At 65.1% G+C, this 55,767-nt stretch carries 52 protein-coding genes and 1 tRNA gene (2 of these 53 running past the window's edge); 22 read left to right on the top strand and 31 right to left on the bottom strand.

What is annotated here, in order from left to right:
• The 6 genes from G455_RS23735 to G455_RS23740 form a co-directional block, all read right to left on the bottom strand.
• Positions 1-968, bottom strand: partial view of a TFIIB-type zinc finger domain-containing protein gene (locus G455_RS23735; protein ID WP_035366546.1) — the 5' portion only. The gene continues 214 nt to the left of window position 1, outside the view; only the first 968 of its 1,182 coding nucleotides appear in the window; the start codon lies at positions 966-968; its stop codon lies beyond the left edge, outside the window.
• Positions 969-1,011: 43 nt separating this feature from the next.
• Entirely contained in the window at positions 1,012-2,148 is a 1,137-nt protein-coding gene (locus G455_RS0109800; protein WP_028093547.1) for an SPFH domain-containing protein, read from the bottom strand.
• A 39-nt stretch (positions 2,149-2,187) separates the two neighbouring features.
• Complete coding sequence (locus tag G455_RS0109805) at positions 2,188-3,153, bottom strand: DUF2927 domain-containing protein (protein WP_169726938.1); 966 nt, start codon at positions 3,151-3,153, stop codon at positions 2,188-2,190.
• 15 nt (positions 3,154-3,168) lie between these two features.
• Complete coding sequence (locus G455_RS0109810) at positions 3,169-4,359, bottom strand: toxic anion resistance protein (RefSeq protein WP_028093549.1); 1,191 nt, start codon at positions 4,357-4,359, stop codon at positions 3,169-3,171.
• A 31-nt stretch (positions 4,360-4,390) separates the two neighbouring features.
• Positions 4,391-5,302, bottom strand: a complete 912-nt coding sequence (locus G455_RS0109815; RefSeq protein WP_028093550.1) for a 5-bromo-4-chloroindolyl phosphate hydrolysis family protein — start codon at positions 5,300-5,302, stop codon at positions 4,391-4,393.
• A 190-nt stretch (positions 5,303-5,492) separates the two neighbouring features.
• Positions 5,493-6,743 (bottom strand): pseudouridine synthase, encoded by a 1,251-nt coding sequence (locus tag G455_RS23740; RefSeq protein WP_084437041.1) that lies wholly within the window; start codon positions 6,741-6,743, stop codon positions 5,493-5,495.
• A gap of 63 nt (positions 6,744-6,806) precedes the next feature.
• Between G455_RS23740 and G455_RS0109830 the strand changes: the two genes are divergently transcribed.
• The gene (locus G455_RS0109830) at positions 6,807-7,259 is read left to right on the top strand and encodes a nucleoside deaminase (protein WP_028093635.1); all 453 of its coding nucleotides are present in this window, start codon (positions 6,807-6,809) and stop codon (positions 7,257-7,259) included.
• A 30-nt stretch (positions 7,260-7,289) separates the two neighbouring features.
• Here G455_RS0109830 and G455_RS0109835 read toward each other — a convergent pair whose 3' ends face one another.
• From G455_RS0109835 to G455_RS0109905, 15 genes are all read right to left on the bottom strand, one after another.
• Positions 7,290-7,889 (bottom strand): pentapeptide repeat-containing protein, encoded by a 600-nt coding sequence (locus G455_RS0109835; RefSeq protein WP_028093551.1) that lies wholly within the window; start codon positions 7,887-7,889, stop codon positions 7,290-7,292.
• Entirely contained in the window at positions 7,889-8,356 is a 468-nt protein-coding gene (locus G455_RS0109840) for a flavodoxin domain-containing protein (protein WP_028093552.1), read from the bottom strand. The genes G455_RS0109835 and G455_RS0109840 overlap by 1 nt, the downstream gene beginning before the upstream one ends.
• A 3-nt stretch (positions 8,357-8,359) precedes the next feature.
• Entirely contained in the window at positions 8,360-9,589 is a 1,230-nt protein-coding gene (locus tag G455_RS0109845) for an FAD-dependent oxidoreductase (protein WP_035366549.1), read from the bottom strand.
• Positions 9,586-11,091 carry an aldehyde dehydrogenase gene (locus G455_RS0109850; protein ID WP_028093554.1) on the bottom strand — a complete coding sequence of 502 codons (1,506 nt, stop codon included), beginning with the start codon at positions 11,089-11,091 and terminating at the stop codon, positions 9,586-9,588. Before G455_RS0109850 ends, G455_RS0109845 begins: the two co-directional genes overlap by 4 nt.
• The gene (locus G455_RS0109855; protein WP_028093555.1) at positions 11,091-11,903 is read right to left on the bottom strand and encodes an aspartate dehydrogenase; all 813 of its coding nucleotides are present in this window, start codon (positions 11,901-11,903) and stop codon (positions 11,091-11,093) included. The genes G455_RS0109850 and G455_RS0109855 overlap by 1 nt, the downstream gene beginning before the upstream one ends.
• 4 nt (positions 11,904-11,907) lie before the next feature.
• Positions 11,908-13,581, bottom strand: a complete 1,674-nt coding sequence (locus G455_RS0109860; protein ID WP_028093556.1) for a thiamine pyrophosphate-binding protein — start codon at positions 13,579-13,581, stop codon at positions 11,908-11,910.
• A 22-nt stretch (positions 13,582-13,603) separates the two neighbouring features.
• Positions 13,604-14,392: an SDR family oxidoreductase gene (locus tag G455_RS0109865; protein ID WP_028093557.1), complete on the bottom strand. Its 789-nt coding sequence runs from the start codon at positions 14,390-14,392 to the stop codon at positions 13,604-13,606.
• Entirely contained in the window at positions 14,389-15,321 is a 933-nt protein-coding gene (locus G455_RS0109870; protein WP_028093558.1) for a VOC family protein, read from the bottom strand. Before G455_RS0109870 ends, G455_RS0109865 begins: the two co-directional genes overlap by 4 nt.
• 25 nt (positions 15,322-15,346) lie before the next feature.
• Positions 15,347-16,165, bottom strand: coding sequence for an alpha/beta fold hydrolase (locus G455_RS0109875; RefSeq protein WP_028093559.1), 819 nt, complete (start codon positions 16,163-16,165; stop codon positions 15,347-15,349).
• Positions 16,162-16,905, bottom strand: a complete 744-nt coding sequence (locus G455_RS0109880; protein WP_205620466.1) for an SDR family oxidoreductase — start codon at positions 16,903-16,905, stop codon at positions 16,162-16,164. The genes G455_RS0109875 and G455_RS0109880 overlap by 4 nt, the downstream gene beginning before the upstream one ends.
• A complete protein-coding gene (locus tag G455_RS0109885) occupies positions 16,902-17,951 on the bottom strand; it encodes an aromatic ring-hydroxylating oxygenase subunit alpha (protein WP_028093561.1) in 1,050 nt (349 codons plus the stop codon). The genes G455_RS0109880 and G455_RS0109885 overlap by 4 nt, the downstream gene beginning before the upstream one ends.
• Positions 17,952-17,994: 43 nt before the next feature.
• Complete coding sequence (locus G455_RS0109890; RefSeq protein WP_028093562.1) at positions 17,995-18,762, bottom strand: ABC transporter permease; 768 nt, start codon at positions 18,760-18,762, stop codon at positions 17,995-17,997.
• Between the two features lie 77 nt (positions 18,763-18,839).
• Complete coding sequence (locus G455_RS0109895; protein WP_028093563.1) at positions 18,840-19,814, bottom strand: ABC transporter substrate-binding protein; 975 nt, start codon at positions 19,812-19,814, stop codon at positions 18,840-18,842.
• 30 nt (positions 19,815-19,844) lie between these two features.
• Complete coding sequence (locus tag G455_RS0109900) at positions 19,845-20,615, bottom strand: ABC transporter ATP-binding protein (RefSeq protein ID WP_028093564.1); 771 nt, start codon at positions 20,613-20,615, stop codon at positions 19,845-19,847.
• Entirely contained in the window at positions 20,605-20,907 is a 303-nt protein-coding gene (locus G455_RS0109905) for a recombinase-like helix-turn-helix domain-containing protein (protein WP_028093565.1), read from the bottom strand. Before G455_RS0109905 ends, G455_RS0109900 begins: the two co-directional genes overlap by 11 nt.
• Before the next feature lie 221 nt (positions 20,908-21,128).
• Here G455_RS0109905 and G455_RS0109910 point away from each other — a divergent pair, with 221 nt between their 5' ends.
• Positions 21,129-22,274, top strand: a complete 1,146-nt coding sequence (locus tag G455_RS0109910) for an FAD-dependent monooxygenase (protein ID WP_028093566.1) — start codon at positions 21,129-21,131, stop codon at positions 22,272-22,274.
• 162 nt (positions 22,275-22,436) lie between these two features.
• Here the strand turns inward: G455_RS0109910 and G455_RS0109915 are convergent, their stop codons facing one another.
• Positions 22,437-23,381, bottom strand: coding sequence for a cupin domain-containing protein (locus tag G455_RS0109915; RefSeq protein ID WP_028093567.1), 945 nt, complete (start codon positions 23,379-23,381; stop codon positions 22,437-22,439).
• A gap of 85 nt (positions 23,382-23,466) precedes the next feature.
• Here G455_RS0109915 and G455_RS23745 point away from each other — a divergent pair, with 85 nt between their 5' ends.
• From G455_RS23745 to G455_RS0109940, 5 genes are all read left to right on the top strand, one after another.
• A complete protein-coding gene (locus G455_RS23745) occupies positions 23,467-24,258 on the top strand; it encodes an IclR family transcriptional regulator (protein ID WP_051312341.1) in 792 nt (263 codons plus the stop codon).
• Positions 24,259-24,468: 210 nt separating this feature from the next.
• A tRNA-Gly gene (locus tag G455_RS0109925) sits at positions 24,469-24,542 on the top strand.
• A 363-nt stretch (positions 24,543-24,905) separates the two neighbouring features.
• The gene (locus tag G455_RS0109930; RefSeq protein WP_028093568.1) at positions 24,906-26,717 is read left to right on the top strand and encodes an ABC transporter transmembrane domain-containing protein; all 1,812 of its coding nucleotides are present in this window, start codon (positions 24,906-24,908) and stop codon (positions 26,715-26,717) included.
• Positions 26,718-26,900: 183 nt separating this feature from the next.
• Entirely contained in the window at positions 26,901-28,790 is a 1,890-nt protein-coding gene (locus G455_RS0109935) for an acyl-CoA synthetase (RefSeq protein WP_028093569.1), read from the top strand.
• Positions 28,787-29,731: an alpha/beta hydrolase gene (locus G455_RS0109940; protein WP_028093570.1), complete on the top strand. Its 945-nt coding sequence runs from the start codon at positions 28,787-28,789 to the stop codon at positions 29,729-29,731. Before G455_RS0109935 ends, G455_RS0109940 begins: the two co-directional genes overlap by 4 nt.
• 44 nt (positions 29,732-29,775) lie before the next feature.
• Here G455_RS0109940 and G455_RS0109945 read toward each other — a convergent pair whose 3' ends face one another.
• Positions 29,776-30,534, bottom strand: coding sequence for an alpha/beta fold hydrolase (locus G455_RS0109945; protein WP_028093571.1), 759 nt, complete (start codon positions 30,532-30,534; stop codon positions 29,776-29,778).
• Positions 30,535-30,654: 120 nt separating this feature from the next.
• On the opposite strand from G455_RS0109945, the gene G455_RS0109950 reads away from it, so the two are divergent.
• The gene (locus G455_RS0109950; RefSeq protein ID WP_154664361.1) at positions 30,655-31,071 is read left to right on the top strand and encodes a hypothetical protein; all 417 of its coding nucleotides are present in this window, start codon (positions 30,655-30,657) and stop codon (positions 31,069-31,071) included.
• A gap of 150 nt (positions 31,072-31,221) precedes the next feature.
• On the top strand, positions 31,222-31,635 hold the full coding sequence (locus tag G455_RS0109955; protein ID WP_028093573.1) for a VOC family protein: 414 nt from the start codon (positions 31,222-31,224) through the stop codon (positions 31,633-31,635).
• Between the two features lie 58 nt (positions 31,636-31,693).
• On the opposite strand, the gene glyA is transcribed toward G455_RS0109955, so the two are convergent.
• Positions 31,694-32,986, bottom strand: a complete 1,293-nt coding sequence (gene glyA, locus G455_RS0109960; protein WP_028093574.1) for a serine hydroxymethyltransferase — start codon at positions 32,984-32,986, stop codon at positions 31,694-31,696.
• Positions 32,987-33,151: 165 nt separating this feature from the next.
• Here glyA and G455_RS0109965 point away from each other — a divergent pair, with 165 nt between their 5' ends.
• Positions 33,152-33,913, top strand: coding sequence for an NAD kinase (locus tag G455_RS0109965; protein ID WP_028093575.1), 762 nt, complete (start codon positions 33,152-33,154; stop codon positions 33,911-33,913).
• Positions 33,914-34,131: 218 nt separating this feature from the next.
• On the opposite strand, the gene G455_RS0109970 is transcribed toward G455_RS0109965, so the two are convergent.
• The 3 genes from G455_RS0109970 to G455_RS0109980 all read right to left on the bottom strand — a co-directional run bounded on the left by G455_RS0109970 (position 34,132) and on the right by G455_RS0109980 (position 40,156).
• Positions 34,132-35,562, bottom strand: coding sequence for an amidase (locus G455_RS0109970; protein ID WP_028093576.1), 1,431 nt, complete (start codon positions 35,560-35,562; stop codon positions 34,132-34,134).
• Positions 35,563-35,738: 176 nt separating this feature from the next.
• Positions 35,739-37,631 (bottom strand): propionate-CoA ligase PrpE, encoded by a 1,893-nt coding sequence (gene prpE, locus G455_RS0109975; RefSeq protein ID WP_028093577.1) that lies wholly within the window; start codon positions 37,629-37,631, stop codon positions 35,739-35,741.
• A gap of 251 nt (positions 37,632-37,882) precedes the next feature.
• Positions 37,883-40,156 carry an NADP-dependent malic enzyme gene (locus G455_RS0109980; protein ID WP_028093578.1) on the bottom strand — a complete coding sequence of 758 codons (2,274 nt, stop codon included), beginning with the start codon at positions 40,154-40,156 and terminating at the stop codon, positions 37,883-37,885.
• Between the two features lie 205 nt (positions 40,157-40,361).
• Between G455_RS0109980 and G455_RS0109985 the strand changes: the two genes are divergently transcribed.
• The 5 genes from G455_RS0109985 (at position 40,362) to G455_RS23750 (ending at position 45,145) form a co-directional block, all read left to right on the top strand.
• The gene (locus tag G455_RS0109985; RefSeq protein ID WP_028093579.1) at positions 40,362-40,754 is read left to right on the top strand and encodes a cytidine deaminase; all 393 of its coding nucleotides are present in this window, start codon (positions 40,362-40,364) and stop codon (positions 40,752-40,754) included.
• A 4-nt stretch (positions 40,755-40,758) separates the two neighbouring features.
• Positions 40,759-42,069 (top strand): thymidine phosphorylase, encoded by a 1,311-nt coding sequence (locus tag G455_RS0109990; RefSeq protein ID WP_028093580.1) that lies wholly within the window; start codon positions 40,759-40,761, stop codon positions 42,067-42,069.
• Positions 42,066-43,277 (top strand): phosphopentomutase, encoded by a 1,212-nt coding sequence (locus G455_RS0109995; protein WP_028093581.1) that lies wholly within the window; start codon positions 42,066-42,068, stop codon positions 43,275-43,277. Before G455_RS0109990 ends, G455_RS0109995 begins: the two co-directional genes overlap by 4 nt.
• 86 nt (positions 43,278-43,363) lie before the next feature.
• The gene (gene upp / locus G455_RS0110000) at positions 43,364-44,005 is read left to right on the top strand and encodes a uracil phosphoribosyltransferase (protein ID WP_028093582.1); all 642 of its coding nucleotides are present in this window, start codon (positions 43,364-43,366) and stop codon (positions 44,003-44,005) included.
• Positions 44,006-44,083: 78 nt separating this feature from the next.
• On the top strand, positions 44,084-45,145 hold the full coding sequence (locus G455_RS23750) for an SPOR domain-containing protein (RefSeq protein WP_154664362.1): 1,062 nt from the start codon (positions 44,084-44,086) through the stop codon (positions 45,143-45,145).
• A gap of 90 nt (positions 45,146-45,235) precedes the next feature.
• On the opposite strand, the gene G455_RS0110010 is transcribed toward G455_RS23750, so the two are convergent.
• A complete protein-coding gene (locus G455_RS0110010) occupies positions 45,236-46,249 on the bottom strand; it encodes a hypothetical protein (protein ID WP_028093583.1) in 1,014 nt (337 codons plus the stop codon).
• Positions 46,250-46,360: 111 nt separating this feature from the next.
• Positions 46,361-46,552, bottom strand: coding sequence for a YgaP family membrane protein (locus G455_RS0110015; RefSeq protein WP_028093584.1), 192 nt, complete (start codon positions 46,550-46,552; stop codon positions 46,361-46,363).
• Positions 46,553-46,749: 197 nt separating this feature from the next.
• On the opposite strand from G455_RS0110015, the gene G455_RS0110020 reads away from it, so the two are divergent.
• From G455_RS0110020 to G455_RS0110050, 7 genes are all read left to right on the top strand, one after another.
• Positions 46,750-47,397: a sulfotransferase family 2 domain-containing protein gene (locus G455_RS0110020; RefSeq protein ID WP_028093585.1), complete on the top strand. Its 648-nt coding sequence runs from the start codon at positions 46,750-46,752 to the stop codon at positions 47,395-47,397.
• A 205-nt stretch (positions 47,398-47,602) separates the two neighbouring features.
• Positions 47,603-48,316: a Hint domain-containing protein gene (locus G455_RS23755; protein ID WP_051312347.1), complete on the top strand. Its 714-nt coding sequence runs from the start codon at positions 47,603-47,605 to the stop codon at positions 48,314-48,316.
• An 81-nt stretch (positions 48,317-48,397) separates the two neighbouring features.
• Positions 48,398-48,682, top strand: a complete 285-nt coding sequence (locus tag G455_RS0110030) for a DUF3572 domain-containing protein (protein ID WP_028093586.1) — start codon at positions 48,398-48,400, stop codon at positions 48,680-48,682.
• A 26-nt stretch (positions 48,683-48,708) separates the two neighbouring features.
• Complete coding sequence (locus G455_RS0110035; protein ID WP_028093587.1) at positions 48,709-49,404, top strand: HAD family hydrolase; 696 nt, start codon at positions 48,709-48,711, stop codon at positions 49,402-49,404.
• A gap of 357 nt (positions 49,405-49,761) precedes the next feature.
• Positions 49,762-50,349, top strand: a complete 588-nt coding sequence (locus G455_RS0110040; RefSeq protein WP_028093588.1) for a heme NO-binding domain-containing protein — start codon at positions 49,762-49,764, stop codon at positions 50,347-50,349.
• The gene (locus G455_RS0110045; RefSeq protein WP_028093589.1) at positions 50,346-51,371 is read left to right on the top strand and encodes a GGDEF domain-containing protein; all 1,026 of its coding nucleotides are present in this window, start codon (positions 50,346-50,348) and stop codon (positions 51,369-51,371) included. Before G455_RS0110040 ends, G455_RS0110045 begins: the two co-directional genes overlap by 4 nt.
• A 187-nt stretch (positions 51,372-51,558) precedes the next feature.
• Positions 51,559-52,827 carry a peptidoglycan-binding domain-containing protein gene (locus G455_RS0110050; RefSeq protein WP_028093590.1) on the top strand — a complete coding sequence of 423 codons (1,269 nt, stop codon included), beginning with the start codon at positions 51,559-51,561 and terminating at the stop codon, positions 52,825-52,827.
• 182 nt (positions 52,828-53,009) lie between these two features.
• On the opposite strand, the gene parE is transcribed toward G455_RS0110050, so the two are convergent.
• Entirely contained in the window at positions 53,010-54,968 is a 1,959-nt protein-coding gene (gene parE / locus G455_RS0110055) for a DNA topoisomerase IV subunit B (protein WP_028093591.1), read from the bottom strand.
• A gap of 153 nt (positions 54,969-55,121) precedes the next feature.
• On the bottom strand, positions 55,122-55,767 hold the 3' portion of the coding sequence (locus G455_RS0110060; protein ID WP_028093592.1) for an alpha/beta fold hydrolase. It continues 236 nt past the right edge of the window; 646 of the gene's 882 nt are visible here — the last part of the coding sequence; its start codon lies off the right edge, out of view; its stop codon occupies positions 55,122-55,124.

The raw sequence follows: 55,767 nt of genomic DNA on the forward strand, positions 1-55,767 counted from the left end.
GTATTCAGCGCATGGATCCGCTGCTGATCGCCGCCGATGTCGATCCGCACATCGCGTTCGATCACCCGGGCCATGTAATCGGTCGCTTCGCCATAGCCCTCTTCCAGCCCGACGGTATAGGCCTCTGAGCGGAAGCCGGCCAGGTATTCGGGCCGATAGGGTTCGAGCGAGGCCAGGTCCCAGGGTTCCAGCGCATCGGTATAGCGTTTCGGCAGGCTTCTCGACGCCAGCACCAGAATGTCGTCGAAGAACCGCGCCACCCGACCGGACCGCGGTGTCCAGCGGATGCGCGGCACCTGCTCCTGCATCCGTTGGCCGTTTCGCACTACGGTTCGGGTTTCGTAATAGGTATCGCCGCGTTCCCCGCGATAACTGGTCTGGGTATCGGCGTCGAAGGTCCAATAGGGCACATAAATACCCTGCATCCGCCGGCCCTTGCGGGCATATTCCTTCAGCCCGTTGGGCGCGAACCACAGCCGGCCCAGCCAGTCTGTCATCGCCTTGTGGGCATCGCGTTCGTCAATCGCGAAGGGCAGCACCCCGCGCGGCTTGAGCTTTCGACTGATGCCGGTGTCGGTGACCACCGGGGTGGCGCAGAAGGGGCATTCGGCGGCATGGGTCGCCGGATCGAATTCGAATTGCGAGCCGCAGTTGGGGCAGGTGACGGTGCGGGTCTCCTCGCTGTCCGAAGCTGGCAGGTGATTGGCGCGCGCGGCCTCATAGTCCAGCTCTTTCAGCTTGGCCTTGCCCCAAGGGCTGGTCTCGATCGCCTGGGTGTGGCCGCAATGATCGCAAACCAGCCGGCCCTGACCCGGATCGAACCGGTAATCCGCGCCGCATTGTTCGCAGGGAAAGCGGTGTTCGCCGCCGTTCTGGACCTCGGAGGTGGGGGTCGGCTTCGCCGCCGGTGAGACGGGCGGAGCGGGGGGCACCCCGGGCGGAGGCGGTGGGGGTGGCGTTGCGGTCATGGCTGGTCTTGTCTGGTGAAACGGGCAGGGGGCTGATCGGGGCTCAGGCGCCTGGCGGTGGCGGCGGCGGCAGGATGGTGAAAAGCTGGGCCAGTGCCTGTACCTCTTCCGCGCGCTTCCAGCCGTCCTGGCCTGCGGTCCAGACATAGGTATCGCGCTTCAGCTCTCCCGCGCTGGCCATCCGTCCCAGATCGGCGCGCGAGAACGGCCCCTTGGTCTGGCCGTTCTCGGCCAGGTGCCAGACATGTTCGATCGGGGGCGGCGGCGGCACCGGGCTGGCGGCTTGCTGGACCGGTTGTTGCTGGGCGGGGGCGGCGCCCCAGGGGCCGGTCTGACGCGCCATCTGGTTGCCCATCGCCATCCCCATGCCGGCACCGAGCCCCGCGGCCATGCCGCCGCCCGCCGGGTTGGCGGCCGCCGAGGTCATCGCCTCTGCTGCCGAATATTGGGTGAAACGGCCCAGATCGCCGGCCAGCCCCATCGAGGTCCGCTTGTCGAGCGCCGCCTCGACCGCGGGGGGGAGAGAGATATTTTCGATATAGAACTCTGGCATCTCCAGCCCGTAGCTGTCCAGCGTGGGGGAAACCTGGGTGGCGATCAGCCTGCCCAGATCGGCGGTGTTCGCCGCCATGTCCAGCACTGGAATGCCCGATCCCGCGATCACCCGGGAAAACTCCTGCACGATGATGTTGCGGATCTGGAAGCTGATCTCGTCCATGGTGAATTCACCATCGGTGCCGACGATCTCGGTCAGGAAACGGGCCGGTTCCTTGACCCGGGTGGTATAGGTGCCGAAGGCGCGGATGCGGGTCGGGCCGAACTCCGGATCGCGCAGCATGATCGGGTTCTTGGTGCCCCATTTCAGGTCGTTGAACCGCGTCGTGTTGACGAAATAGATCTCGGACTTGAACGGCGATTTGAAGCCGTGGTCCCAATGCTGCAGCGTGGTCAGGATCGGCATGTTGTTGGTCTCGAGCATATAGAGACCGGGGGTGAAGACATCGGCGATCTGCCCCTCGTGGACAAAGACGGCGGCCTGCCCCTCGCGCACCGTCAGCTTGGCGCCATATTTGATCTCATGCCCATAGCGCTCGAAGCGCCAGACCATGGTGTCATGGGTGTCATCGACCCAATGGATGACGTCGATGAACTGGCCGGAGAGAAAATCGAAGATACCCATTCGTATGGTCCTTTCGTCAAAAGCAGGTGGGGAAGGCGATCACAGCGCCTGTCCCATCAGTTCGCGGGCGATGATCCGGGCGATCGGACGGGCCTGGTCCGGGGTCATGCCGGGGCTCAGCCTGGGATCGTAGAGCATTTTCAGCAGAAGTTCATCGTGCCGCGTCAGCAGGGCGAATTCGTCGTCATCATTGAAGATCGACGGCCGTGCCTCGGGGCTGTCGTTGGGCAGGCCCAGACCCTGGGCCAGCTCTTCGTGAATGCAGGCAAGGCGGACCAGATCGGGGTGCTCCGACCGGATCAGGGCGACCGCGTTGATATAGGTATCGGGATTGCGAGGGGAGGCGACCGCGATCACCAGACAGTAGAAGTTGCGCGGCAGGTTGCCGAACATCTCCAGCTCTGGCGTGCTGATGGTCGGGATCAGTTGCGCGATACGCGACTGGACAAAGGCGCTGTCGTCCTCTCCGGCGACAAAGACGTGGAAATTGGCTTCGGTGGAGCGGGGCGCCATGGTGATCGAATGGCCGCTGACCCGTGCCAGCCGTCGGACATAGCCGGTGATGCTGTTGCCGTCCTTGGTGCGCTGATCATACTGGACGCTGGCGCCGTATTCGACATTGACCCGGACCGGCGCCTGCCAACGACTGAGCGCGCCGGCGCTGCCGCGTCCTCCGGCCAGCGGGCCACGGGTGTATTCGTCAAAGAACGCGATATTGATGAAATCGCGGACCAGATCGTCGGCGGTAAAGGGCGTGTCGGGCCCGCCGCCATCGGTGCGCAACAATCCCTGCGTCAACAGATCGTTCTGCACCGCCCGGTAATATCTGGCCAGCGACAGGCTTTTGTCCGACGGTGGTTGCGGTGTCTGCGGCTGCACCGCAACGGCGGCCGGGCGGGCCTGCGGCAGCGGCGACCGGCGCGGCAGACTGTTCTCGCAGCCGGCCAGCAGCGCGATCGCCAGACCCAGACCGGCTAGCGGTCGGTGTCGCAAAGAAAGCCGCAGGCGCACCCCGGGGCCTCAGCCCGGCACGGCGGTGCCGGCGGTGTCGCCCAGGCCGGTCTTCTTCGCCTTGGCGGCGGCAAGCGTGTCGCGCAGCTCGTGCTCCATCTTGGTCAGCTCGGCCTCGGCGGCGGCGCGTTTGGCCTTGCCTTCGTCAGCGATCTGCAGGCTTTCCTGTATGGTGCCGATCAGATCGGCATTGGCCTGTTTCACCGCTTCGATGTCAAAGACACCGCGTTCCATTTCTTCGCGGATCACCTTGTTGCTGTCGCGCAGGTTCTTGGCATTGGCGGTCAGCAACTCGTTGGTCAGGTCGTTTGCGGCCCGCACCGCCGAGGCGGCCTCGGCCGAGCGCTGGATGGTGACCGCCTGGGCCAGTTGGGTTTCCCACAGCGGCACGGTATTCACCATGGTCGAGTTGATCTTGGTGACCAGGCTCTTGTCGTTCTCCTGCACCAGCCGGATCGAGGGTAGCGACTGCATGGTCACCTGGCGGGTCAGCTTCAGATCGTGGACCCTGCGCTCCAGATCGTCGCGGGCGGCGCGCAGGTCGCGCAGCTCCTGCGCCTTCATCACCTGATCGTTTTCGGCGGCGGCCTGAACCTCGGCCTCCTTGGCCGGGATATCGGTACGGTCGAGCTCGGCCAACTTCTCCTCGCCGGCGGCGATATAAAGCGCCAGCTCGTCATAGAAGGTCAGCGTCTTGCCATAGAGCATATCGAGCGATTTGATATCCTTCAGCAGCGTATGTTCGTGCTTGAGCAGGTCATCGGTGATCTTGTCGATCTGGCTCTGCACCTCCTCGTAACGGGCGGTGAACTTGGCGAAGGGGGCGGCGCGACCGATCAGCTTTTCCCAGAAGCTGCGTTCGCGTCGTACATCGAGTTCCGAGACCGAGAAGCCGCGAATGGTGGTGACGATGTTGCGCAAGGAATCGCCAGCCGGCCCCACGTCCTTGTTGCGCACGCCCGACAGCATCGCCTGGCTGATTTCCTGCAACTCGGCCTGGGCGCCCGATCCGAAGGAGACGATGGAATTGGTGTCGCCCATGTCGATCTCGGACATCCGCCTGCGGATCTCGGTGCCGGCTTCGGGGCTGGCTTCCTGCAGGGGAACGATCTCTCCGCCCGGTTCGGGCAGGGGGGTGGCGGCCAGTTGTTCGATTTCCGTCTGGCTGTCCTGGGCTTGTTTCTGAATGATGTCAGACATGTAACGCGTTCCTCGTTTAATATGGGGGTGGTCAGTCCAGCCGGACCCCTTCACGCTGCAGCCGGTCGCGCAGCACGTCGATTTCGACCGTCAGATCGCTGCGATCGTTTTGTAGCATCACCTTGGTGCGCGCGGCGAAATTCTGTTCCAGATCGTCCAGCAGCGCGCTGTAGTCACTGCGCGCCTGGGCGTCGTGATCGCGGGCGTAGATATCGGCGAATTTCACCGTCGCGTCGCGGGCCCCCATCAGATAGACGCTCATGTACTTGCGCGCGCCGGTCAGGTCGCGCGGGTCTTCCTCGACCGTGCGGAACAGGTCGCGGGCGGTCTTCTGGAACCGCTCCACCCGGGTTTCCATCTGCCGGTCGCCGGTGCGGCCGATCGCCTTGGTCATCGCGGCAAGATAGGCCTCTGCCTCCTCGACGGCACGGGCGACACGGTCCTGCTGGAAACCGTCAATGCCCTCGGTCCCCTTGTCGCGCAACGGGTCGATGCCGAAGGCGAGGCCGTGCAGCATCAGCGCGGCCCCGCCATAGAGTGCGGGGGCGATTACGCCACCCTCGTGGTGCCAGACCGCCACTCCAGCGCCCAGGCCGGTCAGCAGGCTGGCGATTATCTTGCGTGGCAGGGCGGGGCGGCGGGCGACCTTGCGGGCGTTATAGGCGGCCTCGGCCCTCAGCCCCTCGCGGGTCATGAAGGCGGCGGCGGCCATGAGCCCCGCGCCGATCAGCCCGGTTGCCATGCCGATGGCGCCATTGGTCAGTGACATCAGCCCCAGCACTGCGGCGGGCAGGAACAGCGTGTTGACGCGGGCACCGGCAGGATCGACCCGAGCACCGGCGTAGGCGCTGCGCGGCGGATGTGCGCTCTTGGGCTCGGATGTGACGGGATCGCCGGTGGCGCCGGCGGTCGGGCTGTATTTGCCGCCGAAGCGCTGCGCCATGGCTCAAAGCCCCCCGAGCCAGCCGGTCGCGACCCCGAATAGCAGGATCAGCAAGGCGATATAGGCGAACTTTTGTAGCCCGGTCCGTGACATCGGTGGCCCCAGAGACATGAAAGACATCTGCAAGTTAGGTCATGCCGCGCGTGCATTCTAGGGGGAACCGACGGGTCGGCGCATCAGCGCCGGAAAATCACCCCCGTTTGGGCCCCCCGGGACGGCGACCGCGCAGGCTGGCGCCGGGGTTGGTGGCACGGCCGGGGCGCGTGGGTTTGCTGGTGGTGCTCGGTCCCGTCGGGCGCGATCCGGGTTTGTCCTCGGGCTTGGCGCCGGATTTCGGCGTGAACTTGCGGCGGGCCGTGCCCGTCGTCTCATCCACCACGCCGGGTTTGGCACTGCGCGTCAGGCGTTTGGAACCGGCAGGTTTCGCGCCGCGTTCGGGCCGGTCGCCGCGCTGAGTGTCGCGCGGTCCGCCGGATTTTTCCCAGGGCTTGGCGCCCGGCTTGGCGGTGAACTTGCGCGCTGGCCGGTCTCCGGGCGCGGCTTCGCTTGTCTTGTCGCCACGGGATGGCCGTTTGCCGGTGCCGGTTTCGGTCTTGCGCTGGGGCTTGTCGCCTCCGCGCGCCTGGGGCCGGTCTCCCGGTTTGCCGCCCCGCCTCGGGCGTGGCTTGGCGGTCCCTCCTGCGGCGTCTTCCACTTCGGCCTCAAGACCCAGCTGGTCGCGCAGCACGCGGCGGCGCACCTCTTCGACCTCGCCGGCTTTCAGATTGCCCAGTTGGAACGGGCCGTAGGAAATCCGGATCAGCCGGTTCACGCTGAAGCCCACCGCCTCCATCGCGCGGCGGATTTCGCGGTTGCGGCCTTCGCGCAGGCCGACGGTCAGCCAGGCGTTGGCGCCCTGCTGGCGATCGATGCTGACGATCATCGGCTGGAATTTCTCGCCCTCGATCACCACGCCCTGGCGCAGCGGTTCGAAATTCTTCTCTTCCGGGCGGCCGTTGATGCGCACCCGATAGCGGCGCAGCCAGCCGGTGGAGGGCAGCTCAAGCTGCCGCTTGAGCCCGCCGTCGTTGGTCAACAGCAGCAGCCCCTCGGAATTGAGATCGAGCCGCCCGACGCTCATCACCCGGGGCATTTCCTCGGGGAGCGCGTCGAAGATGGTCTCACGCCCCTGTTCGTCGCGTGCCGTGGTCACCAGCCCGGAGGGTTTGTGATAGAGCCAGAGCCGTGCCGGCTCCGGCGCGGCCAGCGGTTTGCCGTCGACGCTGATGCGATCCTTCGCCGTCACGTTCAGCGCCGGGCTGTCGATCGGCTTGCCGTTGACGTTGACCCGGCCCTCTTCGATCATGCGCTCCGCTTCGCGGCGCGAGGCGACGCCGGCGCGGGCCAGCACTTTGGCGATGCGGTCGCCTTCGGGGGCGGGGGGGACGGGGGCTTTGCTCATGTATTGCGCCTTAGCTCATCGCGCGGGCTTGCGAAAGCGGGGAATGCGGGGCAGGGAAGTGCCATGCGATTTACTTCTCATATGGATCGGGCGCTTGCGGCGGCAAGGGCGGCGGGCGCGCGGGGCGAGGTGCCGGTGGGCGCTGTGGTCTGTCGCCCGGATGGCCGTGTCCTGGCGGTGGCCGGCAACCGCACGCGCGAACTGAACGATCCGACTGCCCATGCCGAGATGCTGGCGATCCGAGAGGCTTGCGCCGCGCTCGGGTCAGAACGGCTGGTGGGCTGCGATCTCTATGTCACGCTTGAGCCCTGCGCCATGTGCGCGGCGGCGATCTCGGCGGCGCGGATCGCGCGGGTCTATTACGGGGCGGGGGATCCGAAATCGGGTGGCGTTGCGCATGGGGCGCGGGTGTTCTCGCACCCCCAGGCGCATCACAAGCCCGAAGTCTATGACGGTATCGCCGCGCGCGAGGCGGAAGAGATGCTGAAGGATTTCTTCGCCGGGCGGCGCGGCTAGGCGACGACGCCGCCGGAAGGAGGCTGTCGTTTACAGGTAAGTATATCCGAAGGACATGCCGAAATCGCCGGTTTCCAGCGCTGCGTTGCCGCGCCGGGCATTGCGCAGCCACAGCCGGCCATGCACCTGTGTGTCGCCCAGATCGGTGCCCTCGGGCAGGTGGGCATCCTGACACCATAGCCCGCCCAACCATTCGCTGCCGTGAAAGTTGACGGAGCCCCGCGCCTCAAGTCCCTGAAGCGAGACATTGCCATAACTCACCATGCCGGAGAAATCGGCGCCGGCCTCGAAGCGGGTGGCGTCGAACCGGCCGATGCCGCGGAATTCCGCGCCCTGGAAGCGGGCGGGACCGGCGAAGCGGCTGCCCTCGAACCGCGCATCATTCATGAAGCTCGTGCCATCGAACTTGGCGGGGCCGTCGAAAGTGACATCGCGGAACCAGCTGATCCCGTCGAACCGGGCGCCGCGCGCGTCGATACCTCCGCTGAAACGCGCGCCGGTGAAATCCACCCCCGTCAGCACGCAGTCTTGCAGATCGAGCGGCCCGTCGCAGGTGATGCCCCGAAGATCGACGAAATCGCCATGTTTCCAGGGCACGATCAGCCGGTCGCGGATCTCTTCGGGCGACATCAGGCGTCCTCGCCCATCGCTTCGGCGGCTTCGGAGATCACCGCCTCGGCCCAGGGGAAGGCCAGATCCTCGGCCATGTCGGGGCCGGAGGCATCATGCGCGATCCGTTCGCCGATCTGGGTGGCGCCTTGTGCTTGCATCAGTTCGGCCAGCGTCTTCGGGCCGAAGTTGAAGGTCTCTTCATATTCGCTGTCTCCCAGACCGAAGATGGCGAACTTGATGGCCGAGAGATCGGGTTTCTCCGCCGCGACCGCCTCGGCAAAGGGCTGGGCCGAGGCCGGCAGCTCACCATCGCCATAGGTCGAGCAGACCAGCAGATAGAACCGCGAGGGATCGAAATCGCCCGCGCCCATGTCCGACAGGTTCAGACAGTCGACCTCATGGTCGTTTTCCAGTTCCGACTGGATGTCTTCGGCCAGCATCTCGGCGTTGCCGGTTTCGGTGCCGTAAAGAATGGTGATCTTCATGGGTCAGCTTTCCTCTTCGCGGGCGCGGCGCAGCATCTCCTCGCGGCGCGCGATCTTGGCACGGACGCGGCCTTCGGGCGCCGTGGCGGTTTCATGGGCATCAATACGGGTCCAGCCGGCATAGTCCACCCGGGCGTCGAGATCGGCCAGGACGGCGCGGCCGGGTTTCGCCGGATCGGGGGTCAGATCAGCCAGAATGCGGCTGGCCAGCGCCTGGGCATCGGCGCGGTTTTCCGGGATGGTGCCGCGCGGGCCCCGGCGGAACCAGCCAGTTGCATAAAGCCCGGGCGCCAGTACGCCGGCCTCGATATCCTGCGCGCGGGCCAGCAGTGCGTCGCGCGGCAATTGCCCGTCGGCGCAAAAGCCGATGGCAGTCAGGACCGAGGTGCAGGGCAGGGTTTCCTCGCCCGCGTCCGTCTTGAACCGCATGCCGGTGACGTGATCGTCGCCCTCGACCGCCAGCGGCGCCAGGCCGAAGCGGAAGGTGACCCGGCGCGGGCCGGTGGCATGACCGTTGAGCGCCAGCACGGCCTCGATCTTCTTGGCCTCGGCCGCATCCTCGCTGGACCCGGCCCCTTCGACATGGATGGTCACGCCGGAGAGTTTGGCGAGTTCCTTGATCATCACCGTGTCGAATTTCGCCTGCGCGGCGGGGGAGCGGCCGGTGATGGTGATCTCCTCGATGCCACTCTGGGTCAGCCAGTCGGTGGCGACGGGGCCGAGGTCGGATCCCTCCAGTTCCTCTGGCTGTTTCGCCAGCAACCGCAGCAGGTCGATCGCCACATTGCCGTTGCCGACGATCAGCGGGCGCGGGCCCAGATCGGGCAGGGTGCCGGCGTCGGGATGATCGTAAAGCGCGCGGGTGATCAGCCCGGCGCCCCAGACGCCCGGAAGCGCCGCCCCAGGCACGTCGAGCGGCCGGTCGTTGCTGAGCCCGGCGGCCAGAACCACCGCGTCATAGGCGCCTTGCAGCGCCTCGAGCGTCACATCCGCGCCCAGCGTGACGTTGCCGTGAAACTCTGCCCCCTGCCGGTCGAAGACGCGGGCGAATTGTCGGGCGACGGCCTTGGTGCCCTGATGGTCGGCGGCCACGCCATAGCGGACCAGCCCATAGGGCACCGGCAGCCGGTCGATCAGATCGACCTCGAGTTCTGGCGCCGCCTTCAGCAGTGATTGCGCCAGAAAGCAGCCCGAAGGCCCGGCGCCGACGATGGCGATCTTGCCTGTGCTCATAGCCCCTCCACGGTCGCTGCGGCCCAGGGATGCATCTGGCCGGTGAGATCGGTGTAAAAGCTTTTCTGCGCCATATAGGCGCGCAGCCCCTGACGGCCCTTTTCCCGGCCGACGCCGCTGTCGGCCTCACCGCCGAAGGGGGTGGAGATCGAGAACTGCTTGTAGGTGTTGTGCCAGATGGTGCCGGAGCGGATGGCGCGGCCGATCCGCCAGGCTTTCGGGAAATCGCGGGTCCAGATGCCGCAGGCCAGCCCATAGTCGTTGTCGTTCGACTGGGCGATCACATCGGCCTCGTCCTCGAAGGGCATCACCACCAGCACCGGGCCGAAGACCTCTTCGCGGCAGATGCGGTCGGTGTTCTTCACGTCCGCCAGGATGGTCGGCAGGTAATAGCTGCCCTTGGCGAAGGCCTCGCCCTCGGGGGCATGGCCGCCGCAGAGCAGCGTGGCGCCATCCTTCACCGCGCAGGTGACATGGGCTGCAACATCCTCGCGATGGTCCATGTGGATCAGCGGCGCGACCTGGGTGTCGGCATCGAAGGGATGGCCGACCTTCAGCCGCTTGGTCGCCTCGACCAGGCGCGGCACGAAGCTGTCATAGATGCCTTTCTGCACGAACAGCCGCGACCCGGCGATGCAGCTTTGCCCCGAGGAGGAGAAGATGCCGAACAGGATGCCGGCCAGCGCCTGATCCTGATCCGCGTCCTCGAAGACGATGGTGGGGGACTTGCCGCCCAGTTCCAGGCTGACCGGCATCAGCTTGTCGGCTGCCTGGCGGGCCAGCGCGCGCCCCGTCGTCGTGCCGCCGGTAAAGCTGACGCGGGCGATGTCGGGGTGTTCGACCAGCAGGTTGCCGATTTCGCGCCCCGATCCCGGCAGCACCGAGAACAGACCCTTGGGAAGGCCCGCCTCATCGACGATACGGGCCAGTTCCAGCGCGGTGAGCGGCGACCAGGAGGCGGGTTTCAGGATCACCGCATTGCCGGCGGCGAGCGCGGGGGCCACCTTTTGCGCGTCCGACGCGATCGGAGAGTTCCAGGGCGTGATCGCGGCGACGATGCCCAACGGCTCGTGCACCGACATGGTCAGCGCGGTGCCGCGCTGTACCGTCAGATCCTCGTCCATCGTCTCCACCACCGCGCCGAAATAACGGAAGGTGCCGGCGGCGGAGGCGGCGAGCGCCGCGGTCTCCCGCAGGGTCTTGCCGGTGTCGCGGGTCTGGATTTGCGAGATCCGATTGATATTCGCCTCGATCCCGTCGGCGATGGCATAGAGGTAGCGCGCGCGTTCATGCGGCTTCAGCCCCAGCCAGACCGGATCGGCCTGCGCCGTCTTGGCGCGGGCGATCGCCTCTTCCCCATCGGCGCGCGAGGCGCCCTTCAGCACTCGGTTGACGCTGCCGTCGGCCGGGAAGACCGAGGTGATCTCGGCCCCCGTCCCCACACGCCAGTCGCCAGCCAGATAAAGCCGCCCGTCCGGCATCCCGTCGAAAGTCGTATCCATCAGATTGCCACCACTGCCAGCCGGTTCCGGATCTCCCGCAGGACGGAATAGATCGTCGACACGCTGGTCTTCGCGTTGCCCTTGGAGGGCAGGTTTTCGATTTTCATGCTGTAGGTCGCCACGCTCGAGCGAACCTCATAGGCATGGATATTGCCCGCTGCCGCCGGATCGGCGATCAGCTCGACCCGCGTCGCATCAAGGCCCGCACCGGCCAGCGCCAGCGTCGCGGCCACATTGGCGTTCTTGGGGAATTGCGAGGCCGCCTCGCGCGCGGTGCCTTCGAAGAAGACCAGTGCGTGATCGAGGGTATCAAGGTCCGCGACCGCTTCCGCCGGGGTGCCGGCCCAGGCCTTGGGCGGCTTGATGCCGCGATAGGTGACCTCGACAGGCCCCGAGGCGGAGAGCGAGGACAGAAGGTCGATCCCGCCCACAGCACCCGCCGGCAGCACGATCCGCGCGCCGCCCGCCTTGGCCGCCGCCTTCAGCTCTGCCGCCAGCGCGTCATCCGACATCGCGCCGATCGACACGACCACGGTGTCGATCCCGGCGCGCAGGACGGTTGTCACATGGGCGGTGACGCCCGCGTGGCCGGCGCATTCCACCACCAGGTCGGGGCCGCCGGCGATCAGCGCCTCGGCGGTTTCGACCGTCGCGACGGGCAGGGCGGAACCGCCGGTCGCCTCTGCCACCGCCTCGGCCTTGCCGGGGCGCACCAGCAGCGTCACGCGGGTGACGGCGGGGGCGCCCGGCTGGCTCAGCAGGTCCAGCAGGGTCTGGGCGATATTGCCGTATCCGATCACACCGAGATGCATCGTCTTACTCCGCCTTGCCGGCGGCACCGGCGGGCGGGCCGGCGAAGCTTTGGGCGAAGGGGCCGATGGCGCACATGTCGACCTCGATCAGGCGCGGGCCCTCGGCGGCGATGGCGGCTTCGAGCGTGGCTTCGAAATCGGCCACGTCGTCCACCCGCACATGCGGCATGTTGATCGAGCCGCAGAAGGCCTTGAAATCCGGGACATGCAGCTGCGAATAATGCCGGCGGCTGTCGTATTGCGCGTCCTGGATGTTCTGGATCACCCCATAGGCCTGATCGTTCATCAACACATAGACCAGCGGCGCGCGTTCTTCGACGGCGGTGATCATCTCGGCCAGGCCCAGCATGGTGCCGCCGTCGCCAATGAGGGTGATCGCCTTGCGCCCCTCGCAGGCCAGCGCCGCACCGACGCCCATCGCCACGCCCTGACCGATGCCGCCGCCAAGCGCGTGAACGCCCTGGGTCGGCTCCGATAGCCGGACATAGCGGTTGCCGAAGGTCGAGTTCGAGATGGTCACATCGCGGACCCAGACGTGATTGCTTTCGCCCACCTTGGCACTGATCGCATCGGCGATGACGCGATAGGCGCCAAGTTGATCGCGCAGCCGGCCCTCGGCGGTGGCGCGCGCACGGGCGATGTCGAAGGTCAGCTGCGGGTCGGTGTCCAGCTTCTCGGGCAGACGATCGAGCAGACGGCGCAGCGTGTCGGCGGCATCGCCATGGGCGAAGACATCGACCGGATAGTTGCGCCCGCCTTGCCCCGCGTCGGCGTCGATTTGCAACAACGGCCGGGGCAGCGGCATCTGGTTGTTGCGCGTCTCGTTACCGCGCAGGCGGGAGCCGACGACCAGCATCAGATCGCAGGTCTGATACAGCTCCGCCGCATCCGGTCCCATGTTGAAGGCGCCGAGCGTGGCGGCCTCTTCCTCCGAGACCACGCCGCGGCCGTTGGTCGAACTAACGACGCCGACACCGCGGCGCATCAGTTCGGTCGCCTCAGCCACCGCGTTGCGGGCGCCGCCGCCCAGCCAGATCAGCGGCCGTTTGGCGGCTTTCAGATGCTCGGCGATCTCGTCGATGACACTGTCGGGCGCGATCGGGCGCTGGATCACCGGGGCGTGGATGCGCGCGGTGCTGGTCACCGGGCTGCGCTGCACATCGACCGGCACCTCAAGGCTGACCGGACCCGAGGGGGCGGAGAGGGCGGCAGAGATCGCCGCGCTCAGGGTGCCGAGCGCGCCGTTGGCGTCCCAGATGCGGAAGACGGATTTCGACACGCCGCGCAGCATCTCGGCCTGTTTCGGCACGTCGTGGATCGGTGCACGGTCGCGGTCGGCGTAGTTGGTGTCGACCTGGCTGGTCAGATGCAGCACCCGGCTGCCGGCGGTCAGCGCCTCGGCCTGGGCGCCGGCAGCGTTGCCGGCCGCCGTCCCGGTCGAGGTCAGGCAGACCCCGAGTCTGCCCGAGGCGCGGGCGAAGGCATCGGCCATGTTCATGGCGCCGGCCTCGCCCCGCGCTGGGACGAAGCGGATCCGGCCCTGACGCGCCACGGCGTCGAGGATCGGCATGTTGTGGATCGAGATAACGCCGAAGATCGTCGTCACGCCGACATCGGCCAGGGCCTGAGCGATGAAGTCGCCGACGGTGGCGGCCTGCTGTATGTTTTCGTGTTTCATGCTCACGTCTCTTCTGTGTCCCTTAGATGTGCCGGTTCAGGCCGCCCGACACGTCGAGCTGGGCACCGGTGATATAGCTGGCCGCGCGCGACCCGAGGAAGGCGATGGCATTGGCGGCCTCTTCGGCGTCGCCCAGACGCTTCATCGGAATGCCCTTGCGTTCGGCCAGATCGCGATACCATTGCTCACGGCTGACGCTCTGGTCTTCACGGGCGGCAAAGCGGCGGGTCCATTGCCCCGATCCGATCAGGCCCATCAGCACCGAATTGACGCGCACATCGGGCGCCAGCTCCAGACTGAGGGATTTCAGCATGTTCTGCACCCCGGCGCGGGCCGAGGAGGTGCAGACCATATGGCTTTCCGGTTGGTAGGCCAGCAGCGAGTTCACCGCGACGATGGCGCCCTTGGCCTCGCGCAGCATCGGCAGGAAGGCGCGGATCGGCAGCACCTGGCTGAAGATCTTCAGCTCGTATTCGTCGCGCCAGTCCTGGTTCGAGGTGTTCTCGAAGGTCGACTGACGGCCCTGGCCCGCGTTGTTCACCAGAAGATCGCAGCGCCCGAAGGTCTCGTGCACCTCGGCGGCGAAGCCGTTGACCGCCTCTTCGTCAAGTACGGAGAGCGCCCGGGCGAGCACCCGGTTGGCACCGAAGTCGCGGCGCAGCACCTCGGCCACGTCCTCGAGCCGGGATTCGTTACGGGCGCAGAGCGCGACGCGGGCGCCGGATTCCAGCAGCACCCGGACCGTCGCCAGCCCGATGCCCGAGGAGCCGCCGGTCACCACGGCGACGGAATTGTCATAACCGAAGTTCATTCCGCCGCCTCCGTCTTGGTCTTGCGCATTTCGGGGAAACCCGGATCGGGGCGCCCCTGCATCACCGCGCGCTGCGCGGGGGTGGGCGGGCCGGCGGTCATCCACTGGTCCATCTTTTCTGGATCGTCGCGCGGCCAGACCTGCGCCTCATGGGTGACCTCGTCGATCTGCTGCACCTCGGAGGTGAATTCGATCACGAAGCCCGAGGGCGAGACGAAATAGGCGAAGGGGTTGTTCCCGGGCCCGTGACGGCCCGGCCCCCAGGTGGGTACATGGCCCTTCTGCCGCATCCGCCCGATCGAGCGCATGTATTCATCCAGAGAGGGCAGTTCGAAGGCCACGTGGTTGACGCTGGGATAGAAGGCGCGCACCAGCGCGATGGCGTGGTGATCGGTGGAGCAGCGCAGGAACACCATCTGGTCGGCCGAGTAATCCGAGACGCGGAAGCCCAGAACCTCGGAATACCACTGTTCCAGGCCTTCCATGTCGGGTGTGTTCAGCACCACATGGCTGACCTTGCGCGGCTTGGCCCATTCGGGCTCTGCCTCAAGCGTCAGGGCATCGGTGCGGAACCGCAGGCGGCGGTTGTCGGGGTCGAGCACCTCGAACCCATAGCCGCCCATCCAATCGTCGAACTCCGCCGGTTTGCCGCTGACCGGCGCGCCCTTGGCGATGACCTGATCGTAAAGCGCATCCATCGTGGCGCGGTCGGGCATCGAGAAATGGATGTATTCGATCCCATAGGTCGGATCGTCCTTCAGCCCATAGAGGAAGGGCTCGGCGCTGGTGCCACGCAGATAGACGCAGCCGTCGTCCTTGTGGGACAGCTTCAGCCCCCACATGTCCTCGTAGAAGCCAAGGGTCGGGGTGAGGTTCGGGCCGCGCATCATGATGCCGCGCAGGCCGCCCACTCGTATGGTCTCGGTCATGGTCATATCCTCCGGGTCCGGGCCCTCAAAGGGCGGCGGGGACGGGTGACAGCTCCAGCGCGGCGGCGAACCGGGCCGGGGCCTGTTGATAGATCGCGTGCCCGGCCTCGGGCAGCAGGGTGAGGCGGCCGCGCATCGCGCGGGGCAGGGCGGCATGGGCACGTTCGGCGCCCTCGGGCGGGGTCACCCGATCTTCGGCGCCGACGATCACGTCGGTGGGCACCGATAGCCGTTCGGCATCGTCAAGGAGCCGGCCAGAGGCCAGCATCCGTGCTGCCTGGGCATAGCCCGGCAGTTTCACCTGCGACATGGCGGAACGGACCAGGGCGACGGTCTCGGGGTTGGCCTCGGGGGCGAACACCAGACGCGCGGCGCGGGCGGTGGCAAAGGCCTCGGCCCCCTGACGCTCCAGATCGTCGATCCGCGATTGCGCCGCTGCGCTGAGCGTGCCGCCCCGCGCCATGCCGTGGCCGAGCGCCGGAGAAGCGAAGACCAGCCGGGACACCCGGTCGCGGCGAGCGGCGGCGAAACTCGCCGCCATCAGCGCGCCCAGCGAATGGCCCAGCAGCATGACCTGACCCTCGGGCACCACCTGATCCAGGAAACGGGCGAGCGCGCGGGCATAATCCGCGGCCACCGGCCAGTCCTGATCCAGCGGATCGCTGTTGCCATAGCCTGGCGCGTTCCAGGCGATCACCCGATACTCGGCGGGCAGATAGGCCAGCAGCGGCGTGAACGAGGCCGCGCGCGATCCGATGCCGTGCAGCAGCACCAGCACCGGCCCGGTGCCAGCCCGTTCGAGATAGCTGATGCCAGCTGCCTTATGCTCGCTCCAGCCGGTCATTTGAACACGAAACCGTTGTTGACCGGCAGGGTCTGGCCGGTCAGCGTCAGCGCCCCTTCGCTCAGCAGGAAGGCGATCACATCGGTGATTTCGCCCGGTGCCTGAGGTCCGGGAATCGCGCGGCCTTCGGAATAAAGCCGGTGGCGCGCCTCGGGGACATAATCGGTCGAAGGGGTGGTCAGGATCCCCGGTGCCACGGCGGTGATGCCGATGCGGTCGGGGCCCAGTTCACGCGACAGCGATCGGGTCATCGCCATCACGGCGCCCTTGCTGGCGGTATAGGACAGCAGGTTCGGCGCGCCCCAAAGTGCCGTGTCCGAGGCGACGTTGACCACCCGGCCCGAGCCCGAGGCGCGCAGCATCGGCGCACAGGCGCGGGTCATCAGCCAGGTGCCGCGCACGTTGACGCGATGCACCAGATCCCAGCTGTCGATCTCGATCTGGTCGAAGGGAATGCCGCCGATGCCGGTGGCGATGGCCCCGTTGTTGACCAGACCGTGCAGCGTGCCGCCGGTCTTGTCCGAGGCCGCCGCGCCAAGCGCCGCGATCGAGGCCGGATCGCCTAGGTTGACGGGCAGGAACTCCGCCCCCACCTCGAGGGCGGTGGCGCGGCCCTCATCCTCGGCGATATCGGCGACGATCAGCCGGGCGCCATGGGCGGCGAGGCTGCGGGCGATTTCCGCCCCCAGGCCCCGGGCCGCCCCGGTCAGCAGGATGTTACGATCCTTCAGCATGCTCATTCCGCCGCGACGCTTTGCTGCTTCAGCTCGGCCTCGATCTGCGCCTTGGCGGCGCGGGTCAGGATCTGGCGCAGGCGGGTGACCCCCAGGTCGTGCTGATAGAGCATCTCGCGCTTGCGGGCGTCGTCGGGCATGCCTTCCAGCATGACGCGGTCCTGCTCCAGCACGTCCCAATGGGTCTTTTCCATCTTGGCGCGATAGAGAAAGCGCCAGCTGTCGCGGGCCAGCCCCTTCACTTCGCGCATGCGCCAGAAGAACACCTTGGTGGTCTGTTCGTCCATCGGCGTGACGAAACCGATGATGCGGAACACGCCGCCCGGGCCGGCGGCCGGCGGATAGGGGATTTCGAGGAAACAGAACATATCGCCCGGATAGACCTCGAATTCGGTCCAGTCGAAGTTCTCGCCGGTCTGGCCGACGCGTTCGATGCGAAAGCCATTGTCGGTCTTGTCGAGCTGCATCAGATCCTGCTTCGACCCATAGGCCAGGGTGAAGCTTTCGGCATGCAGGTAGCAGCCGTGCATCGGGTCGGCGAGGTTGTCGAGCGCATAGCGATAATTCGATTCCCAAACCGAGGTGCAGAGGAACCCGGCCCAGTTCTCGTGATCCGTCATCACCGCAGGCAGCTTCAGCTCGGGCGCTTCGGGCTGATCGACGGAGGGAACATAGACGAAGACCGCGTCATAGGCTTCGGTAACCTCATAGGATTTTAGCGCCTTGCGGCCTTCCAGGGCGCATTCGGGCATCGCCGGCACCCGGACCACCACACCGTCGCCGTCGACGACAACGCCATGATACCGGCAGGCGATATTGCCCTCGTGGACCTCGCCATAGCTCAGGGGCGCGCCGCGGTGGGGACAGAAATCCTCAAGACAGCGCAGTTTGCCGGCGCCGTCGCGCCACAGGACGATCTTTTCGCCCAGCAATTTGGTGCCATAGGGGTGTGCGGTCTTCACCTCGACCGATTTGCAGACCGGATACCACTGGCCGCGCAGGCCTTCGTTCACCCGTTTCTCGATCAAGGCTTTCTTGTCGATGGCAGTCATGGCTTTCTCCCTTGGGATATCGTTCGAATAGCTGTGTGGCGGCTTAGTGCTGCGCCTTGGGCAGATAGTGCAGGACGCGCTCTTCGATGTGCTGGAGCACGGTGTAGAGCAGGAACCCGATCACGGTGAGCAGGATGATGGCGTTGAACACCATCGCGGCATTGGCCTGACCGCCGCCGTAGGAAATCAGATAGCCGAGCCCGGTGTTGCCGCCGATCAGCTCGCCCACGGTGATGCCGATCACCGCGAGGGTGGAGGCAATGCGCAGGCCGGCCATCAGGTTGGGCAGGGTCGAGGGCATCTCGATCTTCCAGAAGATGCCGAGACGGCTGAGGTTATAGGCCCGAGCCAGATTGATCAGATCGCGATCGACGGTGCGCATCGCCTGCAGTACGTTGACCAGGACGGGGAAGAAGACGATCAGCACCGTCACCAGCATCTTGGGCATGGCGTTATAGCCGAACCACATGATGAAAAGCGGCGCGAAGGCGACCTTCGGTGCAATTTGCAGCGCCAGGATATAGGGCGACAGCACCTTTTCCCAGAAGACCGACATGCCCAGCAGATAGCCCAGGATGGCGCCCAGCAGGCTGCCGACGGCAAAGCCCAGGACGGTATAGAGCGCAGTCGACAGCGTGTTCGACATCAGCTTTTCGTAAAGCCACATGCGCTTCATCTCGACCAGGCAGTCGGTCAGCGTCGGGATGATGTATTTCGGCACGTCCAACGCCGGCGGCAGATATTGCCAGGCCAGCAGCACGAGGGCCAGCAGCCCGAGGCTTGCGAGTGTGGTGCTTCTGCTGCGGACCATGGGGGATCTCCGGGCTTTGACTTGTCTCTGAAGGGAAACCGGGGCTGTTGCCCCGGTCGTGGATGCGGTTGCGTCGGTCATTTCACGAAGTCGTTGGTGTAAAGCTCATCCACCGGGACGGCGGTGCTCACCAGGCCGGCATCGACATAGAACTTTTGCACGGCGGCGATCCGGGCCGGATCGAAAGAGCCCAGCGGTTGGTTTTCGGCCTCCGGATAGACCAGCGTGGTATAGGCGCGCATGATGCTTTCGATCTGGGCTTCCTTGCCGGAATGCTGCGGGACGAAGGAAACGTAATCCTTGGCGGCCTGGGCCGGGTCGGCCTCGATGTCCTTGATCGCCTTCAGCACGCCCTGGACGATGCCGCGCACCACTTCGGGGCGTTCCTCGATGGTCTTGTCCGAGGCGATGATCGCCTGCGCCATGGCCGGGAAGATCGTGTCGATCGGCTGTTGATCCAGCTCGACCCCGGCACCCTGCACGGCGGCGATCCATTCCGGCACGCCGGAGAAGCCATCGAGCTTGCCGGCGATGGTCAGCTGGATGATGCCGCCCGGGCCGACCGCCTGGATATCGACGTCGTTCTTGCTCAGCTCGACCGAGGCCAGAGCGCCCAGCAGGTTGTAATAGGTGGTGTCCTGGAAGGCGAGAACGCCGATCGACTTGCCCTTGAGATCGGCCGGACCGGTGATGCCGCTGTCCTTGCGCCAGGCCAGTTGGGTCAGGCCGCGCCCGCCCAGCAGCGCCACGCCGCGGATGTCCAGCCCGTTGGCGCGCACGATGATCGGCGTGTCACCGATGCCACCGCCCAGATCGGCATTGCCGACAGCCACCTGCGTTGCCACATCGGCGCCGCCCTTGCCGACCTGGAAGGTCACATCGAGACCGGCGTCGGAGAAATAGCCCTTGCCCTTGGCCAGCTGGAACGGCGCGAAGGCGGGCAGGAAGTCGGGCGCGGGGAACAGATAGGTGACTTTCTCGGTTGCCATTGCTGCCGTAGCCGAAATGGCGACCGCGGCGGCGGCGATGGTCTTCAGGATGGTGCGTTTCATGACTGTGGAACTCCCTGTATCTGGCCTATGTCAGGCCGCTTTTTCTTCGAGCTTCAGGTATTTGAAGAGCTGGGCGGCATATTCGCTCACCTCCGGCAGGATCCGGCGCTTGATCGGTTCGTCACGATGCGGCAGGTCAACCTTGATTTCGGCGATGACGGTGCCGGGGCGCTCGCTCAGCACCAGGATGCGGTCGGACATCAACACCGCCTCGGCCAGATCGTGGGTGATCAGCAGCGTGGTCTTTCCGGCCTCGGAAATCGTCTTGGCGAAGGCGTTCTGCAGCAGCAGCTTGGTCTGCGCATCGAGCGCCGAGAAGGGTTCGTCCAGCAGGATGATCTCGGGGTCGATCGCCAGGGTGCGGGCCAGCGCTGCGCGTTGCCTCATGCCGCCCGAAAGCTGATAGGGATAGTGGTTCTCGAACCCGGCCAGATGGCAGGCCTTCAGCTCTTGCATCGCGCGGGCGCGGCGGTCGGCCTTGGAGACGCCGCGGGACTCAAGCCCGAATTCGATGTTCGAGATGATGCTGCGCCAGGGCAACAGCAGATCCTTTTGCAGCATGAAGCCGACATGGGCATTGGGCCCGTTCACTGGCTGCTCGCTGACCAGAACCTCGCCCCGGGTGGGTTGATACAGGCCGGCGGTCATCGACAGGATGGTCGACTTGCCGCAGCCCGAGGGGCCGACCACCGAGACGAATTCACCCTTGTCCACACGGAAGCTGACGTCCGAGACGGCGGTCATCTCTCCGCCGGAAGTGGTGGCGAAGGTCTTGGTGACCGAGCGAAACTCAAGCGCCATAGCCGTTGGCCTCATAGGCAGCGTCCAGATCGGCGTTGATGGCGGTCAGCTCCTCGGCCAGCAGCGCTTCGGTCCAGTCGGTGCGGCCCGACATCGGGGCGGGCAGGGCGCGCTCGGCCAGGGCGGCGGCAACGGCGGGGTAGTCATGGATGCCGGTGGCATAGATGTCCATCAGCGCCTCGGCGAAGGCCATTTCGGTCTCGGTCAGCGGGCGGCCCTGGCATTGATGCGCCAGGTCGGGGCGGCTGGTGTCGCGGGCCCGTTCCGACAGCCTGTCCTTGAATGCGTCCATGTGTCTAAACCTCCATGCTGCAGCGATCTGTTCAAATATAAACAGTCTGTTCAAAAATAAGAGTGAAGCAAACGCTCCCTTTGAGTCAAGAAAATTTCGGGTCGCTGCCATCTGCGGACAGATCGCATTGACAATTGTCTGGGCACCCCCAACAATTCGCATAAGAACACATCGTTAAATAATGAACGAATTGACTGCATCGCACCTGAGGGAGGTTGAAGATGGCGAAACTGAGAATCGCGGTTGCCGGTGGTGGTGTTGGTGGCATGACCGCCGCTCTGGCCTTGCAGGCGAAGGGGCACGAGGTGGCGATCTATGAGAAGGCGGGCGCTTTTGGCCGCATCGGTGCCGACGTGAACCTGACGCCGAATGCAGTGCATGCGCTGGATGGGCTGGGGCTGGGCGATGCCTTGCGCGCCACCGGCGCCCGGTCGGAATTCCGCATCAGCCGGATGTGGGACGATGGCCGCGAAACCTCTCGTCTGCCGATGTCGGCCGCGGCGGAGGAGAAATACGGCGCGCCGCAGCTTGCCATTCATCGCGCCGATCTGCTGGGAGCACTGCAAGAGGCGCTGGCGCCCGGGACCATGCATTTCGGCGCCGGTGTCGCCGGGGTGGAGCAGGGGGCCGAGGGCGCCGTGCTGATCCTCGAGGACGGCACCCGGGTCGAGGCCGATGTGGTGATCGGCGCCGATGGCATCCATTCGGTGATCCGCACCGCGCTGTTCGGGCCGGATGCACCGAAATTCTCCGGCCTCGTGTCCTGGCGGGCGGTGGTGCCGCGCGCCGCGCTGGAGGGGGTGTCGAACCTCGACAGTTTCACCAAGTGGTGGGGGCCCGAGGCGACGCGCCAGATCGTGACCTTCCCGCTGACCCGGGGCGAGGAGATCTTCGTCTTCGCCACTACCGGCCAGGACGGTTGGGGCGAAGAGGGTTGGACCCTGCCCGGCGATATCGAGGAACTGCGCGCGGCCTATGCCGATTTCCATCCCGAGGCGCGGGCGCTGCTGGCGGCCTGCGGCGAGGTGATGCAATCGGCGCTGCATATCCGCGAGCCGATGCCGCAATGGTCCAGGGCGCGGGTGACTCTGCTGGGCGATGCGGCGCATCCGATGGTGCCCTTCATGGCGCAGGGCGCCTGCATGGCGATCGAGGATGCGATCGTGCTGGCCCGGGCGCTGGACGCCGGCGCCGGCGATGTGCCCGCTGCGCTGACGGCCTATGAGGACAGCCGCCGCGACCGCACCGCCGCGATTCAGCGCGGGTCGCTGGCCAATGACTGGATGAAACAGGGCGGCAATGCAGATTGGGTCTATGGCTATCATGCCTGGACCGCACCGCTGGGGGACCCCGCACCGGCGGCGTGAACGAAAACGAAGGCCTCTTTCCAGGGCCTCAGCCCCGGGTCGCGCCCACCCCCGGGCCGGGCGCGACCCTTTGACACCGGGGCATGCCCGTGCAACAAAAAAGAGAAAAAAGGGCGCCCTTGCAGGCGCCCCAGTCACTCATTACTCACACTTTGTAACGCTTCAGGCGGCTTCGTATTTCACGCCATCCTCGCCCGATTGGCCAATTACCGACCACACTGTCGCCGGGGCGGCGGAGACATTGCGGAACCAGTGCTTGCGCCCGGCAGGCGTCTTGACCAGATCGCGCGGGCCCAGTTCGGTTTCCACGATCTCACCATTCTCTTCCCAGCCCACGATCAGCGCGCCTTCCAGCACCATCAGCGCATCCTCGACCGGCCGCACGAAGGGCTTCACGCCGACACGGCTGGGCACGCCCCACATTTCCTTGCGGCAGGTGTCGTTCTCGATCCCGCCTTCGCCGACATAGACCTTGCGGGTGAAACCGGCGTCTTCCCAGAGGGTCGGCTGTTCGTGATGGCGCACCACATATTTCGACATCAGCTGTTGCAGCGGGTGGCTGCCGTTGCGGTCGAACTTCATCGTCTTGCCGGGCTGGGCGCCGAAGGTGCGGGCCAGCTCGGTCGGGTGTTCCTTCGGGTGATAGTGATAGACCGGCGGCAGCGGCTTGCCGACATCGACCGAGATCGACATCATCACCGGCTCCACCCCGTCGACGCGGAAGCCATGGCCGATTTCGCGCACGTTCAGGATCATGTCCTTCGGGCCGAGGTTCACTTCGACCACTTCCCCGTCCTTTTCCCAGCCGACGATCAGCGCGCCGTCGATGATCAGGAAGCTCTCCTCGATCTCATGGCTGTGGCAGGCGGCGTAATGGCCCGGTTCCTTGTAGATCAGCGACAGGGTGAAGTGATCGGGCTTCATGGTCGAGGTGTCGCCGACCTTGGGCGAACCGCCGGCGCCGATATAGCGCATCTGCGCGCGGGCCAGTTCCTCGAACCCGGCGTTGGAGGGGAAGGCATTCCAGTCGAACACCTTGTCGGTGAAGCGGCCGGTATGGGCCTTCAGGTCATCGGCCAGGGTGGTGGTCGGGGTCTGCACGTTCATGGTGGTGTCCTCTTCCTCTGTCGCGCTTTGCTGTCTTTGGATTCGGGTCTATCAAGAAAGTGTTTTGCCAGATATATAGCGTTTTATGGACAAAACACTCCCCGAGTCGCCCGACACTCCCGATCCGCTGCTGGAGGATCGCTATATCGTGCCCGGCCTGGTGCGTGGGCTGCGCGCGCTGGCTGCCTTTTCGCCCGACCGGCAGGAGATGACGCTGGCGGATCTGGCGCGCGAACTTGGACTCAGCCGCTCAGCCGCTTTCCGTACCGCCTATACGCTGGCGCAGATGGGGTTTCTGCTGCAGGAGCCGCGCAGCAAGGCCTATAGCCTGGGGCCGGCGGTGCTGCGGCTCGGCTATGGCTATATGGCGACGCGCGAGCTGGTGGAACTGGCCCTGCCCGAGATCGAACGGCTCAGGGACGAAACCGACTGGTCGACCCACCTTGGCGTGCGGGACGGCGACCGGGTGCTGTACATGCTGCGTTGCCCCAGCCGGCTGGGAATGGGCAGCATCGTTCATGTCGGCAGCCGCTTGCCGGCGGCGGTCACCACCATGGGGCGGGTGCTGCTGGGGGATGTGGACGAACAGACGCTGATCGCGCTTTACCGCGATCGGGTTGCCGGGCCGGGGCGGGGCCTTGCCGATATCCGCGCCCAATGGGAGCGTGACCGCGGTGCCACGACGGTCGAGCAGATCGGCAGTTTCGAGGCCGGTATCGCCTCGGTCGCGGCGCCGGTGCATGACATGTCGGGCCGGGTGATCGCGGCAATCAACGCCACCAGGGGGACCGAGGATAGCGGCCCGATCCCCGACGACGTGCGCGCGGCGGTGCGCGCCTGCGGTCATCGCATCTCGGCCCTGCTGGGCGGCGAGTAGGGCGCGGCCGGTCCTGCCGGCGCGGGGTCTCCGGGGCTTGCCGGTCGCGCCCGAAGGATGCGCTGGCGCTTCGGGGGGCTTTCCCCTATTTCTATGTGTTGTCCTCATGTGGCCCGGGCAGAGGCCATGTCCGAACCCGGGCGCGGACATTATGGAGCAGCTTCTTGCTTGACGGCCTGCGCGCCATGCCCTAGTCAACACTGGCCCAGAGCGGGTATAGCTTAATGGTAAAGCCCCTGCCTTCCAAGCAGGCTATGTCGGTTCGATTCCGTCTACCCGCTCCAATTATCCTGCAATTTACAATTAAAATCAGTCGCTTATATGCGATTGTGTCCCATGTGGAGTGGTGCGTGGGACATTTCCACCATTCCATTCCCTCCAGCGCGCTCGTTGCGTTGCGTGCGAGTTTCCCACGTTGCACGCTCTTCGAATGGACCTCGGATGTCTGCGCCTGGGTGGTGCCCGTGGATGCTCATGATCTGGTATTGGGAGCAGCCTTCTTGCGCCAGAAGGTAGCCAGCATCGAACCGGCAGCCATTGACGGCGGGGCAACTGTGCGCTTGACCCGCCTGCCGGGCGCGGCCATGAAACGGCCCGGGGGCGGCAATGTCCGGTTCTCCCGCAGTTCAGCCAGATAAGGAGCCGCCATGGCCCGCCGTTCCGCTCAGACCCTCGCCGCACCCGGAGCCGAAGCCGATCGCGCCAGGTCGCGCCAGATCGGGGTGCTCGGAGCGCTCTGGCCCTATATGCGGCCCTATCTGGGGCTGATCGTGGCGGCATTGCTGGCGCTGGTCTTCACCTCGACGGTTTCCCTGATCCTGCCACTGGCGGTGCGTCGGGTGGTCGACAGTTTCCGCGACGGGCAGACCCAGCTTTTGGATCAATATTTCCTTGCCGCGCTGGGCATTGCCGGACTGTTGGCGCTGGGCACCGGGTTGCGCTATGCGTTGGTGACCAAGCTGGGAGAGCGGGTGGTGGCCGATCTGCGTAAGGCGGTCTTTGACCGGGTGATCGGCATGAGCCCGGAGTTCTTCGAGCAGATCATGACCGGGGAGGTACTGAGCCGGATCACCACCGATACCACGCTGATCCAGTCTGTGCTGGGCTCCTCGGTCTCGATCGCACTCAGGAATATGCTGCTGTTCCTCGGTGGCATGGTGCTGATGCTGTTGACCTCGGCCAAGCTGACCGGGCTGGTGCTGTTGATCGTGCCGGCGGTGGTGGTGCCGATCCTGGTGCTGGGCCGCCGCCTGCGCAAGGTCAGCCGAGAAAACCAGGACTGGATCGCGGCCTCTTCCGGCAATGCCTCCGAGGCGCTGGGCGCGGTGCAGACGGTTCAGGCCTTTACCAACGAAGCCGCCAGTCGTGCCCGTTTCGGAGAGATGACCGAGACCTCTTATCAGGTGTCGCAGCGCCGGATCGTGACCCGGGCGCTGTTGACGGTGATCGTGATCTTTCTGGTGTTCACCGGTATCGTCGGCGTGCTGTGGATCGGCGCACGCGATGTGCGGGCCGGCATGATGTCGGACGGGATGCTGGTGCAATTCGTCATCTACGCGGTGCTGGTGGCCGGGTCGGTCGCGGCCCTGTCGGAAATCTGGAGCGAGCTGCAGCGCGCCGCCGGCGCCACCGAGCGGCTGGTCGAATTGCTGAATGCCGAGGACAAGGTACAGGACCCGGCAACGCCGCGCACTCTGCCGCAGCCGGCGCGGGGCGAGATCGCCTTCGAAGGGGTCACCTTCCGCTATCCGGCGCGACCCGAGACCGCGGCGCTGTCCGATATCTCCTTGCATATCCGCCCGGGCGAGACGGTGGCCTTCGTCGGCCCCTCGGGTGCCGGCAAGACCACGATCATCCAGTTGGCGCTGCGCTTCTACGATCCCGATCAGGGCCGGGTGACGCTGGACGGCATCGACCTGCGCGACATGGCGCGCGACGATTTCCGTCGCGCCGTGGCGCTGGTGCCGCAGGACCCGGTGATTTTCGCCGACTCCGCGCGTGAGAACATCCGCTTTGGCCGGCCCGAGGCGACCGATGCCGAGGTCGAGGCAGCCGCCATGGCCGCCGCGGCGCATGAGTTCATCGCCGCGCTGCCGCAAGGCTATGACAGCTATGTCGGCGAACGTGGCGTGATGCTGTCGGGCGGGCAGAAGCAGCGTATCGCCATCGCCCGGGCCATCCTGCGCGATGCGCCCGTCCTGCTTCTGGACGAGGCGACCAGCGCGCTCGACGCGGAAAGCGAGCGGGCGGTGCAGCTGGCGGTTGACGAACTGAGCCAGAGCCGCACCACCCTGATCGTTGCCCACCGTCTGGCTACGGTGAAAAAGGCCGATCGCATCGTGGTGATGGAGGCCGGCCACATCGTCGCCATCGGCACCCATGAGGAGCTGGTGGCGCAGGGGGGGCTTTACGCCCGTCTGGCGCGGTTGCAGTTCACCGATGGGGCGACACCGGTCTGAGCCGAAGCGGCGCAGCGCTTGGGATTGCCTTCGGGGAAGGCGGGTTCTTCTGTCTGGCATGGCGTGACGTCATGTCGGACATTATCCGAATAGCCAGGGTCATCGCCTTGAAAATCAGGCGTTTTCAGATCACTCTTTCAAGTGGGGACATCCTCGGAAGCAGGTCGTCAGGGAGGACGCGATATGGGGTTTGCCGGAGTACAGGATCGGCTGGCAATCGAAAACGAGATGCCGTGGGAAAAGCGGGATCTGCCCAAGACTCTGTATCAGATGTTGTCGGGGACGGCGCAGAAGTATCCGGACGGCAAGGCTGTGAGCTATCAGCTTCTCTCCGGTCCCAAGGACAAGGCGGAAACTCTGACCTGGTCCCAGCTTCTGGCGCAGAGCTGTCAGGCGGCGAACCTGTTCCGCTCGCTCGGGATTGGCGAGGCCGATGTGGTCGCCTGCGTTCTGCCCAATTGTAACGAAGCGCTGCTGAGCATTCTCGGCGGGGCGATCGCGGGCATCGTCAACCCGATCAACCCGTTGCTGGAACCCGAACAGATCGCCGCCATCCTGCGCGAGACCAACGCCAAGGTGGTGGTGACGCTCAAGCCCTTCCCTAAGACGGATGTGGCCCAGAAGGTGGCAGAGGCTGTGCGCCATTCGCCGCATGTCAACACCGTGCTCGAAGTCGATCTGAACCGCTATCTGACGCCGCCGAAATCCTGGCTGGTGCCGCTGGTCCGTCCGAAGATCGAGGGCAAGGCGCTGATCGCCCATGCCGATTACCTCGATTTCAGGGCCGAACTGAAGAAGCAGCCGACCGAACTGACCTTCGCGGATGGCGGCAAGGATCGGGTGGCCTTCTATTTCCACACCGGCGGCACCACTGGCATGCCGAAGGTGGCGCAGCATAAATATTCCGGCGCGATCTATAACGGCTGGGTGGGGCACCGGCTGCTGTTCACGGCCGAGGACAACATGATGTGCCCGCTGCCGCTGTTCCACGTCTTCGCCTGCCACGTGGTGGTGATGGCCGCACTCGCCTCGGGGGCACATGTGGTGTTCCCCACCCCGGCGGGTTATCGCGGCGAGGGGGTGTTCGATAACTTCTGGAAGTTGATCGAACGCTGGAAGATCACTTTCATCATCACTGTTCCCACCGCGATTTCGGCGCTGATGCAGCGCCCGGTGGATGCCGATGTCAGTACGGTGAAAACAGCCTTCTCCGGCTCCGCGCCGCTGCCGGTCGAATTGTTCCGCCGGTTCGAACAGGCCACCGGCGTCAATGTCGTCGAAGGCTATGGGCTGACCGAGGCGACCTGCCTGGTTTCCTGCAATCCGCCCGAGGGGGAAAAGAAGATCGGTTCGATCGGCATTTCCTTCCCCTATTCCGACGTCAAGATCATGAAGGGTACGCCCGAAGGGCCGAAGGAGTGCGACGTCGATGAGATCGGCGAGATCTGCGTCTCCACCCCCGGGGTCTATGCCGGGCACACCTATACCGAGGCGGCGAAGAACGCCGATCTTTTCTATTACGACAAATATCTGCGCACCGGTGACCTGGGCCGGATCGACGCGGACGGCTATGTCTGGATCACCGGGCGGGCCAAGGACCTGATCATCCGGGGGGGTCACAATATCGACCCGGCCGAGATCGAGGAGGCGCTGCTGAGCCATGAGGCGGTGGCCTTCGCCGGGGCCATCGGTCAACCGGATCCCTATGCGGGGGAGGTGCCCTGCGCCTATGTCGAACTGGTCGAGGGCGCGACGGTGACCCCGGAAGAGCTGATGCAACACTGCAAGATCCACGTTCATGAACGCGCGGCCCGGCCGAAATTCGTGGGTATCCTCGACGAGCTGCCGAAGACCGCCGTGGGCAAGGTCTTCAAACCCGAACTGCGCAAGATGGCGATCACCCGCATCTACAACGCGGCGCTGGAGGCGGCGAATGTGCAGGCCAGGGTCGACCATGTGGTCGATGACAAGACCCGGGGGTTGGTGGCGCAGCTTCGCCGCAATGGCGCCGACGAGGAAGATGTGGCACATGTTCTGGGGAACTTCACGAATCCCTGGGAATGGGACGAATGACCGCGCCACGTGATTACAAGAACCTGATCGACAAGGACGTCTGGGCATTTATCGCCAAGACGGCCGAAAGCTACCCTGACGATGCGGTGGATAATTCCATCGGCGAACAGCGTCGGATCTATGACGCCATGTGCAAGGTCTTTCATCATCCCTATCCCGAAGGGGTGACGGCTAGCGATAGCCTGGCCGATGGTGTGCGGGTGCGGGTCTATACCGCTGGTCTGCCCGATCGGACGGTGATGTATTTCCACGGCGGGGGTTTTGTTGTCGGCGGGTTGCACAGCCACGATGACGTCTGTGCCGAAATTTGCGCGCGCACCGGCTATCGGGTGGTGTCGGTCGATTATCGGCTATCGCCGGAACATACCCATCCCGCCGCCTTTGACGACAGTTGGGCGGCGACGGTCTGGGCGGCGAAGGAATTCGGCGATCCGCTGGTCCTGTCGGGCGATAGCGCCGGTGGCAATCTGGCGGCCTGTGTGGCGCATCACGCGCGCGGACGGCTCGACGGGGTGCTGGGGTTGGTGCTGATCTATCCCGGGCTGGGCGGCGACGGCTCGGCATTGTCTTATGTCGAAAATGCCAATGCGCCGCTGCTGAGCGCGGCCGAGATGGCGTTTTACGAACGTGTCCGCCTGGCCGAGGGCCAGGAGAAGCCCGGTGACGATCCGACCTTCGCGCCGCTTCTCGACAGCGATTTCGCCGATTTGCCGCCCACGGTGATCATCACCGCCGATTGCGATCCGTTACGCGACGATGGCCCGGCCTATGCGGAGAAGCTGCGCGCCGCCGGGGTCAAGGTGCATTGGATCAACGAACCCGGTTTGGTGCACGGCTATCTGCGCGCCCGCCACATGGCCGAGCGGGCCCGTGAGAGTTTCGAACGGATCGAGGTCGCGATCGAGGCGCTGGGGCAGGGGCTCTGGCCCTACGACGACTGACAGGGCTGGGAGCTGCGGGCGGGCGTTGTCCTGCTGCGTCAGGGTCAGGCGTTGAGGAAGGCGCGCACCGTGGCTTCGAATTCGCGCGGTTTGTCGGCATGCAGCCAATGGCCGGCGCCGGACAGTTTGACGAAACGCGCCTGCGGGAACAGATCGAGGATACGCGGCCGGTCCTGCGGTTTGACGTAGCTGGAATCCGACCCGGTCAGGAACAGAGCCGGCCCACCCCAATGCCCGGTAATGTCCGGGAAGGAAAGGATTTCGGACATCTCGGCCTCGAGCACATCGAGATTGAGGCGCCAGCGCTTTTCCTTCAGGTCGAGCGATTGGGTGAAAAAGCTTTGCAGGGCCCGTTCGACCCCGGCGGCGGCGAGCTGCGCCTCGGCGTCTGAGCGGCGTTCGATCGTGCTGAAATCCACCGAGCGCATCGCCGCGATATGCTGGCTCTGGCTGTGATTGTAGGCGATCGGGGCGATATCGCCCACCACCAGCCGGCGGACCAACTCGCCATGGGTCAGCGCCAGCATCATCGCAGCCTTGCCGCCCATCGAATGGCCCAGCACATCGGCCTGGCCGCCATGGGCACGAATGACCTCGGCGAGATCGGCGGCCAGATCGACATAGCGGTGATGCGGAAACCAGGGGCTTTGACCGTGGTTGCGCATATCGACGGCGATGACCTGACGCTGGTCGGACAACCGTTTGGCGATCACGCCCCAGTTGCGGGCGGAACCGAAAAGCCCGTGGGCGATCAGCAGCGGCGGTTGGTCGGTGGGGGTGCCATGGAGGATGGTGTTCAGCATGGAGCCGGTGATAGCGCCGGCGGGGCGGTTGCGCCAGACCCATTGAGCCCGGGCCGTGGCGAGGGTAATCTGACCACAGGCGCCTGAGCGCCCGAGATGCTGTTCCCGAGACGCTGCCCCGTGACCGACGTGACCGATACCGCCCACCTGTCTGCCCCCATCGCTTTGCGTATCGCTGAGGTGTCCGCGCTCATGCGGGCCAAGCTTGGAGCAGGGAGCGGCAGACTGGGAGCAGGCGGCGGCACGCTGGCGGCGGCGCTGCGTCGGGCCAGCCACCGGTTGCCGCGTCGAATTCGCGGACAGGCGCGGCTGTTGGCCAGGGCAGAGGAAAAGGCGCGTCATCCGAAATTGTGCCTGACGCTCGATGCCGTCGCGCTGGGGCGGGCGGCGGATGAGGTGGCGGGCTATCTGAAGTCCATTGATCTGGCCGATCGTCGCAAGGGCTGGTGGCTGGGGATGCTGGGCGGGCTGGCGTTCAATGTGCTGGCCTTTGTCACCCTGTTGGTGGTGATTCTGCGCTGGCGCGGGTTCCTCTGAAATCGTCCGGGTCGCGTTCGGGGGCTCAGGGCGCCTTTGGCGCCTGCCTTCGGCGAGGATATTTCCGGCCAGAAAAAGGGCGACGGCAGGTTCTGGCCTTCGGCGGCGGGGTTGGCGTAAGCAGGAGGGGCAGAGAACAGGAGTGCTCCCATGAAATCCGTCTTTCATCTGGCCTATCACGTGCGCGATCTGGATGCGGCGCGCGCCTTTTACGGCGGTATCCTTGGCTGTGCCGAGGGACGCAGCACCGACACCTGGGTGGATTTCGATTTCTTCGGGCATCAGATTTCCCTGCATCTGGGAGAGCCGTTCCAGACCACGCGGACCGGCAAGGTGGGCGATCACATGGTGATGATGCCGCATCTGGGCGTGGTTTTGCCGTTGGAGGATTGGCTGGCGCTGGCCGACCGGTTGCAGGCCGCCGGGGTGGAGTTCGACATCCCGCCGGTGGTGCGCTTCGAGGGCGAGCCGGGCGAGCAGCGCACCATGTTCTTCTTCGATCCGTCGGGCAACCCGATCGAGGTGAAGGGGTTCAGGGATTTCGCCGGGGTGTTCGCCGTCTGAGACGGAAACGCGAAACGGCCGCCCGAAGGCGGCCGTTTCCATCTGTCGGGGCGGCCGATCAGAGGTTCGGATAGAGCGGGAAGCGGGCGCAGAGCGCGGCCACTTCGGCCTTAACCTTTTCCTCGACCTCGGCATTGCCTTCGGCGCCATTTGCGGCAAGCCCGTCGACGACTTCGATGATCCAGTCGCCGATCTGACGGAATTCGGCCTCACCGAAGCCGCGGGTGGTGCCGGCGGGCGAGCCAAGGCGCACGCCCGAGGTCACGGTCGGTTTTTCCGGGTCGAAGGGCACGCCGTTCTTGTTGCAGGTGATATGGGCGCGTTCCAGTGCCTTTTCGGTCTCGTTCCCCTTGACGCCCTTGGGGCGCAGGTCGACCAGAAGCACATGGGTGTCGGTGCCGCCAGTGACCAGATCGAGGCCGCCTTTCATCAGCTGATCGCCAAGCGCCTGGGCGTTCTTGACCACCTGTGCGGCGTAGCCCTTGAACTCGGGGCGCAGCGCTTCGCCGAAGGCCACGGCCTTGCCGGCGATGACATGCATCAGCGGGCCGCCCTGGATGCCGGGGAAGATGGCCGAGTTGACCTTTTTGGCGATGGTCTCGTCATTGGTCAGGATCATGCCGCCGCGGGGGCCGCGCAGGGTCTTGTGGGTGGTGGTGGTCACCACATGGGCATGCGGGAAGGGCGAGGGGTGCTGACCGCCGGCGACGAGGCCCGCGAAATGGGCCATGTCGACCATCAGATAGGCGCCGACCTCATCGGCGATTTCGCGCATCTTGGCGAAATCGACCTGACGCGGGATGGCGGAGCCGCCGGCCACGATCAGCTTGGGCTTGTTCTCCAGCGCCAGTTCGCGGATCTGATCGTAGTCGATCCGCTGGTCCTGCTGGCGCACGCCGTATTGCACGGCATGGAACCATTTGCCCGATTGGTTCGGCTTGGCGCCATGGGTCAGGTGGCCGCCGGCGTCGAGGCTCATCCCGAGGATGGTGTCGCCGGGCTGGATCAGGGCTTGATAGACGCCCTGGTTGGCCTGGCTGCCCGAGTTCGGCTGCACGTTGACGAACTCGCAGCCGAACAGCTGCTTGGCCCGGTCGATTGCCAGTTGTTCGGCAATGTCGACGAATTCGCAGCCGCCGTAATAGCGTTTGCCGGGATAGCCTTCGGCATATTTGTTCGTCAGGATCGAGCCCTGAGCCTCGAGCACGGCGGCGCTGACGATATTTTCGCTGGCGATCAGCTCGATCTCGTCGCGCTGGCGTCCCAGCTCAAGGCCGATGGCTTTTGCGATCTCGGGATCGCGTTCGGCAAGGGATTGGGTGAAAAAGCCGGTTTCACTGGGCGCGCTCATGGTAACTCCCATCATCTGCGGTGGATGGCGGAGTTCCTACTGGAAAGGGGGCGGCGCGAAAAGCCCGGAATGCGACGTTTCGGCAGGTTACGGCGGCAAGGCTGGTCAAGAGTGGAAAGGTATGCTTGTTTCGGAACCGATTGCGCAGCACCGGAAACTCCTGTCATGACCCTGAAAATTGCGTTCCTCGCCAGTGAGGCGCCGGTGGCGCAGGCGGCGCGGGTGGATCTGGCCGCGCGCTATGGTGATAGCCCGCCGGAGGAGGCGGATGTGATCGTGGCACTTGGCGGCGACGGATTCATGCTGCGGACCCTGCATGCGACAGCGGATCTGTCGGTGCCGGTCTATGGGATGAATCGCGGCACCATCGGATTTCTGATGAACGAATATGATGAAACCGATCTTAAGGTCCGGCTGGCCGAGGCTGAGGAAGAGATCATCAATCCGCTCTCGATGACGGCGATGGACCGGCAGGGAGAGATGCACAAGGCGCTGGCGATCAACGAGGTCTCGTTGCTCAGGGCGGGGCCGCAGGCGGCCAAGCTGAAGATTTCGGTCGACGGGCGGCTCAGGCTGGCGGAACTGGTCTGCGACGGGGCGCTGCTGTCGACGCCTGCGGGATCGACAGCCTATAATTATTCGGCGCATGGGCCGATCCTGCCGATCGGGGCGGATGTGCTGGCGCTGACCGCGATCGCGGCGTTTCGGCCGCGGCGCTGGCGGGGGGCGCTGCTGCCGAAGACCGCCAAGGTTCGTTTCGACGTGCTCGAAGCCGAAAAGCGGCCGGTGATGGCGGATGCCGATTCGATCTCGATCATGGATATTGATTGGGTGGAAATCCGGTCCGAGCCGCGGGTGCGGCACCGCATCCTGTTCGATCCCGGCCACGGGCTGGAAGAACGGTTGATTTCGGAACAATTTACCTGAAATTTCCGGATCGACCGGGCATTTTTGCCTGTGCAGTCACAGAAACGATTGCATTTGCGTTGTATCAATCCGGCGTCTGCTAAGCGGGCTCCGGTCATAAGGCCGCCGGGTGCGATCATTACAACCAAGTGTCGATACCATTCGAGACACTGTTCAAAGTGAAACATTTTTCAAAGGTCCGGGCGCGGGAGATGTCCCGCGCCCGAATTTTGCCGATTTCAACCCATCCGGGTCCAGAGCGGATCACACATTCGGCCGATGCGGTTTTCAATGGCGATGCAGGCGTCCACGGCCAGATCCTCGCGCCAGCGGCGGGCGACGATCTGCACGTTGATCGGTTGCGGTCCCTTCGGCAGATTGGCCAATCGCGCCGGCACGCAGGCTGCAGGCAGCCCCATGTAGTTCATCGCATAGGACCAGAGTGCAGAGCCCAGAACCTCGCGCACGCCCTCGGCGCCTTCGAGGTCGCGGTCGGGGCCGAAGAAGGGCTGCGGCAGGAAGGGGGCCAGTACCAGCGGATAGTCCTGCTGGAATTCGGACCAGGCGCGGGCGTAATAGCTGCGCTTGGCCATCATCTGTAGCAGTTCCACATCCTTATACGGGACGAACTGGCGGAAATACTCGTCGAAAATATCGTTGATCTCTGCCGAGCCCTGGGCGCGGATCGCCGGCTCCATCAGCGCCAGGACCTCGCCCATCAGGGTGCGGTAGCCGACCATGCCTGCCTCGCGCAGGAGCGGCGGGTCGATGTCTTCGACCTGATAGCCGGCATCGACGAGGGCCGCGCGCGCGTCATCGAGCGCGGCGGAGACTTCCGGGTGCATCTCGAATTCGTAGGTTTCCTTGGTGAACCCTACCTTGATCGGCCCTTCCAGCGGTTCGCCGCGCCAGGGCAGGGGGGTGTGGAACGGATCGCGCGCATCCGGCGCGATCAGCGCGGGCATCGACAGATGCAGGTCGGCGGCAGAGCGCACGATCAGCCCCTGCACCGACATTGCCTGCGCCAGCATGCCGCGTTCGGCGGTCTGGCTGGGGTTGTAGGCGGCAACGCGGGACAGGCCCGGTTTCACCGTGACCGCGCCATTGGCGGCCGCCGGAAACCGCAGCGATCCTCCGATATCGTTGCCATGGGCAAGCGCGCCGATCCCGGCCATCACCGCGGCGCCGGCCCCTCCTGACGATCCGCCGGCCGAAATATGATCACCCCAGGGGTTGTTGGTGCGCCCGAACAGCGGGTTATCGGTATCGGCGCGAAAGGAAAACTCGGGCGTGTTGGTGCGCCCGATCACCACGGCGCCGGCCTTCAGCAGGTTGCTGACCACCGGGGCGTCGCCCGGCGCGATGACGTCTTTCAGCGCCACGACGCCATTGGAGTTGGCCTGCCCCTTCTGATCTACGTTGATCTTGATGGTTACCGCTACGCCATGGAGCGGTCCGCAAGGGGCACCGGCGGCCCGGGCCCGGTCCAGGTCTCTGGCGCGGGCGCGTGCCTCTTCTGCGAGCGGTACGACAACAGCATTCAGAGCGGGGTTTGCCGCCTCCATCCGGGCGAGGTTCGCCTCGGTCACGGCTTCGGCGGTCACATCGCCGGCGATGGTGCTGGCGGCGGTTTCGGTGGCGCTCAGGCGCCAGAGGTCTTTATTTGACATGTGATTTCATCTCCTGCGGCGGGCAGCCTAAGCCCAATGCGGGAGAGTGCAAGCGGTTCCAGGCGATCGCGTGGAGCCGCATCGGGGATCGGGGCCGCGCTGCGACGCGCGGCTCCGATTTTTGCGCAAGTACAGGCCAATCGTTGGCCAATCTCTGGCCGATCTCTGGCCTGACCTCAGGCCTTGGCGTAACCGATGCTTTGCAGCGCCAGCTTGATCTCGTCCAGAATGGCGGGATCGTCGATGGTCGCGGGCATCTTGAACTCCTTGCCATCGGCAATCGACACCATGGTGCCGCGCAGGATTTTGCCCGAACGCGTCTTGGGCAGCCGATCGACCACCACGGCCAGCTTGAAAGCGGCCACCGGGCCGATCTGGTCGCGAACGAGTTGGACGCATTCCTTGATGATGTCCTCATGCGGGCGATCGGTGCCGGCGTTCAGGCACAGAAAGCCCAGCGGAAGCTGTCCCTTGAGATCGTCGGTGACGCCGATCACCGCGCATTCGGCAACATCGGGGTGGGAGGCCAGAACCTCCTCCATCCCGCCGGTGGACAGGCGGTGGCCGGCCACGTTGATCACGTCATCGGTGCGCGCCATGATATAAAGATAGCCGTCTTCATCCATGATCCCCGCGTCGCCGGTTTCGTAATAACCGGGGAAATTGGTGAGATAGGATTTGATATAGCGATCTTCCGCCTGCCACAGCGTCGGCAAGGTGCCCGGTGGCAGTGGCAGTTTGATAGCGATGGCGCCCAGTTCGCCGGGTTTCACCGGATGGCCGCCCTCGTCGAGGATCTGGACATCATAGCCCGGCATCGGCACCGAGGGCGAGCCCAGCTTGACCGGCAGTTCCTCGATCCCCAGCGGGTTGGCGGCGATCGCCCAGCCGGTTTCGGTCTGCCACCAGTGGTCGATCACCGGCACCTTCAGTTGGGTCTGCGCCCAGGTGATGGTGTCGGGGTCGGCGCGCTCGCCGGCTAGGTAGACCTGCTTGAGGCAGGACAGATCGTACTTCCCGATCAGTTCGCCCTTCGGATCCTCGCGCTTGACGGCACGGAAGGCGGTGGGGGCGGTGAAGAAGCTTTTCACCTTATGCTCGGAGATCACCCGCCAGAAGGTACCGGCATCGGGGGTGCCCACCGGCTTGCCCTCGAACACGATGGTGGTGTTGCCGTGGATCAGCGGCGCATAGCAGATATAGCTGTGGCCCACGACCCAACCCACGTCGGAGGCGGCCCAGAACACATCACCGGGGTCGACGTTGTAGACGTTCTTCATCGTCCAGTTCAGCGCTACCAGCTGGCCGGCGGTGTGGCGGATCACCCCCTTGGGCTGGCCGGTGGTGCCAGATGTGTAAAGGATATAGGCTGGGTGATTGCCGTCGACCGGCACGCAGTCGGCGGGTTCGACCCCGTATTGGAAGCCATGCCAGTTGAAATCGCGGCCCTCTTCCAAGTGCGCAACCTCTTGTTCGCGCTGGAAGATCACGCAGAAATCCGGCTGGTGGGTCGAGAGTTCCAGCGCACCGTCGAGCAGCGGCTTGTAATGCACCACGCGGCCCGGTTCGATGCCGCAGGAGGCGGCGATGATGCACTTGGGTTTGCAATCGTCGATCCGCACTGCCAGCTCATGGGCGGCAAAGCCGCCGAAGACCACGGAATGGACGGCGCCGATGCGCGAACAGGCCAACATCGCCTCAAGTGCCTGCGGGATCATCGGCATGTAGATGATTACTCGGTCGCCCTTTTCTACGCCCTTGGCGCGCAGCGCGCCGGCCAGGCTTGCCACGCGGTTGCGCAGTTCCACATAGGAAATCCAGCGTTTGGTCTGGGTGACCGGGCTGTCGTGGATAATGGCGATCTGTTCGCCGCGGCCGGCTTCGACATGCCGGTCGACCGCGTTCCAACAGGTGTTGACCTGCGCGTCTGAAAACCATTCGTAGATCGGCGCCTTGTCGTCGAACAGCGCCTTCGAGGGGGGCTTGACCCAGTCGATCGACTGCGCCGCGTCCATCCAGAAGGCCTCGGGATCCTGTTGCCAGCCCGCGTAGACGTCCTTGTATGCCATGGTATTCCCTCCTCTAGCGTCCTCGTTTTGTTACGAGCCACATTGCCCCGGGGCAAGGCACCAGCGGGCCTAAGCGTCAGTTTATCGCAATAAAGTTGCCGGGAGGAGGTTCAAGGGGCAGGAAAGTTTTGCAAATGCAGTAAAGCCTCGGGGTTTACAGCAAATGATTTTCCGATTTTGCAAAATTAAAGGCGGGCGGAAGTTGCAAACTTCACCGCCCGCCTGATTCGTCCCGATTCCGGGAGGCTCGATCAGCCGTAATGCGCGACCGGGGTGCCGGCGATGGCGCTCATGTTCAGCAGGCCCCGGGTGGTGATCGACGGGGTCACGATATGGGCGCGGTTGCCCATGCCCATCAGGACCGGCCCGACTTCGAGCCCGCCGCCCTTCATTTTCAGGATGTTGCGCACGCCCGAGGCCGCATCGGTATTGGCGAAGACCAGCACATTGGCCGCGCCCTGCATGCGGGTGTCGGGGAAGATCCGTTCGCGCAGATCGGCGTCGAGTGCGGCGTCGATATGCATCTCGCCCTCGTAGGAGAAGTTGCGCGGTTCGGAATCCAGGATTTCCAGCGCGGCGCGCATCCGCTGGCCGGTGTCGCAGTTCAGATTGCCGAATTGCGAATGCGAACACAGCGCGATGTTCGGCGCCAGGCCGAAGCGGCGCACGTGGCGGGCGGCGCCGATCACGGTTTCGGTGATCTGTTCCGGCGTCGGTTCAGCGTGCACATGGGTGTCGGCGATGAACAGCGGCCCGTCCTCGAGGATCATCAGGCTGAGCGCGCCGACCGGGTGCAGCTCATCAGTGCCCAGCACCTGCTGCACATAGTTCAGGTGCCACAGATACTGGCCGAAGGTGCCGCAGATTAGGCTGTCGGCCTCGTTCCGCTGCACCATGACGGCGCCGATCGCGGTGGTATTGGTGCGCATGATGGCGCGGGCCAGATCGGGGGTGACGCCGCGGCGCGACATCAGCGAATGATAGGTGCCCCAATAGTCGCGATATCGTGGGTCGTCCTGCGGGTTGACGATCTCGAAATCGCGTCCCGGGCGGATGGTCAGACCGTAGCGTTCGCAGCGTTGTTCGATCACGTCGGGACGGCCGATCAGGATCGGGGTTTCCGTGGTTTCCTCAAGCACCGCCTGCGAGGCGCGCAGAACGCGCTCGTCCTCGCCCTCGGCAAAGACGATGCGGCGGCTGGCGGTCCTGGCGGCGTCGAACACCGGGCGCATCATCATGGCGGATTTGAATACCGAGCCGTTCAACTTTTGCTTATAGGCCTCGATATCCTCAAGCGGGCGGCTGGCGACGCCACTGTCCATCGCCGCCTTGGCCACGGCGGTGGCGACGGTGCCGATCAGGCGAGGATCGAAGGGTTTGGGGATCAGGTAATCGGGGCCGAAGGTCAGCTGTTCGCCGCGATAGGCCGCTGCCGCCTCGGCGCTGGTGGTGGTGCGGGCAAGCTGGGCGATGCCGTCGATGCAGGCAATCTGCATCTCGTCATTGATCTCGGTCGCGCCGACATCCAGCGCGCCGCGGAAGATGAAGGGAAAGCACAGGACGTTGTTGACCTGGTTGGGGTAATCCGACCGCCCCGTTGCGATGATCGCATCGGGGGCCACCGCGCGGGCCTCCTCTGGCAGGATTTCCGGTGTGGGGTTGGCCAGCGCGAAGATGATCGGGCGGGCGGCCATCTTGGCCACCATTTCGGGTTTCAGAACATTGGGGCCGGAGAGGCCAAGGAACATGTCGGCTCCCTCGATCACCTGATCGAGATCGCGCAGGTCGGTGTTTTGCGCGTAGGCCGCCTTTTGCGGGTTCATGTCCTCGTTCCGGCCCTCATGGACCAGGCCGTGGATGTCGCAGAGCCAGACGTTTTCCCGCTTCACCCCGAGCTTGAGCAGCATGTTCAGGCAGGCGATCCCGGCGGCGCCGCCACCGGTGGAGACGATCTTGATGTCCTCGAATTTCTTGCCCGCGACATGCAGCGCGTTCTTGGCGGCGGCCCCCACCACGATGGCGGTGCCGTGCTGGTCGTCGTGGAATACCGGGATGTTCATCCGCTCGCGGCAGATCTTCTCGACGATGAAACAGTCGGGCGCCTTGATATCCTCAAGGTTGATGGCGCCGAAGGTCGGTTCCATCGCGCAGACGATCTCGGCCAGCTTTTCCGGATCGGGCTGGTTCAGTTCGATATCGAAACAGTCGATATTGGCGAATTTCTTGAACAGGACCGCCTTGCCTTCCATCACCGGCTTGGAGGCCAGCGCGCCGATATTCCCCAGCCCCAGAACCGCGGTGCCGTTGCTGACCACGGCCACCAGATTGCCGCGCGCGGTATAGCGTGCCGAGTTGGCCGGATCGGCCTTGATCTCGAGACAGGCTTCGGCCACGCCCGGGGAATAGGCGCGGCTGAGGTCGCGGCCGTTGGCCATCGGTTTGGTCGCCCGGATCTCGAGTTTCCCGGGTTTGGGATACTCGTGATAGAACAGGGCCGCCTGACGCAAGTTCTGGTGATCGGTCATCTGAGGTGCTCCGTTGGAGGTATAGTTTAATGTTAAACCTCTTTTTCGGCGGGCGAAACCGCCGAATTTCCCGCTGGCGGAAATCACCGGTGGGGCGCCGGCCCGGCGGGCCTGTGCTGGGTGCTGCGGCGCGGCCTTTGCCTTGCCCCTCTTGCATCCGCGGGCCAGGCTCGCAAGATGGGCGTAAAACACGCCGGAGAGTCCCATGACCCTGAAAGCCGCAGCCACTGCTGTATTCCAGAATGCCTATGCGCCTTATTCCAAGTTCAAGGTCGGGGCGGCGATCCGCGCGGCCTCGGGGACCATATACGCCGGTTGCAATGTCGAAAATGTGTCTTACCCGGAAGGCACCTGCGCCGAGGCCGGGGCGATTGCCGCGATGGTCGCCGCAGGCGAGACCGAACTGACCGAGGTTTATGTGATCGCCGAGTCTCCGATGCCGATATCGCCCTGCGGCGGTTGCCGCCAGAAGCTGGTGGAATTCGGCAAGGGCCATGTACCGGTGATCATGGGTACCATCGCCGGGGAGGAGCAGGTGATGACGCTGGCCGATCTTCTGCCGGGCGCCTTCAATACAGATCACATGAAAAAGAGCTGATCCGATGAGCGATGCACGTGCGATCCTGTCCCGGCTGCGTCGGGGGGAAGTGCCGTCTGTCGAGGACTTGCGCTGGTTCGCCGAAGGTCTGGCCGATGGTCGGGTCAGCGATGCCCAGGCCGGGGCCTTCGCCATGGGGGTCTGTCGTGGCGATCTCGGGGCCGAGGGGCGCACCGCGTTGACCCTGGCGATGCGCGACAGTGGCGAGGTGATGGGTTGGGGGCTTGACGGTCCGGTGGTGGACAAGCATTCGACCGGCGGGGTGGGGGACTGCGTGTCCCTGGTGCTGGCGCCGGCGTTGGCGGCTTGCGGGGCATATGTGCCGATGATCTCGGGCCGGGGGCTGGGCCATACCGGTGGTACGCTGGACAAGCTGGAGGCAATCCCCGGGGTCTCTACCCAGATCCCGCAGGATGTTCTGCCGCAGATCGTCGCCAAGGCGGGTTGCGTGATCGCCGGCGCCTCGGCCCGGATCGCGCCGGCGGACAAGCGCCTTTATGTGGTGCGCGATGTGACCGGCACGGTCGAGAGCCTCGATCTGATCACCGCCTCGATCCTGTCGAAGAAACTGGCCGAAGCGCCGCAGGCGCTGGTGCTGGACGTCAAACTGGGCAGTGGCGCTTTCATGAAGACTGAAGGCGAGGCGCGCGCCCTGGCGCAGGCGCTGGTCGAGACCGCCAATGCGGCGGGCTGCAAGGCTTCGGCCCTGATCACCGATATGTCGCAGCCTTTGGCATCGGCGCTGGGTAATGCGGTCGAGGTTGACGCCGCGATGCGGGTGCTGACCGGGGGCGAGGCCGGGCCGCTGGCTGATCTGACGGCGGCGCTGGGTGGTCAATTGCTGGCTGATGCCGGGTTGGCACCGGATGCCGAGGCCGGTGCCGAGCAAATCCGCAGGGTGATCGCCGAGGGGCTGGCGGCAGAGCGTTGCGGCCGGATGATCGCGGCACAGGGCGGTCCCACGGGCTTTGTCGACAACTGGGTGCGTTACCTGCCCGAGGCCGATGTCATGCATGAGGTCACCGCGCGGGACGAAGGCTTTGTCACCGCCATTGATGGCGAGGCGCTGGGCCTGGCCGTGGTGGCCTTGGGCGGCGGGCGTCAGGTGGAACACGATGTCATCAACCCCGCTGTCGGCCTGTCAGGGGTGATCCGGCTGGGGGCCAAGGTCGGGCGGGGCACGCCGCTGGCCATGATCCACGCCGCGCGGGAGGATGCGGCGCGCGGGGCGGCGCAGGCGGTGCGGGCGGCAATCACCATCGGGCCGAAGCCGGCCCCGCTGCCGGCCTTGGTGCGCGAAAGGATCACCCGGTGAGCCGCGCCTTTCTGGTGGTGATGGATTCCGTCGGCATCGGCGGCGCGCCGGATGCGGATCGCTTCTTCAATGGCACGCGCCCGGACAACGGCGCCAATACGCTGGCCCATATCGCCCAAGCCTGCGCCGCAGGCCGCGCTGATCAGGGTCGCGCCGGCCCGCTCTGCCTGCCCAATCTGGATGCGCTGGGGCTGGGGGCGGCGGTGCGCCTTGCCTCCGGCGCTGATGTGCCGGGGCTTGGGGTCACGCCACAAGGCCTCTGGGGGGCGGCGACCGAGGTGTCGCCCGGCAAGGATACGCCCTCTGGGCATTGGGAGCTGGCCGGCCTGCCAGTGCCCTGGGACTGGCATTATTTCCCGGACACGATCCCCGCCTTTCCCGCCGATCTGAGTGCGGCAGTGGCCCGCGCTGCCGGCACCGAAGGCATTCTAGGCGATTGCCACGCCTCGGGGACCGAAATTCTGACCCGCCTCGGGGCCGAGCATCTGCGGACCGGCTGGCCGATCTGCTATACCTCCGCCGACAGCGTGTTCCAGATCGCCGCGCACGAAGAGACCTTCGGCCTCGACCGGCTGCTGAAACTTTGCGCCGATGTGGCGCCGATCCTGCATGCGATGAAGGTGGGGCGGGTGATCGCGCGCCCCTTTGTCGGCAGCCCGGAAACAGGGTTCACCCGCACTGCACATCGGCATGACTATGCCATCACCCCGCCGGCGCCGGTACTGACCGATTGGGTACAGGCGGTGGGCGGCTGGGTACATGGGGTGGGCAAGATCGGCGATATCTTTTCCATGCAGGGCATCGACGATGTCGTCAAAGGCCCCGATGCCGATCTGATGCGGCAGCTCTCCACCCTGGTCGACGGCGCCGAGGAGGGCAGCCTGACCTTTGCCAATTTCGTCGAATTCGACAGCCTCTATGGTCATCGCCGCGATATCGCCGGCTATGCCCGGGCGCTGGAATGGTTCGATGCCGAAATCGGCGCGCTCCTGCCCCGGCTGCGGCCCGGCGATCTGATGATCCTGACCGCAGATCATGGCAACGATCCAAGCTGGAGCGGCACCGATCACACCCGCGAACGGGTGCCGGTGTTGGGCGCGGGGCGTGGCGCCAGGGCGCTGGGGCAGGTGGCTTTTGTCGATGTCGCCGCCAGTATCGCCGACCATCTGGGGTTGGCGGACCGCGGGCCGGGGCGCAGCTTCCTGTGACCCTGTTCCCGCCTTGCCGCTTGCGGGTGAGGGCATGCCCGGCCTAATACAGAAAGATCGCTACCGATCTGTCCGGAGACTTCGCCATGCACGCGCTTCACGATCTGCTCACCGTCGTCGATCACCCGCTGGTTCAGCACAAGCTGACCCTGATGCGGGACAAGGGCGCCTCTTCGGCCGAATTTCGCCGGCTGCTGCACGAGATCACTCTGCTGCTGGCCTATGAGATCACCAGCGAGATGCCGATGACCACCCGGGCCATCGAAACCCCGCTGGAGGAAATGGATGCGCCGATCCTGGCGGGCAAGAAACTGGCGGTGGTGTCGATCCTGCGGGCCGGGAACGGCATGCTCGACGGTGTGCTGCAACTGGTGCCTTCTGCCCGAGTCGGCTTCATCGGCCTCTACCGTGACGAAGAGACGCTGAAGCCGGTGCAATATTACTTCAAGGTGCCTGAGGGGATGAATGACCGCATGGTCATCGTGGTCGATCCGATGCTGGCCACCGGCAACAGCTCGGCTGCGGCCATCGACCTGCTGAAACAGGCCGGCGCCAGCGATATCCGCTTTCTCTGCCTGCTGGCCGCGCCCGAGGGCGTCGAACGGATGAGAGAGGCGCATCCCGATGTGCCGATCGTCACTGCCTCGCTCGATCGCGGGCTGAACAGCAAGGGCTATATCATGCCCGGGCTGGGCGATGCCGGGGACCGGATGTTCGGCACCAAATAGGCCGGGTTTCCCGGGAAGAGGCCACTTTACTCAGGTTGGAATTTGCGGCATCCTGCGGCATATCTTGTGGGGGTGCGGATGAATTTTACAAGGGTTATGGTCGCCACATTGATCGCTGCCGCTATCGGTCCGCTCGGGGCCAGCGCGCAGGACATGCGGTCGGATGCCGGCGCCGCCCCGGCGGAATTTCCCCCGACCTCTTTCGCGGGCAAGCAATATGTCGACAGTCGCGGCTGCATGTTCATTCGTGCGGGGATCGACGGCAATGTGACATGGGTGCCGCGGGTGACACGGGGGCGTCAGTTGATTTGCGGCTATCAGCCGACCTTCGGCAGCCAGACCGCGGCGACGACGGCTGCGCCTGCGCCGGTTCCGGCGCCGAAGCCTGTCGAGATCACCCTGGCACCGGAAGATCGGCCGGCGCCTGCCGCCGCGCAACCTCGTCCGGCATCGCAGCCGGTTGCCGCGGCGCCGGCCAAGGCGTCGGCACCGGCGCCCCGCCGCAAGGTTGCCTCTGTCGCGACCGCAGCCGCGCCGAGCTCGCGGGCCCAGCAGTCGGCAGCGGCTGGTCCCTGCGCAAATGCTTCGGCCCTCAGTCAGCAATATATCAACCGCGGGCCGGGGGTGCGATGCGGGCCGCAACAGGATGTGCCGGTGCTGTCCGCGCGGATGGAGGCAAGCGCCCCGTCGACGCTCCAGCCCTATACGCCCGATACCCGGGTGGTGCCGCGCCACGTTTATGATCAGCGCCAGAACACCGATGGGATCACGGTGCCCAAGGGGTACCGTCCGGTCTGGTCGGATGATCGGCTGAACCCGCATCGGGCCGAATTCAGCCTGATGCCGGCGCAGATCGACCAGCCACCGCATGTCCCGTCAGGCTATGTAGCAACGGGGCGGGGTGACGACCGGCTGAACACGCAGCGCGGAATGCGCACAGCCGTCGGCGATGCCCAGACCGATATGATCTGGACCAAGACGGTGCCGCGGCGCCTGGTTCCGGTCAAGACTGATCGTCCCGTCGTGGCGGCGCCGGCAGGGACCCTCGCCTCTCCGACCAAGACGGAGATGGCGGTTGTGCGGCTGTCGACCCGATCCGCGCCTGAGGCGGGCAAAGACGCGGCCTTTGAAGGGCGCTAAGCCTCTCTGCCTGAAGGCTGCCGATCTTCTCCGGGCCGGTTTGCGGCTTTCACGGCAGGAAGAAGGGCGCCCGCTCAGGGCGTCAGCGTATCAGCCGCCGCAGATCCCCTGCAGTATCACCCAATCGCGATCGGGCAGCACTGGGTCGCCGTCCTTTCCGGCCATCGGGTCGGCGTCGATCAGTTCCTGAACCGTTTCGCCGCTGGGGTCGAGTGTGAGGGCATAGGGTGACGTGGGAACCTGCGCCTCGTCGAAGGCCTTCAGCAGGATGGTCGGGTCCTGTGATGGCCGGCCGGCTGTCAGGACATGTTCGGCGTAGCTGTCCAGCGTGTCGTGGCTGACCTCTCCGGTGGTCAGCAGCCGGAAACTTGCCACTGGCCCGCCATAGCGCAGCAGATCGGCAAGCGGATCGTTTTCGGTGGCACGACTTTGCTCGGCAAGGATGAAACCGGCGGCGACGGCGGGATCCTCGTAGTTTTCGATCAGGTCGCGGTTGAGCAGGATGATATCGCCGGGTAGATGCAGGGTGGTTTGCACGCCGGTGCGCAGCACCACCAAGCGCCCGGTGCCGGTGCGTCGGGCCAACCGGTTCAGGATCGTCAGACCTTCGGGTGTCTCACAGGCCTTGCCAGTGACCCGTTCGATCCGCCGCAGCAGGGTCTGGCCGATTTCCTGACGCTTGATGTCGGGGACAACCTGGGTCGCATGCCGCTGCAGCGCACCGGGAAGCCAGAAGACCAGTAACACCAGCACTGCGGCAAGGCTGGCGCTGACGCTGGCCAGGCGCAGCCGGCCCGGCCGGGGACGGGAGCGCGAGATCGCGGTGCGAATGCGTTCGATCGCCTCGATCATCGCATCCTCGCCATCAGCGAGTTCCAGCGTCTCATCGGGGTCGCCGTCGGGGTGATAGATCGCGGGTAGCACACCGGGATTGTACCGCACGACCGCAGCCAGCGACCAATGGGTCAGCGCACGGTCGGCCATGTCACTGATGGTGAGCGTCGCCTCGCCGACCGAGACAATCACCTCGCGCCGCTGGTCTTCGAGACTGCGGCGCCACAGGCCACTGGCCTCCAGCCGTTCGTATTCGCGCAGCGCCGTCATGTCAGGTGTTTCTGTCGTGCCTCGGGTATTTTTGAGACCACCCTAGCACGCCGCGCACCCGGGCGGCAAACGCCTTTGCTCCCGGGGCGACATGTCGCTGGTGTTCCCGGATCAGGAGGGTTTGAGCCCCATCTTGGCAAAGATCATTGCCGCCGGGCAAAAGCCGGTGAAGGAAGATTGCAGCAGGTTGGCACCGACAAAAACGGTCAGCCATACCCAATAGGGCGACACCCAATAGGTCAGGGCAACCGACAGCAGAACCATGAACCCCGCAAAGGCGGTGACAGCGTTGTGAATGGTCATCTTCAAGTCCTCTTGGTGGCAGGCGCGCCCTGGCGCCTTTGTATTCGAATTTAAGAATACGTTTGGGGTTTTGCAAGCCCGGAACATGCGCGGCGGCGTTTTCGGGTGTTTCGGGTGATGGCAATGACTCGGTTTCAGGTAGGCGGAGCCTTTGCCGGGCTCTTGCGACCGGTTCGAAATCAGTTAGCTTCTGGCGCATGATCCTCAGCCCCGGGCGCGGTTACGTCTTTATCCATATCCCCAAGACCGGAGGCACCTCTCTGGCGTTGGCGCTGGAGGCGCGGGCGATGAAGGACGACCTGATGCTGGGGGATACTCCGAAGGCGCGGCGGCGGCGGCATCGGTTGCATTCGGCGCCGGCGCAGGGGCGGCTGTGGAAGCATTCGACCCTGGCCGATATCGAGGGGCTGGTGCCGGACAGCCTGCTGGACGGGCTTTTCGCCTTTACCCTGGTGCGCAATCCCTGGGCCCGGGCGCTGAGCTATTATCGTTGGCTGCGGTTGCAATCCTTCGATCACCCGGCGGTGCGGCTGGCCGGGGCGCTGAGCTTTGAGGGGTTTGTCACCCATGGCGACACCCGTGCCGCCTTTCGCGCCCATCCGTTTCCGTCTTACATGCGTCGTTCTGACGGGCGCGAGCAATGCGCGGCTTATATCCGGCTCGAACGCTTCGCTGAGGATGCCGCGCCGCTCGTTGCCCATCTGGGTTTCTCGTTGGAACTGCCTCATGAGAACCGCTCGGGCCCTGAGGCCGATTATCCTGCGATCTATACCCCCCGCGCGGCGGAGGCGGTGGCAGAGGCCTGCGCGCAGGATATCGACCGTTTCGGCTATGATTTCGGCTGAGCCATCCCGTCGGGGGAGGCGGTATTTCCCGAAGAAAATGCGCCAGTCCCGTCGTTATTTGGGGGATTGGCGGATAATGCGAAACAATGACATGAGTTTTCCCCATTTCGGGCCCATCGCGGGCCAGCTGGCCGGCTCTTGTGGCTGCATCATGGTTTGAGCCGGTCTGCGGGACCTGCAGAACCGCTGAGCGAAAGGCCCCTTGATGCTGAAATTGCTGCGCGATCTGATGCGTGCCGATCCGCTGCCCGAGGAGGTGGCGCATCCGCTCGGGGGGATGCTGATCACGGGGCAGGCGGGGGTCATGGCCGGCACCCAAGTGGCGACGGCGGCAGGCTGGCGCCCGGTCGAGGCATTGCGCATCGGTGATCGGGTACTGAGTTTCGATCATGGTTTTCAGCCGGTGATCGACGTGCAGCGGGATCGGTTGACCGCTGGAGAGGAGCGTGGCGCCGCTGCGGGGCGGGCGCTGCGGGTGCCGCCGGGCGCGCTTGGCAATCAGGCGCCGTTGTGGCTGATGGCGGATCAGGAGCTTCTGGTGGAAAGTGAAGCGGCACAGCAAATTCTGGGAGAGGCCTTTGTCGCCGTTCCTGCCCGCGCGCTGTCGGGGCTGCGGCGTATCGCCGAGGCCGAGGTCGGGCCCGAACGTTCCACGGTCACCCTGATCTTTCCGCAGGAGGAGGCCATTTATGTCGAAGGTGGGCTGCTGGTGCTGTGTCCGCGACCGCAGACGCCGCTCGCCGCGGTCGAGGCAGGCGATCCGTATGAGGATTATTTCCGGGTCCAGACCTTGCAGACCGCGCGGTTCCTGCTGCGCCAGTTGATCGAGACAGGCGGTGCCGCCAGTCTGGGCTATGCGACCGAGGAGCTCGCGCCGATGATCGCCGCACCGCGTCAACCGCCGCGCCTGGTGGGCTGACCGGCGGCGCTTTCGATTGACGGGCGCCCGCAAATAACGCAGGACTGAGCGAACCCTGTTCTTGCAGCATGCGGATTTCTCATGAGTTTTTCATCTGATACGGCTGAGACCCTTGCCTTGCAGGCGCTGGGCTGGCTGGTCACCAATGATGAGTTGCTGCCGGTCTTTCTCGGCGCCACGGGCGCAGGTGAGGACGAGCTTCGCGCGCGGGCGGCGGATCCCGTGTTCCTGGCAGCCGTGCTGGATTTCCTGATGATGGACGATGCCTGGGTCATGGCCTTTTGCGACAGCGTTCAGACCCCATATGATAGCCTGATGAAGGCCCGCGCCGCGTTGCCCGGCGGGGCGCAGATTAACTGGACCTGAGAGCCGACGCCAAAGGAGCGCCCGCAATGCCCATCGACGCCATTCTCTTTGACAAGGACGGCACCCTGTTCGATTTCGGCGCCACCTGGAATGTCTGGTCGCGCCGGGTGATCGACGATCTGGCCGGGGGCGATGCCAATCTGGCCCGTGCCATGGCCGATGCGATGCGCTTCGATCTGGACAGCAACAGCTTTCTGCCCGACAGCCCGGTGATCGCCGGGACCAACCGGGAGGCGGCGGAATATATTGCCTCGGCACTCCCCGATCGCAGCGTCGAGGAGATAGAGCGCCACCTGACGCTCAGTGCAGCGGAGGCGCCCCTGGCGCCGGCGGTGCCGTTGGCTGCGTTCCTTGATGCGCTTTCGGCGCAGGGCCTCAGGCTGGGGGTGATGACCAATGACACCGAATATAGCGCCCGGGCGCAACTGGGCGGTGCGGGGGTGCTGGACCGGTTCGCCTTTGTCGCTGGTTTCGACAGTGGATATGGTGCCAAGCCGGCCCCCGATCCACTGCTGGCCTTCTGCGACGCGGTGGGGGTGGCGCCGGGGCGCACGGCGATGGTGGGCGACAGTACCCACGATCTGATTGCTGGGCGCGCTGCTGGCATGGCTACGCTGGGGGTGTTGACCGGGGTCGCCGGCATCGAGGAGCTGGCGCCCCATGCCGATGCGGTGCTGCCTGATATCGGTCATATCCCGGATTGGCTGGCGGCGCGCCGCTGATCTGACCTGCAGGTGACGGCGCCGGCCGATCAGGGGCGGCATGTCCCATGAACACGTCTTGCTTTGTCGGGGGCTTTCTTTGTCTCGCCGTCTTCGCCTGGAGATGGGGGGCTTGCGGCAGCCGAGCCATAAGACGGAGGAGGGTCTGAGGCGGGGGCGGAGCAGGTCGCTGTCACCATTTCCATCGCCCGGGAAAAGGGACGAAGGACCGGGCAGGCAGACTTTCGCACCGCAGCTTCTCCTCAGGGTTGCTTGGCGGGCGTTGAGCCCTGTCTTTCAAGCGGAGACGGCCGTTTGTTGGGGCTTTGTTAATCAATTTTCTGCCATGCTGCATTAACGGAAAACTCGGGGGTGCGCATGCACGGTCTGGTCAACAGGGCGATCCAATCTTTCGTCTGCAACACGTATGGGGAAGACCGCTGGCACGATGTGACAGAGGCTGCGGGATTGGGGTTTTCTGATTTCGAGGCGATGCTGACCTATGATGACGATCTGACGGATGCCGTTCTTGATGCGCTCAGCACCGAGCTGCGCCGTGAGCGATCCGAAATTCTCGAGGATCTGGGCACCTATCTGGTTTCGCACCCGGCGGTTGAGGCGCTTCGGCGCCTGCTGCGGTTCGGTGGGGAAACCTATGTCGATTTCCTCTATTCCCTGGATGAATTGCCCGGGAGGGCGCGATTGGCGGTCAGCGATCTGATTTTGCCGGCGATGGAATTGCGGGAGATTCGGCAGGGCCAATTCAGCCTGACCTGTGCGCCGGGCCTGCCGGGGTTCGGCTGGGTGATGATGGGGATCCTGCGGGCCATGGCTGACGATTATGGGGCCTTGGTGATGCTGGAGCATGCCGGCGCCCATGACGGGGCAGAAGTGATCGCGATCACCTTGGTTGAATCCGCCTTCAGCGAAGGGCGGAGCTTTGAGTTGGGAGTGCGCGCCGGATGATCGACAATACAGACCTGGTCCGGATGCTGGACATGCTGTGCCCGATGTACCTTCTTCTGAACGAGGAGGGGGTGATCACCCGCGTCGGCCCGACCCTGCAGAAGATTCGCCCCGACCGGGAGCTCAAGGGGGAACGGTTTCTCGATCTTTTCGAACTTGCGCGACCGCGCTGTGTCGGCAGTTTTGCCGATCTGCTGAACGCCAAGGGGGGGAAGCTGAATCTCAGTTTTCGCGATGCCCGCAAGACTGCGATGAAGGGGCTTATTGTCGGCATCGGTGGCGGCGCGGTGGTCAAGTTGTCATTCGGCATTTCGGTGGTCGAGGCGGTCCGCGACTATCATCTGACCAGCGCGGATTTTTCCTCGACCGACCCGGCGATCGAGCTTCTTTATCTGGCCGAAGCGAATTCGGTGGCGATGGAGGCGTCGCGCCAGTTGAACCTGCGGTTGCAGGCGGCCAAGATCTCGGCCGAGGAACAGGCGTTCACCGACACGTTGACCGGGCTGAAGAACCGGCGGGCGATGGAACATGTCATGGCGCGCAGGGCCAGCGGCGGCATGCCCTATGCGCTGATGCATATCGACCTGGATTTCTTCAAGCAGGTGAACGACACCCTGGGCCATGCGGCCGGGGATTACGTGCTGCAGCAGGTCGCCCGCGTTCTGGTCGAGGAGACCCGGCGCGAGGATACGGTCGCCCGGGCTGGGGGGGATGAATTCGTCATCATCTTCGACCACCTGACCGACAGGCCCCGGCTGCAGCGTATCGCGCGGCGGCTGATCGACCGGGTGGAACAGCCGATGCGCTTTCATGGCCAGAGCTGCCGGATTTCAACCAGTATCGGTATCGCGATTTCGACCGAACAGCCGGCCAGCGATCCTCTCAAGCTGCTCGGCCAGGCGGATGTGGCGCTCTATGCGGCCAAGCGCGGCGGTCGGGCCGGACTGCGATTCTACAGTCCGGGTATGGAAAATCACGACCCGGTGGCGAGTGTCGAGGTTGACCGTGCCCGCTTCGGTTGATGCGTTTGGTGCCGGTCAGCGACGCTTTGCCTGCGAGGGTGCGTTTCCCGCGGCAATCTTGACAGCAAGCGCGGCAGAGGATCATCCTTTCGGCAATCTGTTGATTTGATGCAACAGGCCGTGTCGTGGAAGAGCGGAGGTTTCCCGTGGGAGCCTTGAGCGGTCTGCCTGTCTGAAAGGATTTAACATGTTGAAACGTAATATTTGTGCGTCTTTCGTGATTGCCAGCACCGTGGTGGTGGGGGCTGGTCGGGCTCAGGCCAATGATGCGACCTCTCTGATCGGGGGCGCGATCCTGGGCGGGATCATCGTCAACGAGGTGAACAAGAACAAGCAGCGCCAACAGCAGCAGCAACAGCAATTGCTGCAGCAACAGCGCAATACCACCGTTCAGCGCAGTTCGGTCTCGTCTTCGCAGCGCGAGGCCAACCGCCAGGTGCAGCAGGCGCTGAATTATTTCGGCTATAACGTCGGGACGGCCGACGGCGTGTTGGGCAGCAACAGCCGCAGCGGCATTCGCCGGTATCAGGCGGATATGGGGTATTCGGTGGATGGATATCTCGATCCGCACGAGCGGGATTTTCTGTTGAACAGCCATCAACGGGCGATGGCAGGGGGAAATGTGGCGCCCTATAATCAGATCGTGGCGACGCAGGGCTATGCCGGGTTGCTGCGCACCTATCGCAACGAACAGCTGGGGATCGCCACGCCGGGGACGCAGACGGCCGCGTCCGCTGTCCCGATGCCGGTTCCCGCGCCGACCCAGCCCGAACCGGTCAGCACCCGGGCGGATACCGCCAGCACCGCATTGCCCACCTTCGGGGTTTCCGCTGCGCAGAAATCAATGCGTGATCAATGCGATCAGGTCAACGTGCGCACCGCCGCCAATGGCGGGCTCAGCGCGCCCGGCAAGATCACCGATCCGGCCTTCGCGCTGAACGAACAGTTCTGCCTGGCCCGCATGCAGGCGATGTCTGATACCACCCGGATCGAGGCGACGATCCCGAACATGAGCCAGGGCCAGATCGAAACGCAATGTGACGGTCTCGCCCAGGCCATCGCGCCGCAGATCGTGGCGATCGATAGCGCGCCGGCGGCGCAGGTCATCGACGCGACCAGGGCGTTCCTCGATGCCTCTGGGCAGCCGTTGGATCAGTTGGTGGCGAGCGGCAAGGTCTGTCTGGGGGCAGGCTATCGGGCCGACAACGCGGAGATGGCGCTGGCTTCGGCCGTGCTGCTGAGCGCAGCCGGGCAGGGCGGCTATGCTGAGATGGTGAGCCATCAGCTGCGCGACGGCTTCGGGGCTCAGGTCGCTTCGCCGCAGGTGGCGGCAAGCTGGATGCAGGTGGCGCTGAGCTCTTCCCCGGTGCTGGGCCAGACACCGGAGCGGCTGGCCGTGCTCAAGGCCACCAGCGGCGGCATCGTCCCGGTGTTCCCGACCGCTTCGGGCAACTGATCCTTAGATAGAGATCTAAGAAAGGCCCGTCCCCAGGTGGGGCGGGCCTTTTGCTGTTCGGGGATATGTCCCCAAGGGCCGGCACGTTTCGCCCCACCCTTCAGTCCGGGCGAGAGGCTGTGAAAAATTCGCGAATTGCGCCGAGCCTGCCGTGTGCGCTGGCTGAAAGGGGGGTCATCCCCTCACACATCCAGCTCCTCGACGAACCGCGCGTTCTCCTGGATGTACTGAAACCGCAGCTCGGGTTTCTTGCCCATCAGCCGTTCCACCAGATCGCCGGTCTCGCCCGGTTCGTCCTCGTCGATGGTGACCCGGATCAGCTTGCGCGATTTCGGGTCCATGGTGGTTTCCTTCAGGTCCTTGGCGTCCATCTCGCCCAGACCCTTGAAGCGGCTGACGTCGATCTTGCCCTTGCCGCCCAGCCCCTTCTCCAGCCAGACGTCACGCTCTGCCTCGTCCAGCGCATAGACGCGGCGGGCACCCTGGGTCAGGCGGAACAGCGGCGGGCAGGCCAGATAGAGGTGGCCCGCGTCGATCATCGGCCGCATCTGGGTGAAGAAGAAGGTCATCAGAAGCGAGGCGATATGTGCCCCGTCGACATCGGCGTCGGTCATGATGATGACCTTGTCATAGCGCAGATCGTCGATGTTGAACTTGCTGCCCAGCCCCACGCCCAGGGCCTGGCTCAGGTCCGAGATTTCGGCATTCGATCCCAGCTTGCTCGATGCGGCGCCCAGCACGTTGAGGATCTTGCCGCGCAGCGGCAGCAGTGCCTGGGTCTTGCGGTCACGCGCCATCTTGGCCGAGCCACCGGCCGAGTCGCCTTCGACGATGAACAGTTCGGTCCCGTCTCGGTTGGTGGCCGAACAGTCGACCAGCTTGCCGGGCAGGCGCAGCTTCTTGGTGGCGGTCTTGCGGGCGGTTTCCTTTTCCTGCCGGCGGCGCAACCGTTCCTCGGCGCGCAGGACCAGGAAATCCAGAATGGCGCCGGCGCTCTTGGTATCGGCAGCCAGCCAGTTGTCGAAATGGTCGCGTACCGCGTTTTCGACCAGCCGCTGGGCCTCGACAGTAGCAAGGCGGTCCTTGGTCTGGCCGACGAATTCCGGCTCGCGGATAAAGCAGGAGACCAGCGCGCAGCCGCCGGTGGTCAGATCCTCGCGGGTGATGTCCTTGGCCTTGCGATTGTTCACCAACTCGCCATAGGCGCGGATGCCCTTGAGGATCGCGGCCCAGAAGCCGGCCTCATGGGTGCCGCCTTCGGGGGTCGGAACCGTGTTGCAATAAGACTGGATGAACCCGTCGCGTGACGGTGTCCAGTTGATCGCCCATTCGACCTTGCCCGGGGTGCCGAAGCGTTCCTGAAATTCGACCACGCCGGAAAACGGTTGATCGGCATAGGTCGAGGCGCCGGCCAGCGTCTCTTTCAGGTAATCTGCCAGACCGCCGGGAAAGTGAAAGGTGGCTTCGGTCGGCGTTTCGCCATCGTCGATTTCGGATTTCCAGCGGATTTCGACGCCGGAGAACAGATAGGCCTTGGAGCGGATCGACTTGAACAGCCGCGCCGGTTTGAACCGGTGCGAGCCGAAGATCTCGGCATCCGCGTGGAAGGTGACCGAGGTGCCGCGCCGGTTCGGTGCCGCGCCGATCTTTTCAACCGGGCCTTGCGGGATACCGCGGGAGAATCGCTGTTCATAAAGCGTCTTGTCTCGGGCCACCTGCACCACCATCAGATCCGACAGTGCATTGACCACCGAGGCGCCGACGCCGTGCAACCCGCCCGAGGTCTGATAGGCCTTGCCAGAGAACTTGCCGCCGGCGTGGAGCGTGCACAGGATCACCTCGAGCGCGCTCTTGCCCGGGAATTTCGGGTGCGGGTCGATCGGAATGCCGCGGCCATTGTCCTTGACGGTCAGCGAATAATCCGCGTGCAGCTCCACCTCGATCCGGTTGGCAAAGCCTGCCACCGCCTCGTCCATCGAGTTGTCGAGGATTTCGGCCACCATATGGTGCAGCGCCCGTTCGTCGGTGCCGCCGATATACATGCCGGGGCGTTTGCGCACCGGCTCCAGTCCCTCCAGCACTTCGATCGAGGAGGCATCATAGGTTTCGGGGGCGGATCCGGAGAGAAGATCGTCGGGCATGTTCGGGCTGCTCTTTGTCTTGGTTGGCGGTCAGTATGCCAGAGCTGCCCGGCGGGGGGAAGTGGCCCCGCCGGGATCGGGCCAGAACGGCGCCGGGCAGAAGCTGGTCCAAGCCCAGATCGGAAACGGATCAGGACCAGTTCAGGGGCGAATTCAGGGCCGGTCGCACCATTCCAGGATGCTGCGTGCCACCTGGGCCGGGAGCTGGTGGCAGATCCAGTGGTCCGCCCCGTTGAACTCCACCCGGGTCAGGTCGGGGGCGAAATCCTCAAGCCCCTCAGTGGCTTCCGGCAAAAGCGCGGTGTCCCCCAGCCCCCAGATCAGCAGGTGCGGGCAGTGCACCATCAGCTTGTCTTTCGGCGGTTCGGGCAGGTCGGTGATCGGCGCGCCGGGTTTGGCCACCTGCAGGGGAGAGGCGCGATACCAGTGGATCATCGTCTTCAGCCGGCCCGGACGCGACCATTCTGTGACATAGTCGGCCAGTTTCGCAGGCGTCATCCAGGCGTGGTCCATCTTGGCCAGGAACAGCTCTTTCATCTTTGCGAAGTCGTTGGCGGCGAGCCGCTCCTCGGAGCCTTCGCGCCGCAGGGCCAGGATATATTGCGAGGCTTCGGCCTGATCGCCGCCCCGGGCCAGCGCCCGCTGGAACGGCACCGGGTGGACGCCGTTGGCGATGATCAGACGGTCAACCAGTTCGGGGCGGAACATCGCCAACCCATAGGCCACCGCCGCGCCCCAGTCGTGCCCCATCACCGTCAGCGGCCCGCCGCCGAGGTGGTCGATCAGCGCCGCCATGTCG

This window comes from Pseudodonghicola xiamenensis DSM 18339 (assembly GCF_000429365.1).
GTDB lineage: Bacteria > Pseudomonadota > Alphaproteobacteria > Rhodobacterales > Rhodobacteraceae > Pseudodonghicola > Pseudodonghicola xiamenensis.

What these genes read in the sequence shown, in the direction of transcription:
- G455_RS0109935 (WP_028093569.1), top strand. Translation starts at nt 26,901, where the DNA reads ATGGGGTTTGCCGGAGTACAGGATCGGCTGGCAATCGAAAACGAGATG.
- G455_RS23755 (WP_051312347.1), top strand. Translation starts at nt 47,603, where the DNA reads ATGCTGAAATTGCTGCGCGATCTGATGCGTGCCGATCCGCTGCCCGAG.
- G455_RS0110045 (WP_028093589.1), top strand. Translation starts at nt 50,346, where the DNA reads ATGATCGACAATACAGACCTGGTCCGGATGCTGGACATGCTGTGCCCG.
- G455_RS0109905 (WP_028093565.1), bottom strand. Translation starts at nt 20,907, where the DNA reads ATGGACGCATTCAAGGACAGGCTGTCGGAACGGGCCCGCGACACCAGC.
- G455_RS0110015 (WP_028093584.1), bottom strand. Translation starts at nt 46,552, where the DNA reads ATGACCATTCACAACGCTGTCACCGCCTTTGCGGGGTTCATGGTTCTG.
- G455_RS23750 (WP_154664362.1), top strand. Translation starts at nt 44,084, where the DNA reads ATGAATTTTACAAGGGTTATGGTCGCCACATTGATCGCTGCCGCTATC.
- G455_RS0109980 (WP_028093578.1), bottom strand. Translation starts at nt 40,156, where the DNA reads ATGACCGATCACCAGAACTTGCGTCAGGCGGCCCTGTTCTATCACGAG.
- G455_RS0109895 (WP_028093563.1), bottom strand. Translation starts at nt 19,814, where the DNA reads ATGAAACGCACCATCCTGAAGACCATCGCCGCCGCCGCGGTCGCCATT.
- upp (WP_028093582.1), top strand. Translation starts at nt 43,364, where the DNA reads ATGCACGCGCTTCACGATCTGCTCACCGTCGTCGATCACCCGCTGGTT.
- G455_RS0110010 (WP_028093583.1), bottom strand. Translation starts at nt 46,249, where the DNA reads ATGACGGCGCTGCGCGAATACGAACGGCTGGAGGCCAGTGGCCTGTGG.
- G455_RS0109970 (WP_028093576.1), bottom strand. Translation starts at nt 35,562, where the DNA reads ATGTCAAATAAAGACCTCTGGCGCCTGAGCGCCACCGAAACCGCCGCC.
- G455_RS0109815 (WP_028093550.1), bottom strand. Translation starts at nt 5,302, where the DNA reads ATGGCGCAGCGCTTCGGCGGCAAATACAGCCCGACCGCCGGCGCCACC.
- G455_RS0109850 (WP_028093554.1), bottom strand. Translation starts at nt 11,091, where the DNA reads ATGGATACGACTTTCGACGGGATGCCGGACGGGCGGCTTTATCTGGCT.
- G455_RS0109800 (WP_028093547.1), bottom strand. Translation starts at nt 2,148, where the DNA reads ATGGGTATCTTCGATTTTCTCTCCGGCCAGTTCATCGACGTCATCCAT.
- G455_RS0109860 (WP_028093556.1), bottom strand. Translation starts at nt 13,581, where the DNA reads ATGAAACACGAAAACATACAGCAGGCCGCCACCGTCGGCGACTTCATC.
- parE (WP_028093591.1), bottom strand. Translation starts at nt 54,968, where the DNA reads ATGCCCGACGATCTTCTCTCCGGATCCGCCCCCGAAACCTATGATGCC.
- glyA (WP_028093574.1), bottom strand. Translation starts at nt 32,986, where the DNA reads ATGAGCGCGCCCAGTGAAACCGGCTTTTTCACCCAATCCCTTGCCGAA.
- G455_RS0109870 (WP_028093558.1), bottom strand. Translation starts at nt 15,321, where the DNA reads ATGACCGAGACCATACGAGTGGGCGGCCTGCGCGGCATCATGATGCGC.
- G455_RS0109875 (WP_028093559.1), bottom strand. Translation starts at nt 16,165, where the DNA reads ATGACCGGCTGGAGCGAGCATAAGGCAGCTGGCATCAGCTATCTCGAA.
- G455_RS0109915 (WP_028093567.1), bottom strand. Translation starts at nt 23,381, where the DNA reads ATGAACGTGCAGACCCCGACCACCACCCTGGCCGATGACCTGAAGGCC.
- G455_RS0109965 (WP_028093575.1), top strand. Translation starts at nt 33,152, where the DNA reads ATGACCCTGAAAATTGCGTTCCTCGCCAGTGAGGCGCCGGTGGCGCAG.
- G455_RS0109990 (WP_028093580.1), top strand. Translation starts at nt 40,759, where the DNA reads ATGAGCGATGCACGTGCGATCCTGTCCCGGCTGCGTCGGGGGGAAGTG.
- G455_RS0110040 (WP_028093588.1), top strand. Translation starts at nt 49,762, where the DNA reads ATGCACGGTCTGGTCAACAGGGCGATCCAATCTTTCGTCTGCAACACG.
- G455_RS0109835 (WP_028093551.1), bottom strand. Translation starts at nt 7,889, where the DNA reads ATGTCGCCCGAAGAGATCCGCGACCGGCTGATCGTGCCCTGGAAACAT.
- G455_RS0109940 (WP_028093570.1), top strand. Translation starts at nt 28,787, where the DNA reads ATGACCGCGCCACGTGATTACAAGAACCTGATCGACAAGGACGTCTGG.
- G455_RS0109840 (WP_028093552.1), bottom strand. Translation starts at nt 8,356, where the DNA reads ATGAAGATCACCATTCTTTACGGCACCGAAACCGGCAACGCCGAGATG.
- prpE (WP_028093577.1), bottom strand. Translation starts at nt 37,631, where the DNA reads ATGGCATACAAGGACGTCTACGCGGGCTGGCAACAGGATCCCGAGGCC.
- G455_RS0109855 (WP_028093555.1), bottom strand. Translation starts at nt 11,903, where the DNA reads ATGCATCTCGGTGTGATCGGATACGGCAATATCGCCCAGACCCTGCTG.
- G455_RS0110035 (WP_028093587.1), top strand. Translation starts at nt 48,709, where the DNA reads ATGCCCATCGACGCCATTCTCTTTGACAAGGACGGCACCCTGTTCGAT.
- G455_RS0109930 (WP_028093568.1), top strand. Translation starts at nt 24,906, where the DNA reads ATGGCCCGCCGTTCCGCTCAGACCCTCGCCGCACCCGGAGCCGAAGCC.
- G455_RS0109865 (WP_028093557.1), bottom strand. Translation starts at nt 14,392, where the DNA reads ATGAACTTCGGTTATGACAATTCCGTCGCCGTGGTGACCGGCGGCTCC.
- G455_RS0109890 (WP_028093562.1), bottom strand. Translation starts at nt 18,762, where the DNA reads ATGGTCCGCAGCAGAAGCACCACACTCGCAAGCCTCGGGCTGCTGGCC.
- G455_RS0109810 (WP_028093549.1), bottom strand. Translation starts at nt 4,359, where the DNA reads ATGTCTGACATCATTCAGAAACAAGCCCAGGACAGCCAGACGGAAATC.
- G455_RS23745 (WP_051312341.1), top strand. Translation starts at nt 23,467, where the DNA reads ATGGACAAAACACTCCCCGAGTCGCCCGACACTCCCGATCCGCTGCTG.
- G455_RS0109985 (WP_028093579.1), top strand. Translation starts at nt 40,362, where the DNA reads ATGACCCTGAAAGCCGCAGCCACTGCTGTATTCCAGAATGCCTATGCG.
- G455_RS0109845 (WP_035366549.1), bottom strand. Translation starts at nt 9,589, where the DNA reads ATGAGCACAGGCAAGATCGCCATCGTCGGCGCCGGGCCTTCGGGCTGC.
- G455_RS0110050 (WP_028093590.1), top strand. Translation starts at nt 51,559, where the DNA reads ATGTTGAAACGTAATATTTGTGCGTCTTTCGTGATTGCCAGCACCGTG.
- G455_RS0109910 (WP_028093566.1), top strand. Translation starts at nt 21,129, where the DNA reads ATGGCGAAACTGAGAATCGCGGTTGCCGGTGGTGGTGTTGGTGGCATG.
- G455_RS0110030 (WP_028093586.1), top strand. Translation starts at nt 48,398, where the DNA reads ATGAGTTTTTCATCTGATACGGCTGAGACCCTTGCCTTGCAGGCGCTG.
- G455_RS23740 (WP_084437041.1), bottom strand. Translation starts at nt 6,743, where the DNA reads ATGAGCAAAGCCCCCGTCCCCCCCGCCCCCGAAGGCGACCGCATCGCC.
- G455_RS0110020 (WP_028093585.1), top strand. Translation starts at nt 46,750, where the DNA reads ATGATCCTCAGCCCCGGGCGCGGTTACGTCTTTATCCATATCCCCAAG.
- G455_RS0109830 (WP_028093635.1), top strand. Translation starts at nt 6,807, where the DNA reads ATGCGATTTACTTCTCATATGGATCGGGCGCTTGCGGCGGCAAGGGCG.
- G455_RS0109945 (WP_028093571.1), bottom strand. Translation starts at nt 30,534, where the DNA reads ATGCTGAACACCATCCTCCATGGCACCCCCACCGACCAACCGCCGCTG.
- G455_RS0109955 (WP_028093573.1), top strand. Translation starts at nt 31,222, where the DNA reads ATGAAATCCGTCTTTCATCTGGCCTATCACGTGCGCGATCTGGATGCG.
- G455_RS0109880 (WP_205620466.1), bottom strand. Translation starts at nt 16,905, where the DNA reads ATGAGCATGCTGAAGGATCGTAACATCCTGCTGACCGGGGCGGCCCGG.
- G455_RS0109885 (WP_028093561.1), bottom strand. Translation starts at nt 17,951, where the DNA reads ATGACTGCCATCGACAAGAAAGCCTTGATCGAGAAACGGGTGAACGAA.
- G455_RS0109900 (WP_028093564.1), bottom strand. Translation starts at nt 20,615, where the DNA reads ATGGCGCTTGAGTTTCGCTCGGTCACCAAGACCTTCGCCACCACTTCC.